The 56,813-nt window shown below is 66.9% G+C and carries 55 protein-coding genes and 1 pseudogene (2 of these 56 only partly in view); 40 read left to right on the plus strand and 16 right to left on the minus strand.

The window, feature by feature from the left end; translation table 11 throughout:
- Positions 1 to 229 carry the 5' end (the start) of an aldo/keto reductase gene (locus KXD98_RS12465; RefSeq protein ID WP_040634844.1) on the minus strand. It extends 602 nt beyond the left edge of the window, so only the first 229 of its 831 coding nucleotides appear in the window; the start codon lies at positions 227 to 229; its stop codon lies beyond the left edge, outside the window.
- On the opposite strand from KXD98_RS12465, the gene KXD98_RS12470 reads away from it, so the two are divergent.
- From KXD98_RS12470 to KXD98_RS12490, 5 genes are all read left to right on the plus strand, one after another.
- A complete protein-coding gene (locus tag KXD98_RS12470) occupies positions 228 to 1,328 on the plus strand; it encodes an alpha/beta hydrolase (protein WP_047041146.1) in 1,101 nt (366 codons plus the stop codon). The genes KXD98_RS12465 and KXD98_RS12470 overlap by 2 nt on opposite strands.
- 35 nt (positions 1,329 to 1,363) lie before the next feature.
- Positions 1,364 to 2,152, plus strand: coding sequence for a thioredoxin domain-containing protein (locus tag KXD98_RS12475; protein WP_047041144.1), 789 nt, complete (start codon positions 1,364 to 1,366; stop codon positions 2,150 to 2,152).
- Positions 2,149 to 2,781: a vitamin K epoxide reductase family protein gene (locus KXD98_RS12480; RefSeq protein WP_003889255.1), complete on the plus strand. Its 633-nt coding sequence runs from the start codon at positions 2,149 to 2,151 to the stop codon at positions 2,779 to 2,781. The genes KXD98_RS12475 and KXD98_RS12480 overlap by 4 nt, the downstream gene beginning before the upstream one ends.
- Positions 2,782 to 2,897: 116 nt before the next feature.
- A complete protein-coding gene (locus tag KXD98_RS12485) occupies positions 2,898 to 3,869 on the plus strand; it encodes an IS481 family transposase (protein WP_043988055.1) in 972 nt (323 codons plus the stop codon).
- A gap of 10 nt (positions 3,870 to 3,879) precedes the next feature.
- Positions 3,880 to 5,232: a DNA polymerase IV gene (locus tag KXD98_RS12490; protein ID WP_260764661.1), complete on the plus strand. Its 1,353-nt coding sequence runs from the start codon at positions 3,880 to 3,882 to the stop codon at positions 5,230 to 5,232.
- A gap of 9 nt (positions 5,233 to 5,241) precedes the next feature.
- On the opposite strand, the gene KXD98_RS12495 is transcribed toward KXD98_RS12490, so the two are convergent.
- Positions 5,242 to 6,168 carry an asparaginase gene (locus tag KXD98_RS12495; RefSeq protein WP_260764663.1) on the minus strand — a complete coding sequence of 309 codons (927 nt, stop codon included), beginning with the start codon at positions 6,166 to 6,168 and terminating at the stop codon, positions 5,242 to 5,244.
- 84 nt (positions 6,169 to 6,252) lie between these two features.
- Between KXD98_RS12495 and lspA the strand changes: the two genes are divergently transcribed.
- The 4 genes from lspA to dnaE are packed head-to-tail and all read left to right on the plus strand — an operon-like array spanning position 6,253 to position 12,219.
- Positions 6,253 to 6,777: a signal peptidase II gene (gene lspA / locus KXD98_RS12500; protein ID WP_260765163.1), complete on the plus strand. Its 525-nt coding sequence runs from the start codon at positions 6,253 to 6,255 to the stop codon at positions 6,775 to 6,777.
- Entirely contained in the window at positions 6,774 to 7,703 is a 930-nt protein-coding gene (locus KXD98_RS12505; RefSeq protein WP_260764667.1) for an RluA family pseudouridine synthase, read from the plus strand. The genes lspA and KXD98_RS12505 overlap by 4 nt, the downstream gene beginning before the upstream one ends.
- Complete coding sequence (rarD, locus tag KXD98_RS12510; protein WP_260764669.1) at positions 7,700 to 8,596, plus strand: EamA family transporter RarD; 897 nt, start codon at positions 7,700 to 7,702, stop codon at positions 8,594 to 8,596. Before KXD98_RS12505 ends, rarD begins: the two co-directional genes overlap by 4 nt.
- A gap of 59 nt (positions 8,597 to 8,655) precedes the next feature.
- Positions 8,656 to 12,219, plus strand: coding sequence for a DNA polymerase III subunit alpha (dnaE, locus tag KXD98_RS12515; protein ID WP_260764670.1), 3,564 nt, complete (start codon positions 8,656 to 8,658; stop codon positions 12,217 to 12,219).
- Between the two features lie 14 nt (positions 12,220 to 12,233).
- Here the strand turns inward: dnaE and KXD98_RS12520 are convergent, their stop codons facing one another.
- A complete protein-coding gene (locus KXD98_RS12520; protein WP_260764671.1) occupies positions 12,234 to 12,464 on the minus strand; it encodes a hypothetical protein in 231 nt (76 codons plus the stop codon).
- Between the two features lie 112 nt (positions 12,465 to 12,576).
- On the opposite strand from KXD98_RS12520, the gene ilvA reads away from it, so the two are divergent.
- On the plus strand, positions 12,577 to 13,866 hold the full coding sequence (gene ilvA, locus KXD98_RS12525; RefSeq protein WP_260764672.1) for a threonine ammonia-lyase IlvA: 1,290 nt from the start codon (positions 12,577 to 12,579) through the stop codon (positions 13,864 to 13,866).
- On the opposite strand, the gene KXD98_RS12530 is transcribed toward ilvA, so the two are convergent.
- The 5 genes from KXD98_RS12530 to KXD98_RS12550 are packed head-to-tail and all read right to left on the minus strand — an operon-like array spanning position 13,854 to position 22,828.
- The gene (locus KXD98_RS12530; RefSeq protein WP_260764673.1) at positions 13,854 to 14,426 is read right to left on the minus strand and encodes a dihydrofolate reductase family protein; all 573 of its coding nucleotides are present in this window, start codon (positions 14,424 to 14,426) and stop codon (positions 13,854 to 13,856) included. The genes ilvA and KXD98_RS12530 overlap by 13 nt on opposite strands.
- A gap of 4 nt (positions 14,427 to 14,430) precedes the next feature.
- Positions 14,431 to 16,188, minus strand: coding sequence for a malto-oligosyltrehalose trehalohydrolase (gene treZ / locus KXD98_RS12535; RefSeq protein ID WP_260764674.1), 1,758 nt, complete (start codon positions 16,186 to 16,188; stop codon positions 14,431 to 14,433).
- Positions 16,181 to 18,484 (minus strand): malto-oligosyltrehalose synthase, encoded by a 2,304-nt coding sequence (gene treY, locus KXD98_RS12540; RefSeq protein WP_260764676.1) that lies wholly within the window; start codon positions 18,482 to 18,484, stop codon positions 16,181 to 16,183. Before treY ends, treZ begins: the two co-directional genes overlap by 8 nt.
- Position 18,485: 1 nt before the next feature.
- Positions 18,486 to 20,636: a glycogen debranching protein GlgX gene (gene glgX, locus KXD98_RS12545; RefSeq protein WP_260764677.1), complete on the minus strand. Its 2,151-nt coding sequence runs from the start codon at positions 20,634 to 20,636 to the stop codon at positions 18,486 to 18,488.
- Positions 20,636 to 22,828 (minus strand): acyltransferase family protein, encoded by a 2,193-nt coding sequence (locus tag KXD98_RS12550; protein WP_396883004.1) that lies wholly within the window; start codon positions 22,826 to 22,828, stop codon positions 20,636 to 20,638. Before KXD98_RS12550 ends, glgX begins: the two co-directional genes overlap by 1 nt.
- A 23-nt stretch (positions 22,829 to 22,851) precedes the next feature.
- On the opposite strand from KXD98_RS12550, the gene KXD98_RS12555 reads away from it, so the two are divergent.
- From KXD98_RS12555 to KXD98_RS12570, 4 genes are all read left to right on the plus strand, one after another.
- Positions 22,852 to 24,153 (plus strand): adenosylmethionine--8-amino-7-oxononanoate transaminase, encoded by a 1,302-nt coding sequence (locus KXD98_RS12555; protein WP_260764678.1) that lies wholly within the window; start codon positions 22,852 to 22,854, stop codon positions 24,151 to 24,153.
- A gap of 105 nt (positions 24,154 to 24,258) precedes the next feature.
- Positions 24,259 to 25,401: an 8-amino-7-oxononanoate synthase gene (locus tag KXD98_RS12560; RefSeq protein WP_260764680.1), complete on the plus strand. Its 1,143-nt coding sequence runs from the start codon at positions 24,259 to 24,261 to the stop codon at positions 25,399 to 25,401.
- On the plus strand, positions 25,398 to 26,078 hold the full coding sequence (gene bioD / locus KXD98_RS12565) for a dethiobiotin synthase (RefSeq protein WP_260764683.1): 681 nt from the start codon (positions 25,398 to 25,400) through the stop codon (positions 26,076 to 26,078). The genes KXD98_RS12560 and bioD overlap by 4 nt, the downstream gene beginning before the upstream one ends.
- The gene (locus KXD98_RS12570; RefSeq protein ID WP_260764684.1) at positions 26,078 to 26,602 is read left to right on the plus strand and encodes a 2'-5' RNA ligase family protein; all 525 of its coding nucleotides are present in this window, start codon (positions 26,078 to 26,080) and stop codon (positions 26,600 to 26,602) included. Before bioD ends, KXD98_RS12570 begins: the two co-directional genes overlap by 1 nt.
- Positions 26,603 to 26,605: 3 nt before the next feature.
- Here KXD98_RS12570 and KXD98_RS12575 read toward each other — a convergent pair whose 3' ends face one another.
- Positions 26,606 to 27,178, minus strand: a complete 573-nt coding sequence (locus KXD98_RS12575; RefSeq protein ID WP_260764687.1) for a TetR family transcriptional regulator — start codon at positions 27,176 to 27,178, stop codon at positions 26,606 to 26,608.
- Positions 27,179 to 27,279: 101 nt separating this feature from the next.
- On the opposite strand from KXD98_RS12575, the gene bioB reads away from it, so the two are divergent.
- From bioB to KXD98_RS12590, 3 genes are read left to right on the plus strand one after another with little or no spacing between them, the layout of a single operon-like run.
- Complete coding sequence (gene bioB, locus KXD98_RS12580) at positions 27,280 to 28,275, plus strand: biotin synthase BioB (RefSeq protein WP_260764689.1); 996 nt, start codon at positions 27,280 to 27,282, stop codon at positions 28,273 to 28,275.
- Entirely contained in the window at positions 28,275 to 28,502 is a 228-nt protein-coding gene (locus KXD98_RS12585; RefSeq protein WP_260764690.1) for a hypothetical protein, read from the plus strand. Before bioB ends, KXD98_RS12585 begins: the two co-directional genes overlap by 1 nt.
- A complete protein-coding gene (locus KXD98_RS12590; protein ID WP_260764691.1) occupies positions 28,499 to 29,140 on the plus strand; it encodes a DUF2567 domain-containing protein in 642 nt (213 codons plus the stop codon). The genes KXD98_RS12585 and KXD98_RS12590 overlap by 4 nt, the downstream gene beginning before the upstream one ends.
- Here KXD98_RS12590 and KXD98_RS12595 read toward each other — a convergent pair.
- Positions 29,091 to 30,443 carry a lipase family protein gene (locus KXD98_RS12595; protein ID WP_260764694.1) on the minus strand — a complete coding sequence of 451 codons (1,353 nt, stop codon included), beginning with the start codon at positions 30,441 to 30,443 and terminating at the stop codon, positions 29,091 to 29,093. The two genes, KXD98_RS12590 and KXD98_RS12595, sit on opposite strands and share 50 nt — an antisense overlap.
- 42 nt (positions 30,444 to 30,485) lie before the next feature.
- Complete coding sequence (locus KXD98_RS12600; RefSeq protein WP_260764697.1) at positions 30,486 to 31,190, minus strand: NUDIX hydrolase; 705 nt, start codon at positions 31,188 to 31,190, stop codon at positions 30,486 to 30,488.
- A 47-nt stretch (positions 31,191 to 31,237) separates the two neighbouring features.
- Between KXD98_RS12600 and nadA the strand changes: the two genes are divergently transcribed.
- From nadA to KXD98_RS12620, 4 genes are read left to right on the plus strand one after another with little or no spacing between them, the layout of a single operon-like run.
- Positions 31,238 to 32,269: a quinolinate synthase NadA gene (gene nadA, locus KXD98_RS12605; RefSeq protein WP_260764699.1), complete on the plus strand. Its 1,032-nt coding sequence runs from the start codon at positions 31,238 to 31,240 to the stop codon at positions 32,267 to 32,269.
- Entirely contained in the window at positions 32,266 to 33,816 is a 1,551-nt protein-coding gene (locus tag KXD98_RS12610) for an L-aspartate oxidase (protein WP_260764701.1), read from the plus strand. Before nadA ends, KXD98_RS12610 begins: the two co-directional genes overlap by 4 nt.
- Complete coding sequence (nadC, locus tag KXD98_RS12615) at positions 33,816 to 34,673, plus strand: carboxylating nicotinate-nucleotide diphosphorylase (protein ID WP_260764702.1); 858 nt, start codon at positions 33,816 to 33,818, stop codon at positions 34,671 to 34,673. Before KXD98_RS12610 ends, nadC begins: the two co-directional genes overlap by 1 nt.
- A 3-nt stretch (positions 34,674 to 34,676) precedes the next feature.
- On the plus strand, positions 34,677 to 35,150 hold the full coding sequence (locus tag KXD98_RS12620; RefSeq protein ID WP_260764704.1) for a hypothetical protein: 474 nt from the start codon (positions 34,677 to 34,679) through the stop codon (positions 35,148 to 35,150).
- Here KXD98_RS12620 and KXD98_RS12625 read toward each other — a convergent pair.
- Entirely contained in the window at positions 35,121 to 35,543 is a 423-nt protein-coding gene (locus KXD98_RS12625; RefSeq protein WP_260764705.1) for a nitroreductase family deazaflavin-dependent oxidoreductase, read from the minus strand. The two genes, KXD98_RS12620 and KXD98_RS12625, sit on opposite strands and share 30 nt — an antisense overlap.
- Positions 35,544 to 35,606: 63 nt before the next feature.
- On the opposite strand from KXD98_RS12625, the gene hisD reads away from it, so the two are divergent.
- Genes hisD through hisI form a run of 8 tightly spaced genes read left to right on the plus strand, consistent with a single transcriptional unit; the run spans position 35,607 to position 42,012 of the window.
- Positions 35,607 to 36,935: a histidinol dehydrogenase gene (gene hisD, locus KXD98_RS12630; RefSeq protein ID WP_260765165.1), complete on the plus strand. Its 1,329-nt coding sequence runs from the start codon at positions 35,607 to 35,609 to the stop codon at positions 36,933 to 36,935.
- Positions 36,932 to 38,038, plus strand: coding sequence for a histidinol-phosphate transaminase (locus KXD98_RS12635; protein ID WP_260764711.1), 1,107 nt, complete (start codon positions 36,932 to 36,934; stop codon positions 38,036 to 38,038). The genes hisD and KXD98_RS12635 overlap by 4 nt, the downstream gene beginning before the upstream one ends.
- Positions 38,039 to 38,061: 23 nt before the next feature.
- Positions 38,062 to 38,679: an imidazoleglycerol-phosphate dehydratase HisB gene (gene hisB, locus KXD98_RS12640; RefSeq protein ID WP_396883182.1), complete on the plus strand. Its 618-nt coding sequence runs from the start codon at positions 38,062 to 38,064 to the stop codon at positions 38,677 to 38,679.
- Positions 38,676 to 39,296, plus strand: a complete 621-nt coding sequence (hisH, locus tag KXD98_RS12645) for an imidazole glycerol phosphate synthase subunit HisH (protein WP_260764712.1) — start codon at positions 38,676 to 38,678, stop codon at positions 39,294 to 39,296. The genes hisB and hisH overlap by 4 nt, the downstream gene beginning before the upstream one ends.
- Positions 39,297 to 39,331: 35 nt before the next feature.
- On the plus strand, positions 39,332 to 40,060 hold the full coding sequence (gene priA, locus KXD98_RS12650; RefSeq protein ID WP_260765167.1) for a bifunctional 1-(5-phosphoribosyl)-5-((5-phosphoribosylamino)methylideneamino)imidazole-4-carboxamide isomerase/phosphoribosylanthranilate isomerase PriA: 729 nt from the start codon (positions 39,332 to 39,334) through the stop codon (positions 40,058 to 40,060).
- Positions 40,061 to 40,070: 10 nt separating this feature from the next.
- Positions 40,071 to 40,886: an inositol monophosphatase family protein gene (locus tag KXD98_RS12655; protein ID WP_260764716.1), complete on the plus strand. Its 816-nt coding sequence runs from the start codon at positions 40,071 to 40,073 to the stop codon at positions 40,884 to 40,886.
- Entirely contained in the window at positions 40,883 to 41,668 is a 786-nt protein-coding gene (hisF, locus tag KXD98_RS12660; protein ID WP_260764719.1) for an imidazole glycerol phosphate synthase subunit HisF, read from the plus strand. Before KXD98_RS12655 ends, hisF begins: the two co-directional genes overlap by 4 nt.
- A complete protein-coding gene (hisI, locus tag KXD98_RS12665) occupies positions 41,665 to 42,012 on the plus strand; it encodes a phosphoribosyl-AMP cyclohydrolase (protein WP_260764721.1) in 348 nt (115 codons plus the stop codon). The genes hisF and hisI overlap by 4 nt, the downstream gene beginning before the upstream one ends.
- A gap of 7 nt (positions 42,013 to 42,019) precedes the next feature.
- Here the strand turns inward: hisI and KXD98_RS12670 are convergent, their stop codons facing one another.
- On the minus strand, positions 42,020 to 42,493 hold the full coding sequence (locus tag KXD98_RS12670; protein ID WP_260764722.1) for a peroxiredoxin: 474 nt from the start codon (positions 42,491 to 42,493) through the stop codon (positions 42,020 to 42,022).
- A gap of 32 nt (positions 42,494 to 42,525) precedes the next feature.
- Between KXD98_RS12670 and KXD98_RS12675 the strand changes: the two genes are divergently transcribed.
- From KXD98_RS12675 to lgt, 6 genes and pseudogenes are all read left to right on the plus strand, one after another.
- Positions 42,526 to 44,052, plus strand: a complete 1,527-nt coding sequence (locus KXD98_RS12675; RefSeq protein WP_260764724.1) for an anthranilate synthase component I — start codon at positions 42,526 to 42,528, stop codon at positions 44,050 to 44,052.
- Entirely contained in the window at positions 44,049 to 44,645 is a 597-nt protein-coding gene (locus KXD98_RS12680) for a TIGR02234 family membrane protein (protein ID WP_260764725.1), read from the plus strand. Before KXD98_RS12675 ends, KXD98_RS12680 begins: the two co-directional genes overlap by 4 nt.
- 65 nt (positions 44,646 to 44,710) lie before the next feature.
- Positions 44,711 to 45,529 carry an indole-3-glycerol phosphate synthase TrpC gene (trpC, locus tag KXD98_RS12685; RefSeq protein WP_260764728.1) on the plus strand — a complete coding sequence of 273 codons (819 nt, stop codon included), beginning with the start codon at positions 44,711 to 44,713 and terminating at the stop codon, positions 45,527 to 45,529.
- On the plus strand, positions 45,530 to 46,792 hold the full coding sequence (gene trpB, locus KXD98_RS12690; protein WP_260764730.1) for a tryptophan synthase subunit beta: 1,263 nt from the start codon (positions 45,530 to 45,532) through the stop codon (positions 46,790 to 46,792).
- The gene (gene trpA / locus KXD98_RS12695; protein ID WP_260764732.1) at positions 46,789 to 47,577 is read left to right on the plus strand and encodes a tryptophan synthase subunit alpha; all 789 of its coding nucleotides are present in this window, start codon (positions 46,789 to 46,791) and stop codon (positions 47,575 to 47,577) included. The genes trpB and trpA overlap by 4 nt, the downstream gene beginning before the upstream one ends.
- Positions 47,578 to 47,585: 8 nt before the next feature.
- Positions 47,586 to 48,435: pseudogene (gene lgt, locus KXD98_RS28540) on the plus strand (prolipoprotein diacylglyceryl transferase); the annotation flags it as partial.
- 1,327 nt (positions 48,436 to 49,762) lie between these two features.
- Here the strand turns inward: lgt and KXD98_RS12705 are convergent.
- On the minus strand, positions 49,763 to 50,047 hold the full coding sequence (locus KXD98_RS12705) for a hypothetical protein (protein WP_260764734.1): 285 nt from the start codon (positions 50,045 to 50,047) through the stop codon (positions 49,763 to 49,765).
- Positions 50,048 to 50,205: 158 nt separating this feature from the next.
- On the opposite strand from KXD98_RS12705, the gene KXD98_RS12710 reads away from it, so the two are divergent.
- Complete coding sequence (locus KXD98_RS12710) at positions 50,206 to 52,962, plus strand: LuxR family transcriptional regulator (RefSeq protein ID WP_260764735.1); 2,757 nt, start codon at positions 50,206 to 50,208, stop codon at positions 52,960 to 52,962.
- 27 nt (positions 52,963 to 52,989) lie between these two features.
- Here KXD98_RS12710 and KXD98_RS12715 read toward each other — a convergent pair whose 3' ends face one another.
- Positions 52,990 to 53,301 carry a DUF732 domain-containing protein gene (locus tag KXD98_RS12715; RefSeq protein WP_260764739.1) on the minus strand — a complete coding sequence of 104 codons (312 nt, stop codon included), beginning with the start codon at positions 53,299 to 53,301 and terminating at the stop codon, positions 52,990 to 52,992.
- A 363-nt stretch (positions 53,302 to 53,664) separates the two neighbouring features.
- Between KXD98_RS12715 and KXD98_RS12720 the strand changes: the two genes are divergently transcribed.
- Entirely contained in the window at positions 53,665 to 54,339 is a 675-nt protein-coding gene (locus KXD98_RS12720) for a hypothetical protein (protein ID WP_260764740.1), read from the plus strand.
- Between the two features lie 34 nt (positions 54,340 to 54,373).
- Here KXD98_RS12720 and KXD98_RS12725 read toward each other — a convergent pair whose 3' ends face one another.
- Complete coding sequence (locus tag KXD98_RS12725; RefSeq protein WP_260764741.1) at positions 54,374 to 54,904, minus strand: DUF3558 family protein; 531 nt, start codon at positions 54,902 to 54,904, stop codon at positions 54,374 to 54,376.
- Between the two features lie 193 nt (positions 54,905 to 55,097).
- On the opposite strand from KXD98_RS12725, the gene KXD98_RS12730 reads away from it, so the two are divergent.
- The 3 genes from KXD98_RS12730 to gltB all read left to right on the plus strand — a co-directional run.
- On the plus strand, positions 55,098 to 55,484 hold the full coding sequence (locus tag KXD98_RS12730) for an NINE protein (protein WP_260764742.1): 387 nt from the start codon (positions 55,098 to 55,100) through the stop codon (positions 55,482 to 55,484).
- Entirely contained in the window at positions 55,474 to 55,884 is a 411-nt protein-coding gene (locus KXD98_RS12735) for a DUF2752 domain-containing protein (RefSeq protein ID WP_260764743.1), read from the plus strand. Before KXD98_RS12730 ends, KXD98_RS12735 begins: the two co-directional genes overlap by 11 nt.
- Positions 55,885 to 55,964: 80 nt before the next feature.
- A protein-coding gene (gene gltB, locus KXD98_RS12740; RefSeq protein ID WP_260764744.1) for a glutamate synthase large subunit crosses the window boundary here: on the plus strand, positions 55,965 to 56,813 show its 5' portion. 3,708 nt of this gene lie beyond the right edge of the window; 849 of the gene's 4,557 nt are visible here — the first part of the coding sequence; it begins with the start codon at positions 55,965 to 55,967; its stop codon lies beyond the right edge, outside the window.

Below are 56,813 nucleotides of genomic sequence, written 5' to 3' on the forward strand. Positions count from 1 at the left end.
ACAGCTTGGTCGTGATGTAGACGTCCTCGCGGCGCAGACCCGACTTGGCCAGCGCCTGCCCGACCTCGCGTTCGTTCTGGTAGGCGGCGGCGGTGTCGATGTGCCGGTAGCCCGCCTCCAGCGCCGTGGCAACCGCGCGCTCGGTGGCCTCCGGCGGCGTCTGCCAAACTCCGAGTCCAACCTGGGGGATCGCATTACCGTCATTCAGCGTGATCAAGGGAGATGCCATGACTGCGAGTCTGCCAGCTGACGGCGCGTACAGCCCGGGACGCAAGGAGGCGCTCGTCACCGCGATGGCGGGTGTCACCCTGCGCGCGTTGCCGCGCATCCCCGACCCGGTGAAACGCCTGCTGCTGGCGGGCCGCACGGTGACGGTGGACGGCAACACCCTCGACACCACGGTGCAGCTGATGCTCGCCGGGCAGAAGCTGGTCGGGATCGACGGTGGCACCAACAACGTGGCGGCGGCGCGGGCGCAGCTGCGCGACCTGTCCGGCGGGTTCCGGCAGGCGATCCCGGTGGCCGCGGTGAGAGATCTCACCGTGACCGGCGGGGACGGTGAGATCCCGGCCCGCCACTACGTTCCGCCCACATCCACCGCCGACACGGCCGCCCCGCTGCTGGTGTTCTTCCACGGCGGCGGCTTCGTGATCGGCGACCTCGACAGCCACGACGACCTGTGCCGGCTGATCTGCCGCGACGCCGGGGTGCACGTGCTGTCGGTCGACTACCGGCTGGCCCCCGAGCACAAGGCGCCCGCCGCCGCCGACGACGGGTTCGCCGCCTACCGCTGGGCGCGCGAGCACGCCGCCGAACTCGGTGCCGACCCGGACCGCGTCGCGGTCGGCGGGGACAGCGCCGGCGGCAACATCGCCGCCGTCGTCGCCCAGCGCGCCCGCGCCGAAGGAGTGCCGCAACCGGCGCTGCAACTGCTCATCTACCCGTGGACCAACCCCAGCGGCGAGACCCGGTCGCAGACCCTGTTCGCCTCCGGCTACTTCCTGACGAAGGCCGACATCGAGTGGTTCGCCGACAAGTACGTCACCGGTGCGTCGGTGCAGATCACCGATCCGGTCGTGTCACCGCTGCTGGCCGACGACCTGTCCGGGCTCGCGCCTGCACTGGTGCTGACCGGCGGCTTCGACCCACTGCGCGACGAGGGCGTGGCCTACGCCGAGGCACTGCGCGCCGCCGGGGTGGCCGTCGACCTGCGGCAGGCCGGTGCGCTGATCCACGGCTTCGCCAACATGTTCCCGATCGGGGGCGGTTGCGCGGCCGCGGTCGCCGACATGATCAGCGCGCTGCGCACCCGTCTGCGCGGCGTCTGACGGGCCGCGAAAACGCCGCCGGTACGCTTGTCCCCGTGGCCTCGAAACCGAAGAAGACCCCGAAGTACGACCTGAAGGCGGCCGACAAGAAACGCAATCTGGCCGTACAGATCGGGTTGACCGCGATCGTCGTGATCTTCGCCGTCGCGCTGGTGCTCTACATCGTCATGACCAAGGAGGACAAGCCCGGCGAGGGTGAGGCCAAGCCGATCCGGGTGGCGTCCAGCGACGTCATCACCGGTGACGACGGCGAGCCCAAGGCCGTGCTGTCGCTCTACGAGGACTTCCTGTGCCCGGCGTGCGGCAACTTCGAGAAGGCCTTCGGCCCGACGATCAACCGGCTGATCGACAGCGGCGCCGTGGCGGCCGACTACTACATGGTCTCGATCCTGGACCGGGCCGGCCAGGGGTACTCGACCCGCGCCGCGAACGCCGCCTACTGCGTGGCCGAAGCCGACACCGAGGCGTTCCGCCGCTTCCACGCCGCGCTGTACGCCCAGCAGCCGCCCGAGGGCGTCGGCCCGTTCCCGGACGAGGCCCGGCTGACCGAGGTGGCGCGCCAGGCCGGCGTCGTCGGCGACGTCCCGAACTGCATCGAGAAGGGCCGCTACGACGACATGGTCAAGGGCATGGCCAAGGCGACCGAGGTCAAGGCCACCCCGACCATCCGCATCAACGGCAAGGACTACAAGCCGACGACCCCCGACGCGCTGATCGACGAGATCAGGAGCATCGTCGGTGACCTGCCCGTGCTCGACGCCGGTGCGCCGCCGCCGAATCCGGATCCGACGACCCCGGCGCCCGCTCCCGCTCCCGCTCCATGAGCGTGAGCGCGCCAGGGGAGGTGTCCCCGGCCGAGCCGGACAGCCCCGAGCACGGTGGGGTGCACGTCGGGAGGCTGAGCGCGCTGTGGGTCCTGATCGCCGGCGTGGTGGGCCTCTCGTCGGCGCTGGCGCTGACCATCGAGAAGGTCGAGCTGCTCAAGAACCCGGCCTACGTGCCGACGTGCAGCCTCAACCCGGTGCTGTCCTGCGGTTCGGTGATGGTCACCCCGCAGGCCGCCGTGTTCGGTTTCCCGAACTCGCTGATCGGCATCGTGTCGTTCACCGTCGTGCTGGTGACCGGGGTGCTCGCGGTGGCCCGGGTTCAGCTGCCCCGCTGGTACTGGGCCGGGCTGGCGGTCGGCACGCTGCTGGGCACGGTGTTCGTGCACTGGCTGATCTACCAGAGCGTGTTCACCATCGGCGCGCTGTGCCTGTACTGCATGGTGGTGTGGTCGATGACCATCCCGCTGCTGGTCGTGGTGACGACGATCGCGGTGCAGCCGCAGCGCGGCAACGCCGTGCTGCGCGGGCTGCACACCTGGCGCTGGTCGATCGTGGCGCTGTGGTTCACCGCGGTGATCCTGTTGTGCCTGGTGCGGTTCTGGAGTTACTGGTCCACTCTGCTCTGAGGATCTAGGTGTAACTCCCAGACAGGTTGTGAACGGCGTGGTGAGCGGAAGTAGGTGAGGACCTCCGGTATCGGTGTGGTTACCAAACACGCACATCCGATTACCGAGAGGTCCTCATGGTCCACGCTAATGCTTCGTTGACTCCTCGTGGGCGGTTGCGGCTTGCGCAGGCGGTTGTTGATCAGGGCTGGAGTTTGCGGCGCGCGGCTGAGCGGTTCCAATGTTCGGTGGCCACAGCCAAGAAATGGGCCGACCGTTATCGCGACGGTGGCGAAGCAGCGATGGTAGACCGGCCCAGCCGGCCGCATCGCAGTCCGTTGCGGTTGCCGAAACGACGTGAGCGGCGCATCGTCAACCTGCGCTTCACCCGGCGCTGGGGCCCACATCGCATCGCCGCTTACCTGCACCTGCCACGCTCGACCGTTGAGGCGGTGCTGCGCCGCTACCGGATGCCATTGCTGCGGCACCTGGACCAAAACACCGGGTTACCGGTACGCCGGCCCAAACCCCGCCGCTATGAGCACCCGGCTCCCGGCGACTTGGTCCATGTCGACGTCAAGAAACTGGGCCGCATCCCCGACGGGGGCGGCCATCGCAAGCTGGGTCGCCAAGCCGGCCGGCGCAACCGCTGCGGCATGGGATACACGTTCTTGCACCACGCCGTTGATGACCACTCCCGGCTGGCCTACTCCGAGGACCTCACCGACGAACGCAAAGAAACCGCCGCGGGATTCTGGAAACGCGCCAACGCGTTCTTCGCCGACCACGGCATCACCGTCAAACGAGTGTTGACCGACAATGGATCCTGTTACCGGTCAAAGAATTTCGCTGAAGCGCTCGGCCCCGACATCACCCACAAGAGGACCCGGCCCTACCGGCCACAGACCAACGGCAAAGTCGAGCGATTCAACCGCACCCTGACCACCGAATGGGCCTATGCGCAGACCTACCGCTCTGAGGCCGAACGCGCCGGAACCTACCAGCACTGGCTGCATCACTACAATCACCACCGACCCCACACCGGCATCGGCGGAATGACACCAATCGAGCGCCTACGCGTTCACAACCTACCCGTGAAGAACACCTAGCATCAACACAATGGGCGCTCGGTGGGTCCTGCACCTGGACATGGACGCGTTCTTCGCTTCTGTCGAGCAGTTGACCCGTCCGACGTTGAAAGGGCGTCCGGTCCTGGTCGGCGGAGTGGGCGGCCGGGGCGTGGTCGCCGGCGCGAGCTACGAGGCGCGGGTCTTCGGGGCCCGCTCGGCCATGCCGATGCATCAGGCGCGTCGCCTGGTCGGCGCTGCGGCGGTGGTGTTGCCGCCGCGCGGCGTCGTGTACGGCATCGCCAGCCGCCGGGTGTTCGACACCGTGCGCGCCCGGGTGCCGGTGCTCGAGCAGCTGTCCTTCGACGAGGCGTTCGGCGAACCTGCGGAGCTGGTAGGCGCCACCGAATCTGATGTCGAGACGTTCTGTGAGCAGTTGCGTGCGCAGGTTCGTGAGGTCACCGGGTTGGTGGCGTCGGTGGGAGCCGGTTCGGGCAAGCAGCTCGCCAAGATCGCCTCGGGCCTGGCCAAACCCGACGGCACCCGCGTGGTCGGTCGCGCTGAGGAACCACGTCTGCTGGCTGGGCTGCCGGTGCGCAGATTGTGGGGGATCGGGCCGGTGGCCGAGGACAAGCTGCACCGACTTGGCATCGAGACCGTCGGCGCGTTTGCCGCGCTCAGCGAGGCCGAGGCCGCCAACATTCTGGGTGCCACCATCGGTCCGGCGCTGCACCGACTTGCGTGCGGGCGCGACGACCGGCCGGTCGCTGAGAACGCGCCGGCCAAACAGATCAGTGCGGAATCGACCTTCGCCGAGGATATGAGGACGCTTGAGCAACTGCGGGATGCGATCGGCCCCATCGGTGAGCATGCGCACCGGCGGTTGTCCAAAGATGGGCGCGGGGCGCGCACCGTGACGGTGAAGCTCAAGCGATCCGACATGACCACGCTGACCCGATCGGCGACCCTGCCGTACGCCACCGCCGATGCGGCGGTGTTGATCGGCACCGCGCGTCGTCTGCTCCTCGATCCCGTCGACATCGGTCCGATACGTCTTGTCGGAGTGGGCTTCTCGGGCCTCACGCAGGTGCAACAGGAGCCGTTGTTCCCCGAGCTGGAGTCGGTGACCGAGGAGACCAGAGACGACGACGTCCCGCTGACGCTCATCCAGGCCGCCGACACCGGCCCTGCCTGGCGGCTCGGCGACGACGTCGTGCACGCCCAGTACGGTCACGGGTGGATCCAGGGCGCCGGTCACGGCGTCATGACGGTGCGGTTCGAGACCCGCAGCACTGGTGCGGGACCGACGCGAACCTTGGCCGTGGATGATCCCGCGGTGGCTCGGGCCAACCCGGTAGACAGCTTGGACTGGCCCGACTACGTCGAGGCGATGGCGCGGAGGTGACCTCGGGCGTCAGGCCCACCGGGCGAAGGCTGATTCCGGTGATACTCCGGCAGCCAGCGCGGCCATCAGAAGCACCCGGGCCTGCGGCGGCCGCAACCGAGGCACCATCACCGCGCCCGCGTCGACGAGTTCGCGGCCTGGGCCGTACCCGGGGCTGACCTGCCCACCCGGAACCCGCGTCGAGACCGCCACCGAGACGCCGTCGGCACAATGTCGGCGGACCCCGGCGATCAGTGCGGCCCCCGCGTTGCCCGAACCCATCGCTTCCAGCACGACACCCCGCGCGCCGGCGGCCACGCATGCGTCCAGCGCGGCGGAGTCGGCACCGGGGTAGGCGGCGACGATGTCCACCCGGGGTGCATGCGCCGCGCGTAGCGGCCCGAAAATCGGTGCCGGGTCGACGGTCGCTGTTGGGGTGAACTCCGCGCCGACAGTGCCGAGCACCCGGCCGGTGAAGCTCTGCAGGTCGGTGGTGGCGGCCTTGGTCAGTCCCAGCGACGCAAAGACGGTGTCGGCGAACGCGACGACGACGCCGAGTCCGCGGGCAGCGGGACTGGAGGCCACGGTGAGCGCGGCGCGCAGATTGTGGGGACCGTCGGGGTCGGACGCGTCGGCGCTGCGCTGGGCACCGGTCAGGACCACCGGCACGTCCGCGGCGCAGGTGAGTGCCAGCCACAGTGCCGTTTCTTCCATGGTGTCGGTGCCGTGGGTGACCACGATCCCGTCGGCGTCGCGGGATACATCGCGCACCGCCGCGGCGATGAGGTCCCAGTCGGCGGGTAGCAGGGCCGAGCTGTCGACGTGGAGCAGGTCGATCACGGTGACGTCGAGCCCCGCGGTGAGGTCGGCGCCCGACCGGGTGGGGCGTTTCACGCCGTCGGCATCAGCGCTTGTGGCGATCGTGCCGCCGGTGGTGATCACGACAAGTCGGCCCATGGGTGCGATTCTTGCCTACCGGTGCTTTGCGATGATGGACCCGTGACTGACGATTCCACCGAGCCGGCCGCCGAGGACCAGCTCATGCAGCCCGCGCCCCGACGTCGGCTGCGGCTGCTGCTCGGGGTGGCCGCTGTGGTGCTGGTCCTGGACATCGTCACCAAGGTGCTCGCGGTGGAACTGCTGACGCCGGGCCAGCCGGTGTCGATCATCGGCGACACCGTGACCTGGACGCTGGTGCGCAACTCCGGAGCTGCGTTCTCGATGGCCACGGGCTACACCTGGGTGTTGACGCTGATCGCAACGGGCGTGGCCATCGGGATCATCTGGATGGGCCGTCGGCTGGTGTCGCCGTGGTGGGCGCTGGGGCTCGGGATGATTCTCGGCGGGGCGCTGGGCAACCTGGTGGACCGATTCTTCCGCTCTCCGGGTCCGCTGCAGGGCCATGTGGTCGATTTCCTGTCCATCGGTTGGTGGCCGGTGTTCAACGTCGCGGATCCGGCGGTGGTGGGCGGGGCGATCCTGCTGGTGGTGCTGTCCTTGCTGGGCTTCGATTTTGATTCTGTCGGGAGGCGCAAGCCGGACGGCGGCGAGGCCGAACCGGCATGACGACGCGGTCGATGCCGGTGCCCGAAGGCCTGGCCGGGATGCGGGTGGACGCCGGGCTGGCCCGGCTGCTGGGTTTGTCGCGGACCGCCGCGGCTGCGTTGGCCGAGGACGGTGGAGTCGAACTGGACGGCTCGATGGCAGCGAAGTCGGACAAGCTGATCGCCGGGGCGTGGCTGGAGGTCCGTCTGCCCGAGGCGCCCGCGCCGGTGGAGAACACACCGGTCGAGATCGAGGGTATGGAGATCCTCTACGCAGATGACGACATCGTCGCGGTCGACAAGCCGCCCGGGGTGGCCGCACACGCGACGGTCGGCTGGCACGGTCCCACCGTGTTGGGTGGCCTGGCCGCGGCCGGGTTCCGGATCAGTACCTCGGGCATTCACGAGCGGCAGGGCATCGTGCACCGCCTGGACGTGGGCACGTCCGGGGTGATGGTGGTCGCGTTGTCGGAGCGGGCCTACACGGTGCTCAAGCGAGCGTTCAAGCAGCGCACTGTGGAGAAGCGTTATCACGCTTTGGTTCAGGGACATCCTGATCCGTCCAGCGGAACCATCGATGCGCCCATCGGCCGGCATCGCGGCAACGACTGGAAGTTCGCGGTGGTCGAGGGCGGTCGGCACAGCATCACCCATTACGACACCCTCGAGGCGCATCGGGCCGCGAGCCTGCTCGACATCGAACTCGAGACCGGCCGCACCCATCAGATCCGGGTGCACTTCGCCGCGCTGCACCACCCGTGCTGCGGTGACCTGACCTACGGCGCCGACCCGACGCTGGCCAAGAAGCTCGGTCTGGAGCGGCAATGGCTGCATGCCCGATCGCTGGCGTTCACCCATCCCGCCGACGGCCGGCGGATCGAGATCGTCAGCGAATATCCGGCTGATCTGCAGCACGCGCTCGACGTTCTGCGAAACCACGAACTGTGAGGTCCGGGCTGCTCTTCGGAGTCGGCGCATACGGGATGTGGGGGTTGTTCCCGGCGTTTTTTCCATTGCTGAAGCCCGCCGGTGCGGTCGAAGTGCTGGCCCACCGCATCATCTGGAGTTTTCTGCTGATGGTGGTGGTGGTTGCCGCGGTACGTCGGCTCGGGGACCTGCGTCGTATCTCCGGTCGGGAGTGGCTGCTTCTGACCGCTGCCGCTGCGCTCATCTCGGTCAACTGGCTGATCTACGTCTATGCCGTCAACAACGGTCATGTGGTGGACGCGGCGCTGGGGTACTTCATCAACCCGCTGGTGTCGATCGCGCTCGGCCTGCTGATCTTCCGGGAGAAGCTCAACCGCTGGCAGTTGGGAGCGCTGACGATCGCGGTCATCGCGGTGGCGGTGTTGACCGTCAACGTCGGCGAGCCTCCGTTGGTGGGGCTGGGTTTGGCGTTCTCGTTCGGCCTGTACGGGGCGGTGAAGAAACTGGTGCCCACCGACCCGCGCGTCAGCGTGGGTGTCGAAGCGGGGCTGGCCACCCCATTTGCGCTGGCCTATGTGGTGGTGATGCAGGTGAGCGGGCACGGCACCTTCACCGACCACGGGGGCGGCCACGCCGCACTGATGGTCTTGTCCGGGGTGCTCACCGCGTTGCCGTTGCTGTTGTTCGCCGCCGCCGCGCACCGTCTGCCGCTGGTCACCCTGGGTCTGTTGTTCTATATGACGCCGGCGATGCAGCTGACCTGGGGAGTGCTCGTCGGTCACGAGCCGATGCCCCCGGCGCGGTGGGTCGGGTTCGCCCTGATCTGGACCGCTCTGGCGGTGTTCACCGTCGACGCCGTGCGCCGCGCCCGCGCCGATCGACGCGCCGCCGGCGCATCCGCACCTGTGTCCTGAAGACACGCATCGACGACACGCCGAGCGCTGTCGGTGGGCAGTCATAGACTGGCCACCCTATGAGCGGTCTGGATTCGCGGTCTTCGGGTTCCTTTGTGCATCTGCATAACCACACCGAATACTCGATGCTCGACGGCGCGGCGAAGGTCAAGCCGATGCTGGCCGAAGCGCAGCGGCTGGAAATGCCCGCGATCGGCATGACCGATCACGGGAACATGTTCGGCGCCAGTGAGTTCTACAACGCAGCCACCGCGGCCGGCATCAAGCCGATCATCGGGATCGAGGCCTACATCGCGCCCGCGTCGCGGTTCGAGACCAAGCGGGTGCTGTGGGGTGACCCCAGCCAGAAGAGCGACGACGTTTCCGGTAGCGGGTCCTACACCCACATGACGATGGTCGCCGAGAACGCCACCGGGCTGCGCAATCTGTTCAAGCTGTCTTCCCTAGCGTCGTTTGAAGGCCAGCTCGGCAAGTGGGCGCGGATGGACGCCGAGATCATCGCCGAACATGCCGCGGGAATCATCGCCACCACCGGCTGCCCCTCCGGGGAGGTGCAGACCCGGCTGAGGTTGGGCCATCAGCGCGAGGCGCTGGAGGCAGCAGCGAAGTGGCGCGAGATCTTCGGTCCGGAGAACTTCTTCCTCGAGTTGATGGACCACGGCCTCGACATCGAACGCCGGGTACGGGACGGGCTGCTGGAAATCGGTCAGAAACTGTCCATCCCGCCGCTGGCAACCAACGACTGCCATTACGTCACCCGCGATGCTGCCCAGAACCACGAGGCGCTGCTGTGCATCCAGACCGGGAAGACCCTGTCCGACCCCGCCCGCTTCAAGTTCGACGGGGACGGCTACTACCTCAAGTCGGCTGCGGAGATGCGCGCGCTGTGGGACCACCAGGTGCCCGGGGCGTGTGACTCGACGTTGCTGATCGCCGAGCGGGTGCAGTCCTACGCAGACGTGTGGACACCGCGCGACCGGATGCCCATCTTCCCGGTTCCCGATGGCCACGACCAGGCATCGTGGCTGCATCACGAGGTGATGGCGGGGTTGAAGCGCCGCTTCCCGGACGGTGTCGGGCAGGAGTACGTCGAGCGCGCAGAATACGAGATCAAGGTCATCTGCGACAAGGGATTCCCGTCGTACTTCCTGATCGTCGCCGACCTGATCAATTACGCGAAATCGGTCGATATCCGGGTCGGGCCCGGCCGCGGGTCGGCCGCCGGCTCGCTGGTGGCCTATGCACTGGGCATCACCAACATCGACCCGATCCCGCATGGTCTGCTCTTCGAGCGGTTCCTCAACCCGGAACGTCCGTCGGCACCCGACATCGACATCGACTTCGACGACCGCCGGCGTGGCGAGATGCTGCGGTATGCCGCCAACCGGTGGGGCAGTGACCGGGTGGCGCAGGTCATCACCTTCGGCACCATCAAAACAAAGGCGGCGCTGAAGGATTCGGCCCGCGTGCATTATGGCCAGCCCGGTTTCGCCATCGCCGACCGGATCACCAAGGCGCTACCGCCCCCGATCATGGCCAAGGACATCCCGGTGTCTGGGATCACCGATCCCACCCATGAGCGCTACAAGGAGGCCGCCGAGGTCCGCGCGCTGATCGACACCGATCCCGACGTGCGCACCATCTACGAAACTGCGCGCGGGTTGGAAGGGCTGGTCCGCAACGCCGGCGTGCACGCGTGCGCGGTCATCATGAGCTCCGAACCGCTGATCGAGGCGATCCCGCTGTGGCGCCGGCCGCAGGACGGCGCGATCATCACCGGTTGGGACTATCCGTCATGTGAAGACATCGGCCTGCTCAAGATGGACTTCCTCGGGCTGCGCAACCTGACGATCATCGGCGACTGCATCGAAAACATCAAAACCAACCGGGGTGTCGACCTCGACTTGGAGTCGCTGGAGCTTGACGACTCGAAGGCCTACGAACTGCTTGGTCGCGGCGACACACTCGGGGTTTTCCAGCTCGACGGCGGTCCCATGCGCGACCTGCTTCGACGTATGCAGCCCACCGAGTTCAACGACATCGTCGCGGTGCTGGCGCTGTATCGGCCCGGCCCGATGGGCATGAACGCCCACAACGACTACGCCGATCGCAAGAACGGCCGCCAACCGATCAAGCCGATCCACCCGGAACTCGAAGAGCCACTCAAGGACATCCTCGCCGAGACGCACGGCCTGATCGTCTATCAAGAGCAGATCATGTTCATCGCCCAGAAGGTCGCGTCGTACACGATGGGCAAGGCCGACGCTCTGCGCAAGGCCATGGGCAAGAAGAAGCTCGAAGTGCTCGAGGCCGAGTACAAGGGCTTCCGTGAGGGGATGACCGCCAACGGGTTCTCCGAAGGCGCCGTAAAGGCCCTGTGGGACACCATCCTTCCGTTCGCCGGCTACGCGTTCAACAAGTCACACGCGGCCGGCTACGGCTTGGTGTCCTACTGGACGGCCTACCTCAAGGCCAACTATCCGGCTGAGTACATGGCCGGTCTGCTCACCTCTGTCGGTGACGACAAGGACAAGGCTGCGGTCTACCTGGCCGACTGCCGACGCCTGGGCATCACGGTGTTGCCGCCCGACGTGAACGAGTCGGTGCAGAACTTCACCTCGGTCGGCGACGACATTCGGTTCGGGATGGGCGCCATTCGTAACGTGGGTGCCAACGTCGTGACGTCGCTGGTGAATACCCGCAACGAGAAGGGCAAGTACACCGACTTCTCGGACTACCTCAACAAGATCGACATCGCCGCCTGCAACAAGAAGGTGACCGAATCACTGATCAAGGCCGGCGCGTTCGATTCGCTCGGTCATCCCCGTAAAGGGTTGTTCCTGGTACACACCGACGCGGTGGACTCGGTTCTGGGTACCAAGAAGGCCGAGGCGATGGGACAGTTCGACCTGTTCGGCGGCGGTGACGGTTCGGGTGTCGACACCGGGGACGCGGCGTTCACTATCAAGGTTCCCGAGGACGAGTGGGAGGACAAGCACAAGCTGGCCCTGGAGCGCGAGATGCTTGGCCTGTACGTGTCGGGTCATCCGCTCAACGGCATCGCCCACATGCTGGCCGCGCAGGTTGACACCCAGATCCCGGCGATTCTTGACGGCGACATTCCCAACGAGACTCAGGTGCGGGTGGGGGGCATCCTGGCGTCGGTCAATCGCAGGGTGAACAAGAACGGACTACCTTGGGCCTCAGCGCAATTGGAGGACCTCACCGGCGGCATCGAGGTCCTGTTCTTCCCGCAGACCTACTCGATGTTCGGTGCTGAGATCGCCGACGACGTCGTCGTGCTGGTGGGTGCGAAGGTGGCCATCCGTGACGACCGGATCTCGTTGATCGCCAACGAGCTGGTGGTGCCGGACTTCTCGACCGCCCAGACGAACCGTCCGGTGGCGGTGAGTCTGCCGACACGACAGTGCACCGTCGACAAAGTCACCGCGCTCAAACAAGTGCTGGCCCGCCACCCAGGGCCCGCTCAGGTGCATCTGAGGTTGATCAGTGGGGAGCGGATCACCACGCTCGAGCTCGATCAGTCGCTGCGGGTGACGCCGTCCTCGGCGCTGATGGGTGATCTCAAAGAGCTGCTGGGTCCGGGCTGTCTGGGTGGATAGTCACGCGAGCCGAGTCACCGGTGCGACGCGCCGAGCGATGCTCCACCGATCCAGACCACGGTCGCAACGGCGGCCGAGGTGAGCACGGCCGGTGCCGCTGCCGCGGTGACAATGCCGACAACCACGAACGTCATCAGGCCCACCACCAGCGCCACCACCTTGTAGCGCGGCCACGGGACGCCGGCGATCGAGACCGTGGCAGCGCGGGGTGCGCCGAAATCGCGAGCATGTCCTGCCGTGGTCATAACACAACGATAGCCCGTACTGAAGATTTCGGCTAGCCGAAACACGCGTTGCGGGCTACTGGTCAGGCAATCCCATTTCCACCCGACCGCTGCTCGGTGGCACCATTGTTCGGTGACCACTGAGCTGAGCGAGCAGCACCGTATCGATCCCGCCGCGCCGTTGTGCGCCGCGGACATCGACGAGGCTGCCCAGCGAATTTCGGGTGTGGTCTCCCAGACCCCTCTGCAGTACAGCGACAGGTTGTCCGACATCACCGGTGCTCAGGTCTATCTGAAGCGTGAAGATCTGCAGGCCGTGCGGTCCTACAAGCTGCGCGGCGCCTACAACCTGCTGATGCAGCTCAGCGCCGAAGAGACCGCCGCCGGGGTGGTCTGCTCCTCGGCCGGCAACCACGCCCAGGGGTTCGCACTGGCGTGTCGTTCGATGGCGATCCGCGGCCGGGTCTATGTGCCGGCCAAGACGCCCAAGCAGAAGCGCAACCGGATCCGCTACCACGGTGGTGACTTCATCGACCTGATCGTCGGCGGCAAGACCTATGACATGGCGGCCCAGGCCGCCATCGATGACGTCGCGCGCACCGGCGCCACGCTGGTCCCGCCCTACGACGACCTGCGCACCATGGCCGGCCAGGGCACCATCGCCGTGGAGATCCTCGACCAACTCGGTGGCGAGCCCGACCTGGTGATCGTGCCCGTCGGGGGCGGCGGGTGTATCAGCGGCATGACGACCTACCTCGCCGAGCGCACCGCCGCGACCTCGGTTCTGGGCGCTGAACCCGCCGGGGCCGCCTCGGTGGTGGCCGCACTGGCCGGGGGCAGGCCGGTGACACTCGATCATGTCGATCAGTTCGTCGACGGGGCAGCCGTCGCACGAGTAGGTGCGCTGCCCTTTGCGGTTCTGTCTGCTGCCGGCGACATGGTGTCGATGACCACTGTCGATGAAGGCGCCGTCTGCACCGCGATGCTCGACCTGTACCAGAACGAGGGCATCATCGCCGAGCCGGCCGGTGCGCTGTCGGTGGCTGCATTGCTCGACGCCGACATCGAACCCGACTCGACTGTTGTCTGCCTGATCTCGGGCGGCAACAACGACGTCTCCCGCTACGGGGAGGTGCTCGAGCGGTCGCTGGTGCACCTGGGCCTCAAGCACTACTTCCTGGTCGACTTCCCTCAGGAGCCCGGGGCATTACGCCGTTTCCTCGACGATGTCCTCGGGCCCAATGACGACATCACCTTGTTCGAGTACGTCAAGCGCAACAACCGCGAGACGGGGGAGGCGCTCGTCGGTATCGAGCTGTCCTCGGCCTCGGACCTCGAGGGACTGTTGGAGCGCATGCAGACATCGGAATGTCACATCGAGCTACTCGAGCCGGGGTCGCCGACGTATCGCTATCTGACTTGACGCCAGCACATCAACGTGACGCCGCTCGGGAACACCTTGGGCGTCGAGGACGGAGTCAACCCCGGTAAGAAGCACCCCTGCGGGAACAGGCGCCGCCCGCGCCCCTGCACGAACGGATAGGTGAACAGCCGGTACTCGTCGACCAAGCCCGCGGCGATCAGGCTGTGACACAACGTGATACTGCCGGTACATACGATGTCGCGACCTGGCCGGTTCCTGAGTGCGGCCACGGCATCGAGAAGGTTTCCTTGCAGCACAATCGTGTTCGCCCAACCCGGCTTCTCCAGCGTTGCAGACACCACGTACTTGGCGACAGCGTTGAGGTACTCTGCCGTCCCCGTTGTATCGTCGTGCCGGCCTTTCCAGAAGCTGCGGAGATCTTCGAATGTCCGCCGCCCCACCAACAGGGCGTCGGCGGTGGCATCCTGACGCTGCATCTCGGCGGTCAGCTCGTCGTCGATGACCGCCGGATCGAACCATGGCGATGCGTCGGGCTCAGGCTCGAGCATCTCGATGGAACCGTCGATGGTCACGTTCTGGGTGATGATCAGTGAACGCATGTCGCTACTGAACCCTCGTCGAGCGAAGCACCGCGACCGAATGACCGCCCAGGCGAGTCGTTGTCGCTCCCACCCGCGGTTCGCCCCAGGCCAGCACCACCTCGCCGAACACCGGAACGTCGGCGGCGTCCTCTGCGAGGTTGCACGCGATGACGAACTGTCCCCGGTGCATGACGAACCAGCGCGCTGTTTCGTCGAAGTCGATGCGCAAGTGGTCCAGCCACGGGTCGGCCATGTCGGGTTCGGTGTGGCGCAGCCTGATCAGGTCCCGGTAGAACGCGTGCAACCGGGTATGGTCACCTTCGGTGACCTCGTCCCATTTCAGCTTCGAGCGTTCGAAGGTCTGCCGATCCTGGGGATCGGGAATCTCGTCGGCATCCCACCCGTGGTCGGCGAACTCGCGTTTGCGGCCTTCGGCGGTAGCCCGCGCCAAATCGGGCTCAGGATGGGAGCTGAAGAACTGAAACGGTGAGCTCGATGCCCATTCCTCACCCATGAACAGCATCGCTGTGTACGGCGATCCCAGGGCCAGGGCAGCCTTGATGGCGAGCTGTCCCGAGGTCAGGTTCTGCGAGGGTCGGTCGCCGATTGCCCGGTTGCCGACCTGGTCGTGGGTGAGGGTGTAGGCCAGCAGCCGCGTTGCCGGGATTGTCGCGGTGTCCAGGGGGCGTCCGTGGCGGCGCTTTCGGAACGACGAGTACGTGCCGGCGTGGAAGTACCCGTTGCGCAGTGTCTGCGCCAAAGTCTGCAGCGTGCCGAAATCGGCGTAGTAGCCCTGCCGTTCACCCGACACCGCGGTGTGGATGGCGTGGTGGATGTCGTCGTCCCACTGCGCGGTCATGCCCAGGCCGCCCTGGTCCCTCGGCGTGATCAGCCGTGGATCGTTCATGTCGCTCTCGGCGATCAACGACAGCGGTCGGCCGAGCTCGCCGGCCAGATCATCGGTCTCGGCCGAGAGTTCTTCGAGGATGTGGTGGGCAGTGGTGTCGACGAGTGCATGGACCGCGTCCAGGCGCAGGCCGTCGGCGTGGAACTCGCGCATCCAGCGCAGTGCGCAGTCGAGGATGTAACGCCGGACCTGGTCGGCACCCGCGTCGGCGATGTTGATCGACTCGCCCCAGGGGTTGGAGCCGGTCGACAGATAGGGCCCGAACTTGGGCAGGTAGTTGCCCGACGGCCCGAGATGGTTGAACACCGCGTCGATGAGCACACCCAAGCCGTGGGCGTGGCAGGCGTCGACGAACCGGATCAACCCGTCGGGGCCACCGTAGGGCTCGTGCACGGCATACCAAAGCACACCGTCGTAGCCCCACCCGTGGGTACCTCCGAACGCGTTGACCGGCATCACCTCGACGAAATCGACACCGAGGTCGACGAGATGGTCGAGCTTGTCGATCGCCGCGTCGAAGGTTCCGGCCGGGGTGAATGTCCCGATGTGAAGTTCGTAGATGACGGAGCCTTCGATCGAACGACCCTGCCAATCGTCATCGGTCCAGGCATCGGCGCGGGGCCGCCACAGCTGCGAGCGCTCGTGTACGCCGTCGGGTTGACGGGCCGAGCGAGGGTCGGGCAGGACCTTCGGGTCGTCGTCCAGGACGAAACCGTAGCGCGCGTCGGGGCGGGCGGCCACCACGGTGCGCCACCACCCGTCGTCACCGCGCTGCATCGGGTGCAGCACACCGTCGACGTCGAGGCGCACCTGCTCGGGAAGCGGCGCCCAGACCGTGAACTCGAGTCCGCCCGGGGACTGATGATCAGCCATCGGCGCGCGTCAGCAGAGCTACCGGCAACGCCGCGAACAGTTCGTCTGTGGAGATCCTTCCGCGGAACTCCCTGTCGGTGAGGCGGTCAGCCCAGGTGCCCACGGGCAGCGTCACGGCCGTGTCGCCCCAGCCGCTCTCGGCCAGGCGCACCGTCCAGCGACTGACCGCGACCAACACGTCGTCCCCGCGCTGGAACGCGACCACGTGCTCGGCGCTGGCGCCGTCGGCGATCACGGGGTGGTGGCCTCCCGTCAGGAAGCTGCCGGGGCGTTCCCGGCGCAACCGCAATGCGGTCTGCACCACCCGCAGCTTCGGGTGCGACATCTGCGCCAGCGAGTCCCGGCGGGCCAGGTAGCTCACCGGGCGCCGATTGTCCGGATCGACGAGGCTGTCTTCCCAGAATTCGGTGCCCTGGTATACGTCGGGGATACCGGGAGCGGTCAGGGAAATCAATTTCTGTCCCAAGGCATCTGACCGGGCATGCTGGTCGAGCCGAGCGACCAGGGCGGTCATCTCCGTCGCGGTCGGGCCGTCGATGACGGCGTCCAGCCAGCTGTGCACCGCCGACTCGAACTCCTCGTCGGGGTCGTTCCAGGTGGTGTGCAACGCCGCTTCGCGAATTGCCTTCTCGGTGTAAGAGTGCAGCCGAAGACGCAGCTCCTCGGTCACCGTTCCGCCAGCGGGCCACACGCCGAAGATGTTCTGCCACAGAAACAAACCGGTCTGGGCGTCGGGGGAAGGGTTGACCCGCTCCCACCCGTGCACCATCTCGGCCCATAGCGAAGGGACCTGTGACAGCACACCGATGCGGGCGCGGACATCCTCGCCGCGCTTGGTGTCGTGGGTGCTCAGCGTGGTCATCGCCTGTGGCCACAGAGCCGCACGCACGCCGGCCCGGCGATGGAACTCCGCGGCGCTGACGCCGAACTTGTCGGGTTCACCGCCGACCTCGTTGAGCGAGACCAGCCGGGGATCCCGGTAGAACAGACAGTCTTCCATCGACTTGGCCGTTGCCGCGCCGCACAGCTGCTGAAGCCGCACCTCGACCTCAGCGCTGTCGGCCAGCGCGGCGGCCAGCAGCGTCAGCGGCTCCGCGAGGCCGGGTTCGCTGGCTGCGGTCTCGGCCAGCGCGCCGGGCAGCACCGATGACAGGGCGGGATAGTCCGAGCGGTAGACGCCGACGTGACTCAACAGCGCTGCCACCGAGTCGGCCAGCTGCGGATGATCGCGGCCGGTCGTCGCCACGATGACACGGCACAATCGGGCGAGTTCGCTTGCCAGTGTCGCCGTGACCGCCTGCACCTTCAGCCGGCGGGCCGCCTCGGGCATGGCGGAGTAGTCGACACCGGACGATTCGACCAGCGCGGTCAGCGCTTCGGCGCCTGTCGGGTCGACGAACACTCCGCCGGCCTCACGCAATGCGTCATAACCGGTGGTGCCGTGCACCGGCAGGCAGGTGTCCAGACTCTCGTCGACGGCCAGGATCTTCTCGATGACCAGCCACGCGTCCGGGCCGATCGTCTCCCGCAACCAGCTCAGGTAGCCCACAGGGTCGGACAACCCATCCGGGTGGTCGACGCGGATACCGTCGACCAAGTTGTCGGCGAACCAGCGCCTGACTTCGGCGTGGGTGGCCTCGAAGACCGTGCGGTCCTCTTGGCGCAGGCCGGCCAGCGACGTGATCGAGAAGAATCGCCGGTATCCGCACACACCGTTGCGCCAGCCGACCAGCCGGTAGTGCTGACGATCGTGCACCTGCGCACCGGAGGCGTCGTCGTCGGCGGTACCCGGGGCGATCGGGTAGACCAGGTCGCCGAGCCGAAGCACGTCCCCGTCGACCACAAGAGCATCGACGTCGTCATCGGAGCCGAGCACCGGCAACACGATGCGGCCGTCAGGGTCCAGGTTCCAGTCGACGTCGAAGTACGACGCGTACTGCGATCCGCGCCCGTGCGTCAGCAGGTCCCACCACCACGGGTTCTGCTGCGGTGCGTCCACTCCGACGTGATTGGGCACGATGTCGACGATCAGGCCGAGGTTGCGGCTTCGCGCGGCCTCGGCCAGCTGTTGCAGACCCTCGGGTCCGCCGAGTTCGGCGGACACCGTGGTCGGATCGGTGACGTCGTAGCCGTGGGCCGAGCCCGCTGCGGCAGTGAGGATGGGGGATAGGTACAGGTGCGATACGCCCAGCTCGGCGAAGTAGTCGACCAGCTTCTCGGCGTCGGCGAAGGTAAACGCCTCACCGCTGGCAGCCCCGCGCATCTGCAACCGGTACGTCGACAGCACACCAGCCATGTCAGGCCGTCTTGCGCAGGACGAGCAGCGACCGTGGCTGCAGTGAGATCTGTTGTCCAGCAACTACTTCCAGGGTGGTCTCACCAGCCGGGTGGGCGGTGTCCAGCGCGCCGACCCACTGTCGGGCATAATCGCCGTCAGGCGTCACAAAGTGCTGAATCTCGTCAGAAGCGTTGAAACACAGCAAGAACGACTCATCGACGACGCGTTCTCCCCGCTCGTCGGGAGCCGGTATCGATTCGCCGTTGAGAAACACGGCAACGCACTCGTCGAGGCCGGAGCCCCAGTCCTCGAGTTCCATCTCCTTGCCTGAGCGTGTCAACCAGGCGATGTCACGAATTTGGTCCCCGCTGCGGATGGGTTTGCCCTCGAAGAACCGGCGGCGGCGAAACACTGGGTGGGTCTTGCGGAAGCGAACCACCTTGCGAGTGAACTCCAGCAGGTCGGCATTGGTCTCACATAGCGACCAGTCCATCCACGACAGCGGCGAGTCCTGACAGTAAACGTTGTTGTTACCCAATTGGGTGCGGCCGATCTCGTCGCCGTGCGAGATCATCGGTGTGCCTTGCGAGAACATCAGCGTGGCCATGATGTTGCGCATCTGCTGCCGCCGCAATGCGTTGATCTTGGGGTCCTCGGTCGGTCCTTCGACGCCGCAGTTCCACGACCGGTTGTGGCTCTCGCCGTCACGGTTGTCCTCGCCGTTGGCCTCGTTGTGCTTCTCGTTGTAGGACACCAGGTCATTGAGAGTGAAGCCGTCGTGGCAGGTGACGAAGTTGATGGAGGCGCTCGGACGTCGGCCGGTCGCCTCATACAAGTCCGACGACCCGGTCAATCGGGAAGCGAACTCGCCCAGTGTTGCGGGCTCGCCCCGCCAGTAATCACGCACAGTGTCGCGATACTTCCCGTTCCACTCGGTCCACAAACCTGGGAAGTTGCCGACCTGGTAGCCGCCCTCGCCGATGTCCCACGGCTCGGCGATCAGCTTGACCTGGCTGACCACCGGGTCCTGCTGGATGATGTCGAAGAACGCCGACAGCCGGTCGACGTCGTAGAACTCGCGGGCCAGCGTCGAGGCCAGGTCGAACCGGAACCCGTCGACGTGCATGTCGAGTACCCAGTAGCGCAGCGAATCCATGATGAGCTGCAGTGTGTGGGGATGGCGGGCGTTGAGGCTGTTGCCGGTGCCGGTGAAATCCTTGTAATAGCGGTGGTCCCCGTCGAGCAACCGGTAGTACGCGGCGTTGTCGATGCCCCGGAAATTGATTGTCGGACCGAGGTGATTACCTTCGGCGGTGTGGTTGTAGACCACGTCGAGGATCACCTCGATACCGGCCTCGTGAAAGGCGCGGACCATGGCCTTGAACTCCGCGACGACACCACCCGGGTTGGGCGCGGCGGCGTACTCGTTGTGGGGCGCGAAGAACCCGAACGTGTTGTATCCCCAATAGTTGCGCAGCCCCAGATCCAGCAGCCGGTGATCGTGCATGAACTGATGCACCGGCATCAACTCGATCGCGGTGACATGCAGCGACTTGAGGTGCTCGATGATCGCCGGGTGCGCCAGCCCCGCGTATGTGCCGCGCAGCTCGTCCGGGATGGCCGGGTGGGACTGCGTCATGCCCTTGACGTGGGCTTCGTAGATCACGGTCTGGTGGTAGGGCGTACGCGGCGCGCGGTCCGAACCCCATTGGAAGAACGGGTTGATGACCACGCTGACCATGGTGTGGCCCAGCGAGTCGACACCTGGGGGGACGCCACCGCTGGCCAGGTCGTCGGCTGCCAGGTCGTAGGAGTACAGCGCCTGGCTGAACCTGAAGTCGCCGTCGAACGCCTTTCCGTACGGGTCGAGCAACAGCTTGCTGGGATCGCAGCGGTGCCCAGTGGCCGGATCCCACGGACCGTAGACGCGAAACCCGTAGCGCTGGCCCGGCGTCACCGTCGGCAGATAGCAGTGCCAGACGTAGCCGTCGACTTCTTCGAGCTCGATGCGCCGCTCACCGCCGTCTTTGCCGATCAGGCACAGTTCGACACGTTCGGCGATCTCGGAGAACAGCGAGAAGTTGGTGCCGGCTCCGTCGTAGGTGGCGCCCAGCGGATATGCACTGCCGGGCCACACCATCGGTACGGACGCCGGCTCCGGCGAGGACATCAGTCCGTCCACCACCCAGTGGCTTCCCCGATCTGGCGTCCCAGTTCATTGGTCATGGTGCGCATGTAGGTCGACGAGATGTGGTGAGCGTCGTGGTAGAGCAACACGTTGCCCTCCACGGCTCGGCAGTAGTCGGCACGACACACCGCGTCGCTCATGTCCAGTGGTATCAGCAGAGGAAACCGTGCGGTGTAGTTCAGTGTCGGGTTGTGGTCAGAGAGTACTTCGGAGCGCTCGATTCCGCAGGAGATGGCGTCGCCGCCGCTGGCCAGGCAGTCCACCGGCAGGAACGGCTCGCCGTCGCGGGTCATCCACGGCGTGTCCCGCATGGCCAGGATCGGGATGCCGTTGTCGTTCAAGGTCTCCCAGATGCCCAGGTAGTTCGCCGGCATCACATCGCCGGGTTTGATGTTCCAGGGGCGCGTCGAGGTGGTGAACAGATAGTCGGGCTGATCGGCGACGATCTGGGGTAGCACCCGATCGTTCCATTCGCGGCACTTGGGGTACGGGTTGTTGTTTCCCATCACCCGCGGTAGCTCCTGGGTCGTCAGCGGGCAACCCATCTTCAGATAGGTCACGACCTTGAAGTGGTGCAGTCGTCCCAGAAGATCCAGCGCGGTGATCCAGTGCTCGGCATGCGATCCACCGGCCAGCGCGATGGTGCGGGTCGCGGTGCGCTCGCCATAGGTGCAGTTGATGACCTCAACATTGTCGAAGTCGCTGATGCAGCCGTCGACGGTGGTCTGCGGGATGTCGTCCTTGGCTTCCAGGACAGTCGGGCGCATCGGCAGATCGGGCACCCTGGCCTTTTCCACCAAAGCCCGTGCCCCGGGGTAGTCGCGTGCCGACAGTCCGGAGAGCTCTTTGCCGTTTTCGCGCAGCACCATCACGTGCTCACGCCAGGTGAACGACGTCGCGGTCAGCGCTACTCCGAGCAACGCGACGATCGAGCCCAGCACGATCGTCGGGCGGCGCAACCGTACCCGCAGCGGTACCGAGGTGACCTTGACCGTCGACGCCGACTTGCGCGCACGCAGTGGCTCCTCGACGTAGCGGGTGGTCAGCCAGGCCAGCACCACCGACACCGCCAGGATCGCGGCGCCTTCGACGAAGTTCACCTGGGAGTTGCCGGTGTGGACCAAGTAGAAAATCAGCAGCGGCCAGTGCCACAGGTAGAGCGAATAGGCGATGGCGCCCAACGTCATGAACGGTTTGGTGGCCAGCAACCTGTTCGGCGCAGGGATCCGTCCGGCGGTGTAGGGATCGGCGTGCCGGTTGGCGGCCGACAGGATGAACAGCAACGTGGCACCCACCGGGACCAGTGCCCACGGGCCCGGGAATTCATGGACCCCGTCGATCAGCGCGCCGGTGGACAGGATCGCGCCGAGGGCGACCACAGCGAGCACGGTGCGCAGCCACATCGGGCAGCGCACATAGGGCACCAGCGCGCCCACCAGGGCGCCGAGCAGCAGTTCCCACGCGCGGGCGAAGCTGTCGTAGTAGGCCGTGGCCTGATCGGTGTTGTGCGCGTGGATGGCGTAGATGAACGATGCGACGGTCAGCGCGGTCAGCAGAACAACGAAGGCGACCCGCAGAAATTTGCCGAGCGGACGCCGAAAGGCGAACGCCGACAGCAGGATCAGTGCAAGGAAGGTGATGTAGAACTGGCCCTGCACCGACATCGACCAGATGTGCTGCAGCGGGCTGACGGACTCGCCGGCGCGCAGGTAGTCCGACGCGGTGCGCGCGAGCTCCCAGTTCTGGTAGTAGCCCAAACTGGCCAGGCTCTGGTCGGCAAACGTCTCCCAGCGAGTCTCGGGCTGAATCAGGATGGTCAGCACAGCCGATGCGGCCAGCACCACGACCAGGGCAGGGAGCAGTCGCCTGATCAGTCGGGTCACTTCCGGAACCGGCCGAAGCGCCGCACCCGGGGCCAACGCACCACGCAGCAGCCGGCCACCGAAGAAGAATCCGGACAGCACCAGGAAGACGTCGACGCCACCCGATACCCGGCCGAACCAGATGTGGAACACCGCGACGAGCAATATCGCCACGCCGCGTAGGCCGTCCAGATCGTGGCGGTAGAACCCGGAAGTGCGCGTGCCCATGCCGGGAGCCGGCGGATTCGCGGCATTCCGGACTGAGCCCGACGCGGTGGGGGACACCGTCCGGGCGGAGGCGAGGGTCTTCATGATCGGGGGATAATCTACCGAAGGTGAGTGCGTTGACGCCCATCGAGATCAGCGCCATCGATGCCGCACACATCTGGCATCCCTACAGTCCGATCGGAGCCGGGGCGCTCCAACCGCTGGTTGCGCTGGGTGCCCACGGTGCCCGGTTGACCCTGTCCTACCAGGGCCGAGAGGTTGAGGTTCTCGATGCGATGGCGTCCTGGTGGACCGCCGTCCACGGTCATGGTCACCCGGTCCTCGACGAGGCCATCACCCGCCAATTGGGCCTCATGAATCACGTGATGTTCGGTGGCCTGACCCACGAACCCGCAGCGCGTCTGGCGCAGATCCTGGTTGACATCACGCCGGCGGGGTTGGAGACGGTCTTCTTCAGTGACTCGGGATCGGTGTCGGTGGAGGTCGCCGTCAAGATGGCGCTGCAGTACTGGCGTAGTCGTGGCCATACCGCCAAAAGCCGATTGCTGACCTGGCGCGGTGGCTACCACGGCGACACCTTCACACCGATGAGCGTGTGCGATCCGCAGGGCGGAATGCACCAGCTGTGGCGCGGAGCGCACTCCCTGCTGGCCGAACAGATTTTCGCGCCGGCTGTCCCCACCGGATACGAACCTGAATACAGCGCGGCATTCGCCCAGCAGGTCGCCGAGCACGCCGACGAACTCGCTGCGGTCATCGTCGAGCCCGTCGTTCAAGGGGCCGGCGGCATGCGCTTTCATGATCCCCGCTACCTGACCGACCTTCGGCGCATCTGCGATGAGCACGATGTGCTGTTGATCTTCGACGAGATCGCCACCGGCTTCGGCCGCACCGGTGCGCTGTTCGCTGCCGACCACGCCGGTGTCTGCCCCGACATCATGTGCGTCGGCAAGGCTCTGACCGGCGGATATCTCACCCTCGCCGCGACTTTGTGCACCCGCGATGTGGCTGGCACCATCAGCGACAACGAGCCGGGTGCGTTGATGCACGGCCCGACGTTCATGGCCAATGCGCTGGCCTGTGCGGTGTCGGTGGCCTCGGTGGAGTTGCTGCTGTCCGGCAACTGGCAAGGCCAGGTCAGCGCCATCGAGACCGGACTGCGCGACGGCCTGGAGTCGGCGCGAGCGCTATCCAACGTCGTCGACGTGCGGGTACTCGGGGCGATCGGGGTCATCGAAACCGATCAACCGGTCGATCTGCGTGTCGCGACACCGGTGGCGGTGGACCACGGTGTGTGGTTGCGCCCGTTCCGCAACCTGATCTATGTGATGCCGCCCTATATCTGCACTCCCGACGAGGTGGGTCAGATCACCTCGGCGATGATCGCGGTCGCTCGTGCTCTAACCTGAACGGTGTTCAATGCCCGGCTCGCCGGGGTGTTCAATGCCCCGCTCGCCGGGGTGTTCAATGCCCGGCTCGCCGGGTGCCGAGCGTCGACCTCAGAAGGAACACGCATGACCCGCGTTGGAACCTCCCCGCTGGCCTGGCTCGCCGACGTGGCGACCCGGCGGCGTGCAGACGGGCTGCGTCGTAGCCTGCGCGCACGGCCACCAGTTGGCGCCGAGGTCGACCTGGCCTCCAACGACTACCTCGGGTTGTCCCAGCATCCCGGCGTCATCGAGGGCGGCGTCAGCGCGCTGCGCACCTGGGGTGCCGGGTCGACCGGTTCGCGGTTGGTCACCGGCAACACCGAGTTGCACGAGGCCTTCGAGCAGTCGTTGGCTGACTTCGTCGGCGCAGAATCCGGGCTGGTGTTCTCCTCGGGCTACACCGCCAACCTCGGCGCCGTGGTTGCGCTGTCAGGCCCTGGGTCGTTGCTCGTGTCTGACGCGCTGAGCCATGCCTCACTGGTCGACGCCTGCCGGCTGTCGCGCGCCCGGGTCACCGTCACCCCGCACGGCGACATCACGGCTGTCGAGGCCGCGCTTGCCTCGCGGGACGAGGACCGCGCCGTGGTGGTCACCGACTCGGTTTTCTCGGCCGACGGCACGCTGGCACCGATTCGCGCACTGCACGACGTGTGCCGCCGACACTCGGCGCTACTGCTGGTCGACGAAGCCCACGGCCTGGGTGTCCGAGGTGACGGCGGCCGAGGCCTGCTCCACGAGGTCGGTCTGGCCGGCGCGCACGACGTCGTGATGACGACCACGCTGTCCAAGGCGCTGGGCAGTCAGGGTGGGGTGGTCCTCGGGCCGGTCGCGGTGCGCGAGCACCTGATCGATGCGGCACGGCCCTTCATCTTCGATACCGGGCTGGCGCCCGCTGCCGTCGGCGCCGCGCAGGCAGCGCTGGCGCTGCTTGAGTCCGAGCCGTGGCGGGCGCAGCGCGTGCTCGACCGCGCAGCCGAGTTGGCAGCCATGTGCGGAGTTGACGAGATTCCAGCGTCTGCGGTGGTGTCGGTGATCCTCGGCGACCCCGAGGTCGCTGTCGCCGCCGCCGCGGCTCTTCTGAATCGCGGTGTGCGCGTCGGGTGTTTCCGCCCACCCACGGTGCCGGCCGGCACGTCCCGCCTTCGGCTCACGGCGCGCGCATCGCTCACCGATGACGATATGGCGCTGGCGGATCAGGCGTTCACCGAGGTGCTCGCGCCCTCGTGAGCGTGCTCGTCGTCACCGGAACCGACACCGGCGTCGGGAAGACCGTCGTGACCGCCGCGCTGGCCTGCCACGCCAAGCTGGCCGGCATCGATGTCGCGGTATGCAAACCCGTGCAGACCGGCACCGCCGACGGAGACGACGACCTCGCCGAAGCGGGGCGGCTTTCCGGTGTCGGTGAACTCCACGGCCTGGCCCGATTTCCGGAGCCGCTGGCTCCGGTGGCCGCGGCTGGGCGGGCTGGGCAACCGCTTCCGACTCGCGGCGAACTCGTTGCGCTCGCTGGCGCCGTGGACGGACCCGACCGACTGACCTTGGTGGAAGGCGCCGGCGGCCTCCTCGTCGAGATCGGCGCCGGGGAGGTCACCCTGCGCGACATCGCCGTGGACCTGGCGGCGCCGGTGCTCGTGGTCGTCGCCGCCGGCCTGGGCACTCTGAACCACACTGCGTTGACCCTCGAGGCGCTGCGATCGGCGGGGCTCGCCTGCGCGGGCCTGGTGATCGGCTCCTGGCCGGCGACCCCGGGGATCGCTGAACTCGACAATCGCGAGGCGCTGGCCCGCATGGCTCCACTGCGCGCGGTGCTGCCCTCCGGCGCCGGCGGGATGGCCGCTGAGCGCTTTGCATCGGTCAGTGCGGCCGCGTTCGACACGGCCTGGCTGCGGGCACTGATCGGCTGATGGTCCATTCCGTCGAACTGCTCTTCGATGCCGCCACCGACGCGGCGGTTCGCCGGATCTGGGACGACCTCACCGAAGCCGGGATTCGCAGCCTGGCCGCGCACGAATCACCGAGCAATCGGCCGCACGTGACACTGACCGTGGCCGATCACCTCGACGGCGCCGTCGACGACGCGCTACGGCCCCTGCTGACCCGACTACCCATGCCGTGCGTGATCGGCGCGCCGATGTTCTTCGGCTCCGGGGCGGCGGTCACGCTGGTACGACTGTTGGTGCCGTCGGCCGAGTTGCTCGCGCTGCACGCCGACGTTCACCGGGCGACAACGCCGCACAGAAACACAGATCCGATGCCGCACACTGAGCCGGGACACTGGACGCCGCACGTCACCCTGGCCCGTCGGCTGCCGGTCGATCTGCTGGGCACGGCCGCCGGCTTGGGCGGGGTCGGTCGCAACATCCCTGGCGCCGCGGTCGCGCTGCGTCACTGGGATGGCAACGCCAAAGTCGAGCACCGGATCGGCTGATCGTCAGGTTCGCACCCGGCTGTGCACGGCGATTCCGTCCACCAACAATTGCAGGCCGAAGCCGAAGCGTGCCGTCGGGTCTTCGGCCCACACGGTCTGTGCCACCTCCGCACCCGCTGCGTCCCATTGCATCCGCGACTGTTCGTCAGCGGTGAACCCGAGGACGTAGTACACCACCGTCCGGGCGGCCAATTCGGTGTGGGCAGGCGATACGCCGGCCTCGCCTGCCGCGCGGTCCAGCAGGGTCAGCAGGTCACCCATCGTCACCGATTGGCCGGCGGCGAAGCTGGCCGATACCAACTCCGCGCCATCGGTGTGCGAGAGCAACGCGTTGCGCAGCCGATGGCAGATGACACCGACGCGCTGTTGCCAGTTGCCGGTGACGTTGTCGAACGCCGGCAGTATGTGGTCGGCGACGGCGCCGAGCAGCTGCTGCTTGTTGGCGAAGTGCCAATACAACGCGCCAGGGGACACCGCAAGCTCACGCGCGAGGCGTCGCATGGTCAGGTCAGCGATCCCGTAGGCGTCCAGCAGCGAGGCCGCCGCCTCGACCACGTCGCGTTTGTGGAGCTGCACACCGATACCCTAACCTGAACGGTGTTCAAGTGCTCGGCTCGCCGAGGTGTTCAAGTGCTCGGCCCCGCCGAGATGTTCGATTGGCAGACGGAAGGCTTTTGGTGAGCGACATTCTGGCAGTGGCCCGCGAGCAGGTGCTCGAGCGTGGCGAGGGACTGAACCAGGATCAGACCCTGCAGGTGCTGCAGTTGCCCGACGATCGGCTCGACGACCTGCTCGCGCTGGCCCACGATGTCCGGATGCGCTGGTGCGGTCCCGACGTCGAGGTTGAGGGCATCATCAGCCTCAAGACCGGCGGCTGCCCCGAGGACTGCCATTTCTGTTCCCAGTCAGGCCTTTTCGCCTCACCGGTGCGCAGCGCATGGCTGGATATCCCGAGCCTGGTCGAAGCCGCCAAGCAGACGGCCAAAACCGGTGCCACCGAGTTCTGCATCGTTGCCGCGGTGCGCGGTCCCGATGAGCGTCTGCTCGCCCAGGTAGCTGCAGGCATCGAGGCGATCCGCAACGAGGTCGACATCCAGATCGCCTGCTCGTTGGGAATGCTCACCCAAGAACAGGTCGACCAGTTGGCGGGGATGGGCGTGCACCGCTACAACCACAATCTGGAGACAGCCCGGTCGTTCTTCACCAATGTCGTGACCACGCATTCCTGGGAAGAGCGTTGGGGGACACTGCAGATGGTCCGGGAGGTCGGCATGGAGGTGTGCTGCGGCGGGATCCTCGGCATGGGCGAGACGCTCGAACAGCGCGCCGAGTTCGCTGCCAACCTGGCCGAGCTCGACCCGCACGAGGTCCCGCTGAACTTCCTCAATCCACGTCCCGGTACTCCGTTCGGCGACCTGGAGGTGCTGCCGGCCGGCGAGGCGCTCAAAGCGGTCGCAGCCTTCCGCCTGGCGCTGCCGCGCACCATGCTGCGTTTTGCCGGCGGTCGCGAGATCACCCTGGGTGACCTGGGTGCCAAGAAGGGCATTCTCGGCGGCATCAACGCGGTCATCGTCGGAAATTACCTCACCACGCTGGGGCGCCCCGCCGAGGCCGATCTGGAGTTGCTTGACAACCTGCAGATGCCGATCAAGGCGCTCAACGCAAGCCTGTGATGGTCGCGGACCTTCCGGCGCCGGTGGGCGCGGGAGCCTACAACGTCTACACCGGCGGTCCTGCCGGCAGTTCTGTTCCCACCGCTGCCCAGCTCGGCCTGGAACCGCCGCGATTCTGTGCCGCGTGTGGTCGCCGGATGATCGTGCAGGTGCGCCCCGACGGCTGGTGGGCGAAGTGCTCGCGCCACGGGTTGGTCGACTCCCATGACCTGGATCTCTACCGATGACCGGCGCCACGACCCCGTCGACGGTGTCGCCAACCCGTGCACGGCTGCGAGTGGCCGCAGGGCTGGTCGCTTCCGGGGCTGTTGTGGGGCTGGTGTGGGCGCTGCTGGCCCCGCCCATACACGGTGTCGTGGCGCTGACCCGCGGTGGGGACCGCGTCAAGATCGCCCTGGGCAGCGAGGCTGACCACTGGTTCACTGCGGCGGCACTGTTCCACGGGATGCTGTGCGTGCTGGCGGTAGTGGCCGCCGTCCTGGCGTGGCAGTGGCGGGCCCACCGCGGGCCGGCGATGACGGCCGTGCTGAGCATCGGGGCGATTGGTGCTGCGGGCGCCGCCGCAGGGGTCGGTGCGCTGGTGGCTCGGTGGCGCTATGGAAGTGTCGACGTCGCAACTGCGCCGGTCTCCGAGGATCGCCGGGTGCATTACGTCACCGAGGCGCCTGCCGTGTTCTTCGGCCACACGCCTCTACAGATCGCGCTGACCCTGCTTCTCCCGGCTGCGGTGATCGCGATCGTCTACGTCCTGGCCGCGGTGTCTACGCCGAGAGACGACCTCGGCGCATGGCCGCCGGTCGACGATCCGGTCGTGTTCACCGATCGAATCGGGACAGCGGCTGACGTTCCACCCGCCGCCCGGTGACGACCTTCGCGGTGATCTTGGTCAGCGTCAACATGCCACGGTAGGTCGACGGATTGAGCAGTGTCGGCCATTTGGTCCGGGCGATGTGCGCGCCCAGCGGCCGGCCGGCGAAGCGGTCCCGCAGCCAGCGCAACGTCATCGGGGCCGACATCGGGTGCAGCAGCAGATGCTCGCTGAACATGTCGCGGTGGTAGGTCACGCTGGCCCCACCGCGGGTGTACGTCTCGGTCAACTCGTCGATGTCGTCGACCGACACGATGCGATCGTGCACCGCCTGCACGATCAGCACGGGGGTCTTGGGGGCGGACGTCCCGAGCTTGATGTCGTCGAAAACCTTCTGCACCTCAGGGGTCAGCAGAAGCTCTTCCAGCGGTCGATCGACCAGCGTCGCCATATCCTTGCCGACGAACCACAGCAGTGCGTGGGCCGTGGTCATTCGCTCGATCCGGGCGAGCATCGCTTTGCCCTCGACCGTGGCGTGCTTGTCGATGATGCGCTGCAAATCCGGGTAGACATGGGTCAACGCGGCCACCACCAGTGCCGGAAGGCCCGAGTAGATGCTCCCGTTGAGGCGTTTGAAGGCGTGCCCCAGATCGCCGACCGGCGAACCCAGCACGGCGCCGACCATGTTGAGCTCGGGTGCATATGTGCCCTGCACCTCCGCGGCCCAGGCCGACGCCAGCCCGCCGCCCGAGTACCCCCACAGACCGACCGGCGACTGTGCCGTCAACCCGAAGGAGTCATGGTTGATCGCTGCGCGGACTCCGTCGAGGACGTGGTAGCCGGGCTCCAGCGGTGCGCCCCACATGCCGGCCGAGCCTTCGTGGTCGGGTACCGACACCGCCCAGCCCTCTGCAAGCGCGGCAGCGACCAGCAGGAACTCGAACTGTGCCACCGCGCCGATGGCCTTGGCGCCGCGGCGCAGGGCGTACGACGGAAAGCAACGGCTCGCGACCGCGTCGATGGCGCACTGATAGGACACGATCGGTAGCGGCCTGCTGTCGGTTCGCTCGGCCGGGGCGATGACCGTGGTGACGGTCGCCTGTGGGCGACCGTTGAGATCGGTGGTGCGGTAGAGCAGCTGCGTGGCGACCAGCTGCTGCGGTATGAACCCGAGGAAGGCCAGTTCGACATCGCGAGATCGCAACACCGTGCCCGGCCGGGCGTGTTCGAAACCGGCGGGCGGCTGATAGAACGGGTCATCGTCGGGGATCACCGGACGCGTATTGCTGCGCAGCGGCTCATGGGGCGGCTGACCGATCCACTCCGCGCCGGTCGACCGTGCCACGCTGCCCAAGTCCATCCAGGCATTCTTACTTAAGAAGGCGTTAAGAATCCAGTCGACTCACCCGGGTGGGCGCAAAGCAGCGAACTCGTCAGTGACCCGATAGCGAGATTCGGTGAAGCGGTACACGGCGGCCGGACGGCCGCCGCTGCGCCCGGATCGGGCAGTGGTGCCGGTGCGGGTGATCACTCGGCGACGTTCCAGTACACGCTGCAGATTGGTCGCGTCAACCTGATAACCCAGCGCCGCGCCGTAGATGTCACGAAGCGTCGAGAGCACGAACTCCGAAGGGGCAAGGGCGAATCCGATATTCGTGTAGGACAGTTTGGCGACCAGCCGGTGATGAGCGTGTTGCACCATCGGCGCGTGGTCGAAAGCCATCGCGGGAAGTTCATCGACCGGGTGCCAGCGGGTGTCGGGCGGCAGTTCGGGGGTGGCGGGAGAGGGGACCAGCCCCAGGAAGGTCGACGCGATGGTGCGGGGTCCAGGCACCCGTTGCGGATCGGAGAACACCGCGAGCTGTTCGAGATGGGCCAGTTCGCGAAGATCGACCTTCTCGGCCAACTGCCGTCGCACCGAGCTCGTCAGGTCCTCGTCGGCGCCCAACCGGCCACCGGGTAGCGACCATTTCCCGCGTTCGGGGGCCAGGGCGCGCTGCCACAACAGCACGTGAAGTGCAGGTTTATCGGAGCTGGCCGCCCCGTGAAGTGGGCGAACCTGGAGCACCGCTGCCAGCACTTCATGCTCGGTGCTACTATGAACCATGTTTTCGATTGTAAGTCGAAAACCTCGGCCTTGGGAAGGAGGCAGCGATGACGGTCACTGCTACTGATCTCTCCGATCGGATCGTGGACGGTCCGGACGGGTTCTCCGGTGTCGACGCGGATCAGGCGTGGGCCACCGAAGTGCGTCGCCTGCTCGCGCTGCGCAGGGCGACCCTGCTGGCGCACAACTACCAGCTGCCCGCCATCCAGGACGTCGCCGACCATGTCGGCGACTCGCTGGCGTTGTCGCGCATCGCCGCCGAGGCCCCAGAGGACACCATCGTCTTCGCGGGGGTGCACTTCATGGCCGAGACCGCCAAGATCCTCTCGCCCGACAAGACCGTGCTGATCCCGGATCAGCGGGCTGGATGCTCGCTGGCCGACTCGATCACCGCCGACGAATTGCGCGCGTGGAAGGCCGACCATCCCGGAGCGGTGGTGGTCTCCTATGTCAACACCACTGCTGCGGTGAAAGCCGAGACCGACATCTGCTGCACCTCGTCGAACGCCGTGGAGGTGGTGGACTCGATACCTGCCGACCGTGAGGTGCTGTTCTGCCCGGACCAGTTCCTCGGTGCACACGTGCGCCGGATGACCGGCCGCAAGAATCTGCACATCTGGGCCGGTGAGTGCCACGTGCACGCCGGTATCAACGGTGACGAACTTGCCGAGCAGGCGCGCACCCACCCGGAGGCCGAACTGTTCGTCCATCCTGAATGCGGCTGCGCGACCTCGGCCCTCTATCTGGCCGGTGAAGGGTCCTTCCCCGAGGACCGCGTCAAGATCCTTTCGACCGGCGGAATGCTCGACGCCGCTCGTCAGACCGGTGCCCGCCAGGTCCTGGTTGCCACCGAGGTGGGCATGTTGCACCAGTTGCGGCGCGCCGCACCGGATGTCGACTTTCAGGCCGTGAACGATCGGGCATCCTGCCGGTACATGAAGATGATCACCCCGGCGGCCATGCTGCGCTGCCTGATGGAGGGTGCTGATGAAGTGCACGTCGATCCCGAGACCGCGCGCGCGGCGCGTGCCAGCGTGACGCGGATGATCGAGATCGGACAGCCCGGCGGCGGGGAATGAACCCAACCTGCGGTGGCGCGGGAATCTGGCGCCAGCGCGCCGACGTCGTCGTGGTCGGCACCGGGGTGGCGGGATTGGCTGCGGCGCTGGCCGCACACCGGCAGGGTCGTCGCGTCGTGCTGCTCAGCAAAGCCGAGCAGACAGCCACGTTCTACGCCCAGGGCGGCATCGCGGTCGTCCTTCCCGACAATGACGATTCGGTCGAGGCTCACGTCGCCGACACGGTAGCGGCCGGGGCCGGCCTGTGCGATCCAGAAGCAGTGCGTTCGATCGTCGCCGACGGTCACCAGGCCGTTGGTGAACTCGTCGGCATGGGAGCGGCTTTCGACGAATCACCCACCGGGCACTGGGCGCTGACCAGGGAGGGCGGCCACTCGCGCCGGCGAATCATCCACGCCGGGGGTGATGCCACCGGGGCCGAGGTGCAACGGGCGCTCAACCACGCCGCGGCAACCCTGGACGTGCGCCGAAACCACCTCGCCGTCGAGGTGCTTGTCGATGACGGCGCCGTGGCCGGTGTGCTGGTGCGCAGCGATGACGGTCTGGGCGTGATTCACTCTCCGGCCGTGATTCTGGCCACCGGAGGACTGGGGCACTTGTATCAGGCCACCACCAACCCCGACGGATCCACCGGCGACGGTGTGGCGCTTGCACTGTGGGCCGGCCTGCCCGTCAGCGACATCGAGTTCATCCAGTTTCACCCGACCATGCTCTACACCGCCGACGCCGGTGGGCGCCGACCGCTGATCACCGAGGCGTTGCGCGGAGAAGGTGCGACACTGATTGACCGGCAAGGTTTTTCGGTGACGGCCGGAGTGCATCCGATGGGCGACCTGGCGCCGCGCGATGTGGTCGCCGCGGCCATCGAAGCGCGTCTGGCCGCCACCGGCGAGGCGTGTGTGTATCTGGATGCGCGCGCCGTCGACGGCCTGCCGTCGCGGTTCCCGACTGTCACCGCGGCCTGCCTGGCCGCCGGTGTCGACCCGACCCGTCAGCCGATCCCAGTGGTGCCGGGTGCCCATTACAGCTGCGGCGGAATCGTCACCGATCTCGACGGTAGAACCGCATTACCGGGGTTGTTCGCTGCCGGTGAGGTGGCCCGCACCGGGATGCATGGTGCGAACCGTTTGGCCTCCAACAGCCTGCTCGAGGGTCTCGTGGTCGGTGGCCGGGCAGGTCGCGCGGCAGTCCGCCACGCCGACGCCGCCGCCCCTGTTCGGGTGCTGACCCCGAAGACCCCGGTGCGGCCCGTGCTACCCCGGCTCGAACTCCAATCAGCGATGACCCGCCATGCTTCGGTGGTACGTGACGGTGCCCGCCTGCGCGAGGTGACCAACCGGGTTGACCAGGCCGCGTCGCGGGTCCTGCGGTCACGCCGCGACGTCGAGGATGCAGCTTTGACCGCAGTGGCTGCCGCGGTGACAGCAGCGGCCCTGGCCCGCACCGAAACCCGCGGATGCCATCACCGCTCGGACTTTCCCGATTGCGACCCAGCCCAGGCGTTCAGTACCGGACGCGTAGCCGGCCTGTCCCCGGCGGGGTGCTGATGAAATTCACCGACGGTGAGCGCACCGACGCGCGCGACGTGATCACCCGTGCACTGGCGGAGGACCTTCGCTACGGACCCGATGTGACCACGCAGGCCACCGTGGCCGCAGACGCCACCACGTCGGCGTCGGTGGTGGCCCGCGAATCCGGTGTGCTGGCCGGTTCGGAGCTGGCGTTGATGGTGCTCGACGCGGTGCTCGGCGATGACGGTTACCGCGTGGTCTACTGCGCGCCCGACGGCACCCGCCTGGCCGCCGGAGACGCCGCGCTGACCGTCCAGGCCCCCACACAGGGTCTGCTGACCGCCGAACGGACGCTGTTGAACCTGGTGTGCCACCTCTCGGGCGTCGCGACGACCACCGCGGCGTGGGTTGAGGCCGTCGCCGGGACATCCGCCCAGATTCGCGATACCCGAAAAACGCTGCCCGGGCTGCGAGTGCTGCAGAAGTATGCGGTCCGGGTGGGTGGCGGCATCAACCACCGGATGGGCCTCGGGGACGCGGCGTTGATCAAAGACAATCACGTCGCCGCGGCCGGGTCGGTGGTCGCCGCACTGCGCGAAGTCCGTGCGGCGGCGCCTGATCTGCCCTGCGAAGTCGAGGTCGACTCCCTCGAGCAACTCGACGAGGTGCTCGCAGAAGGCGTCGAACTCGTGCTGCTGGACAACTTCCCGGTGTGGCAGACCCAGATCGCGGTGCAGCGCCGGGCCGCGGCCAGCCCGCACACCAAGCTGGAATCCTCCGGTGGCCTGGCGTTGGCGAACGCCGCCGACTACGCGGGCACCGGAGTGGACTACCTGGCCGTCGGCGCGCTGACCCACTCGGTGCAGGTGCTGGATCTGGGGTTGGATCTGTAGAACATGCGATCAGCCCTTGCGGTGGCGGTGCTGGCTCTCGGCGTTGCCGTGTTCGCGCTGCTGCGCACCCTCGACTCGGAGCCGGACTACACCGAGGCTCAGCGCACCGATGCCGTGGCAGCGGTGTGCCAGGCCTTCGAGATGGTTCGCACTGCCGTGGCGACCAACACCAACACCGAGCCTCCGGGCGGTTCCACCGACGTCGCCGGAGCGCTGGCCGCCGCGGCCAATGCGCGGGTCGCGCTGCTCGACGGCGGGCAGTACCTGTTGGCTCGGCTGGAACCGGCCACCCCCGCCGACCTGGCCGACGAGATACGCCGGTTCGCCAACCAACTGATGGACATCGGGGCGGCAGCCACCGCGGGGGTGTCCAACTCCGATCCGGTGCAAGCGGCCCGCCTGGCCGATGCCGAGGCGGCCAGCGCCACCCTGAGCGCGCGCTGCGCGTCAGGCGATGTCGGCGACGAACACCCCTGAGCGTTTGACCAGCATCTGCGCGGTCCGCGGCAACGACTCGTCGGTAGTGCCGGCCGGCAGAACCCGGGGCCGGACCAGATGCAACCTCGTGCGTCCGATCTCGATGTCGGCTTCTCCGGCGGCCAGCACGTTCTTGACCCAGTTGGTCTTGCCGTGCGCCAAGCCGATCGCCAGCACGGCGCCCTTGCGGTAGGGGGTGACGATCGTCTCGTACTGCTTGCCCGACGTGCGACCGCGATGGTGGATCACCCCGAGCCCGGGCATGCGCTTGGACAACGGACGTAGCAGTGGGTTGATGTACTTGATCTGCAGGCGCTCGAACCACGGCGGGAAGATCATCGGCACGCCGGGTGCGTTGTTGGGATGGTTGTTTCTGCTGGTCTGACCGGACATGACGCCTCCGATACGGATTTGTGCAGCTCTGGGACAATGGTCAGCGTGAATGTATCGCCAGGGCTGCTGCGGCGCATCGATCTGCGCGGCACGACGCTGTCGGCGGCTCGCCTGCGCGGGGCACTCCCGCGCGGCGGTGTCGACGTCGACACCGTCGTCCCCAAGGTCCGGCCCATCGTCGATGCGGTCGCCGAACGCGGGGCTGACGCCGCCCTCGAATACGGCGCGTCCTTCGACGGTGTGCGGCCCGACCAGGTCCGAGTCCCCACCGAACACCTCGCGTCGGCGCTGGCCGAGCTTGACGCCGATGTCCGCGTCGCGCTCGAGGTGGCGATCGAGCGGGCCCGTGCCGTGCACGCCGACCAGCGCCGCACGGACACCACCACCACGCTGGCCCCGGGTGCCACCGTGACCGAGCGGTGGGTGCCCGTCGAGCGCGTCGGGCTGTACGTGCCCGGCGGTAACGCCGTCTACCCGTCGAGTGTGGTGATGAACGTGGTCCCCGCGCAGATCGCCGGGGTGGATTCCCTGGTGATCGCCAGCCCGCCACAGGCGTCTGTGCAGGGGCGGTTCCATGGCCTGCCGCACCCGACGATCCTGGCCGCTGCCGCGTTGCTGGGTGTCGATGAGGTGTGGGCGGTCGGCGGTGCTCAGGCGGTCGCGCTGCTGGCATACGGCGGCACCGACACCACGGGGGGCGAGCTGACGCCGGTGGACATGATCACCGGTCCGGGCAACATCTACGTCACCGCCGCCAAGCGGATCTGCCGTTCAACGGTCGGCATCGACGCCGAGGCCGGCCCCACCGAGATCGCGATCCTGGCCGACCACACTGCCGATCCGGTGCACGTCGTCGCCGACATGATCAGCCAGGCCGAACACGACGAGATGGCCGCCAGCGTCTTGGTGACCGACAGTGCCGAGCTGGCCGATGCGACCGGCCGTGAGCTGGCCGTGCAGCTGGAAACCACGGTGCATCGCCGGAGGGTGACCGCGGCGCTGACCGGTCAGCAGTCGGCGATCGTGCTGGTCGACGACATCGAGGCCGGTATCCGCACCGTCAACGCCTACGCCGCCGAACACTTGGAGATCCAGACCGTCGATGCTGCCGCGGTGGCCGGCCGGATCCGTTCTGCCGGAGCGATATTCGTCGGTCCGTACGCACCGGTGAGCCTGGGCGACTACTGCGCCGGGTCCAACCATGTGCTGCCCACCGCAGGGTGCGCGCGGCATTCCAGCGGACTGTCGGTGCAGACGTTCCTACGCGGAATCCACGTCGTGGACTACACCGAGGCCGCGCTGAAGGACGTGTCCGGCCACGTCATCACCCTGGCCCAGGCCGAGGACCTGCCCAGTCACGGTGAAGCGGTGCGCCGAAGGTTCGAGCGATGACCGCGGTGGCGTTGGCGGATCTGCCGCTGCGCGCGGACCTGCGCGGCAAATCACCTTATGGCGCACCGCAGCTTTCGGTCCCAGTGCGGTTGAACACCAACGAGAACCCGCATCCGCCGACCCAGGCGCTCATCGAGGACGTCGCTGCCTCGGTGCGCGACGCCGCGGCTGAGCTGCACCGCTATCCCGACCGGGATGCGGTCGCGCTGCGCACCGACCTCGCCGACTACCTGACCAGGCAGACCGGCTGCCCGGTGGGTATCGACAACGTCTGGGCGGCAAATGGATCCAACGAGATCCTGCAGCAGTTGCTGCAGGCGTTCGGTGGTCCCGGCCGGCGTGCGATCGGCTTCGTACCGTCGTATTCGATGCACCCGATCATCGCCGACGCCACCCAGACCAGGTGGCTGACCGCCCACCGCGCCGACGATTTCAGCCTCGACCCCGCGGTGGCGGCCCGTGCCATCAAGGAGCACAGCCCCGACGTCGTTTTCCTCGCCAGCCCGAACAATCCGTCGGGTCAGAGCGTCACCGCCGACCAGCTGCGGCAGCTCTTGGACGCGCTGTCCGCGCAGTCCGGTGGCATGCTGATCGTCGACGAGGCTTATGGTGAGTTCTCCTCGCAGCCCAGCGCCATCGGGCTGATCGAGGAGTATCCGACCAAACTGGTCGTCACGCGCACGATGAGCAAGGCGTTCGCCTTCGCCGGGGGTCGGCTGGGCTACCTGGTCGCCACGCCCGCGGTGATCGAGGCGATGCTGCTGGTGCGGCTGCCCTACCACTTGTCGTCGCTCACCCAGGCTGCGGCTCGGGCTGCGCTGCGGCACGCCGCGGACACCCTGGGCAGTGTGGCCACGCTGATCGCCGAGCGCGAGCGAGTATCCCGAGAGTTGCAGGATCTGGGTTTCCGGGTGGTACCCAGCGATGCCAACTTCCTGCTGTTCGGTGAGTTCCCGGACGCGCACGCGACGTGGCAGCGCTACCTCGACCACGGCGTGCTCATCCGCGATGTCGGGATCCCCGGATTCCTACGAACCACGATCGGCCTGGCCGACGAGAACGACGCGCTGCTGGCCGCCAGCGCACGAATAGGAGAATCGTGACCACATCATCTGGTTCACCCGGCGTGGACCGCATCGCCCGTCGTGCGTCCATCACGCGCACGACGAAGGAATCCGATATCGCCGTCGAGCTCAACCTCGACGGGACCGGGCAGGTCAGTGTCGACACCGGCGTGCCATTCTTCGATCACATGCTCACCTCGTTGGGCAGCCACGCCAGCTTCGATCTGACCGTCAAAGCCACCGGCGATATTGAGATCGAGGGTCACCATACGATCGAGGACACCGCCATCGTGTTGGGTCAGGCGCTGGGTCAGGCGCTGGGCGACAAGCGTGGCATCCGCCGCTTCGGCGATGCGTTCATCCCGATGGACGAGGCGCTTGCCCACGCGGCCGTGGATGTGTCCGGACGTCCCTACTTCGTGCACACCGGCGAGCCCGAGTACATGGTCGAGTTCACCATCGCTGGTTCCTCGGCGCCGTATCACACCGTGGTGAACCGCCATGTGTTCGAGTCGCTGGCCTTCAACGCTCGCATCGCGCTGCACGTGCGCACGCTCTACGGTCGCGATCCGCACCACATCACCGAGGCGCAGTACAAGGCGCTCGCCCGGGCGCTGCGACACGCCGTCGAGTACGACGACCGGGTCAGTGGGGTGCCCTCGACCAAAGGCACGCTGTGACAAAGAAACTTGTAGTGCTCGACTACGGGTCGGGCAATCTGCGCTCGGCTCAGCGCGCCCTCGAACGGGTCGGTGCCGAGGTGGAGGTCACCGCGGATCCAGCGGCCTCGATGGCCGCCGACGGTCTGGTGGTACCGGGCGTCGGCGCGTTCGAAGCGTGTATGTCGGGACTGAGTGCCATCGGCGGGGAGCAGATCATCGCCGATCGGCTGGCAGCGGGACGCCCGGTACTCGGGGTGTGTGTCGGTATGCAGATCTTGTTCTCCCGCGGCGTGGAGTTCGGTGTCGAGACCACCGGGTGTCGTCAGTGGCCCGGATCGGTGGTGCGCATCGACGCGCCGGTGATACCGCACATGGGCTGGAACGTCGTCGACGCCCCCGCCGACAGCGTGCTGTTCGCCGGAATGTCTGCCGACACCAGGTTCTACTTCGTGCACTCCTACGGTGCCCAGCAGTGGGAGGGTAGCCCGGACGCATCGCTGACCTGGGCCACCCATCACGTACCGTTTTTGGCCGCTGTCGAGGACGGGCCGCTGTCGGCCACCCAGTTCCATCCGGAGAAAAGCGGGGACGCTGGAGCTCAATTGCTGTCGAACTGGGTCGGGGCGCTAAGTTGACCAGCGTGGATTCCGCGAACCCGTCGTCGTCGAAGTTGATTCTGCTGCCCGCTGTGGATGTGGTCGAGGGCCGCGCCGTGCGACTGGTGCAAGGCCAAGCCGGAAGCGAGACCACCTATGGATCGGCGCTCGATGCAGCGATGACCTGGCAGCGCGACGGCGCGGAGTGGATTCACCTGGTCGACCTGGATGCAGCGTTCGGTCGAGGTTCCAACCGCGAACTGCTCGCCGAGGTCGTCGGCAAGCTCGACGTTGCGGTGGAACTGTCCGGCGGCATCCGCGACGACGACTCGCTGGCTGCGGCGCTGGCCACCGGGTGCGCACGGGTCAATCTGGGCACCGCCGCACTGGAGAACCCGCAGTGGTGCGCCAAAGTGGTGGCCGAGCACGGCGACGCAGTGGCCGTCGGGCTCGACGTCAAGATCGTCGATGGCCAGCACCGGCTCCGTGGCCGCGGCTGGGAAACCGATGGCGGCGACTTGTGGACCGTGCTGGAACGCCTTGACCGCGAAGGCTGTTCACGTTTCGTGGTGACCGACGTCACCAAAGACGGCACCTTGAACGGTCCCAATCTTGAGCTCTTGATGCAGGTGTGTGAGCGCACCGACGCGCCGGTCATCGCCTCCGGCGGGGTCTCCAGCCTCGATGATCTGCGCGCGATCGCAACCCTGACCGGACACGGAGTGGAAGGCGCCATCGTCGGGAAAGCGCTCTACGCCGAACGGTTCACGTTGCCGCAGGCGCTGGCCGCGGTCAGTCAGTAAGGGGAAGCCGATGCTCGATTCGCAGCAGCTGACCGAACTGCTGGCCACCGCGGCTGGAATCCTCGACTCGGCCTCCTCGCAGTTCGTCAACGGTCACCGCGCCGACTCGGCGGTGGCGAAAAAGGGAAACGACTTCGCCACCGACGTCGATCTCGCGCTGGAAAAGCGCATCACGGCCGAGTTGACGCGGCTCACCGGAATCGGTGTCCACGGCGAGGAGTTCGGCGGCGAGTCGCTCGAGGCCGACCAGGTGTGGGTGCTCGACCCGATCGACGGGACCTTCAATTACGCCGCAGGTCTGCCGACGGCGGCGATGCTGCTCGGACTGCTCGTCGACGGCGAGCCGGTTCTGGGGTTGACGTGGTTGCCGTTCACCTCCCAGCGGTACACGGCGATTGTCGAGGGGCCGGTGCACTGCAATGGGCAACCCCTGGACGGTTTGGTGTCCGCCACGCTTGCCGATTCGGTCGTCGCGACCGGCACATACAACATCGAATCCCGAGGTCGGTTTCCCGGACGTTACCGGGCAGCAGTATTGGCGAATCTGAGCCGGGAGTGCTCACGGATCCGTATGCACGGTGCCACCGGTGTCGATCTCGCCTACGTCTCGGCCGGAATACTCGGCGGCGCAATCAGTTTCGGCCACCACGTGTGGGACCATGCAGCCGGGGTGGCGCTGGTGCGGGCGGCCGGAGGTCGTGTCACCGACCTCGCCGGTGAACGCTGGACGCCGACGTCGTCGTCAGCATTGGCAGCGGCGCCCGAGGTGCACGAGCGGATGCTTGAGCTCATCGGTGCTGCGGGCGCTCCGGAGGATTACCGGTGACTGCGTCCAGTGACGTTGCCACCCGGGTGATTCCCTGTCTGGACGTCGACGCCGGCCGAGTCGTCAAGGGCGTGAACTTCGCCAACCTGCGTGACGCGGGTGATCCCGTGGAACTGGCTGCCGCCTACGACGCCGAGGGTGCCGACGAGCTGACGTTCCTCGACGTGACCGCGTCGTCGTCGGGGCGCGCAACGATGCTGGAGGTGGTCCAGCGCACGGCCGATCAGGTGTTCATCCCGCTCACCGTCGGTGGCGGTGTCCGTTCGGTCGGTGATGTGGACGTGTTGCTGCGGGCCGGTGCGGACAAGGTGTCGGTCAACACCGCCGCGATCGCGCGCCCGGAGTTGCTCTCGGAGTTGTCGCGCCGGTTCGGCTCCCAGTGCATCGTGCTTTCGGTGGATGCGCGCACGGTGCCGCAGGGCTCGCCACCCACGACGTCTGGGTGGGAGGTCACCACCCACGGTGGTCGGCGCGGCACCGGTCTCGACGCGGTCGAATGGGCAGTCCGTGGTGCCGAACTGGGGGTGGGGGAGATCCTGCTCAACTCGATGGACTTCGACGGGACGAAAGCCGGTTTCGACTTGCCGATGCTGCGCGCCGTGCGGGGCGCAGTCTCGGTGCCGGTGATCGCCAGCGGTGGTGCAGGGGCGGTGGAGCACTTCGCGCCCGCGGTGCACGCCGGTGCCGATGCGGTGTTGGCGGCCAGCGTCTTTCACTTCCGTGAGCTGACCATCGGCCAGGTGAAGGCGGCGATGGCTGCTGAGGGGATCACGGTGCGGTGAGGTTGGACCCGGCGATCGCGCAGCGATTGAAACGCAACGCCGACGGCCTGTTCACCGCGGTGGTTCAGGAACGCGCCACCGGGCAGGTGCTGATGGTGGCCTGGATGGACGACGACGCGCTGGCACGAACGCTGGAAACCCGCGAGGCAACCTATTTCTCGCGGTCGCGGGGCGAGCAGTGGATCAAGGGTGCAACGTCGGGGCACACCCAGCATGTGCATTCGGTGCGTCTGGACTGTGACGGCGACACTGTGTTGCTCGAAGTCGATCAGGTCGGTGCGGCCTGCCACACCGGAGCCCACACCTGCTTCGACGCCGACCAGCTGCTGGGCCCCGAAACCTGAGGGCAGGTCAGCCCGCTGTGTGGCGCCGCAGCACTTCCAGTGCCTTGTCGGCGTGCACGTCCATGCTGAACTCGCTGGAGATCACCTCGAGCACTGTGGCGTCGGTGCTGATCACAAATGTCGAGCGCTTCACCGGCACCAGCTTGCCCAGTAGTCCGCGCTTGACGCCGAATTGGGTGGCGACCGCACCGTCGCTGTCGGAGAGCAGGGGATAGCCGAACCCTTGCTGGTCAGCGAACTTGGCCTGTTTGTCGACGGGGTCGGCGCTGATGCCCACGGTGGTGGCGCCGACCGCGGCGAACTCGGCGGCCAGATCCCGGAAATGGCAGGCCTCCTTGGTGCAACCCGGCGTCATCGCCGCCGGGTAGAAGAACAGCACCATCGGGCCGGCGGCAAGCAGGTCGGTCAGTCGCCGGGGCGTGCCCGTCTGATCGGGGAGTTCGAACTCGGCGACCTTGTCACCCGGTTTGAGGGGATTCATGTTCTCAACCGTACTTCTGGGACAATCACCGCGTGCAGACGACCGCAACCCTCAGCGCGACCACGACGCGCGAGGACTTCCGGGCCCTGGCCGCCGAGCACCGTGTGGTGCCGGTGACGCGCAAGGTGCTCGCCGACAGCGAGACGCCGCTGTCGGCGTATCGCAAACTGGCCGCCAATCGCCCTGGAACATTCCTGCTGGAGTCCGCAGAGAACGGGCGGTCATGGTCGCGGTGGTCGTTCATCGGTGCCGGCGCGCCCTCGGCGCTGACGGTGCGCGACGGCGAAGCAGGCTGGCTGGGCACCATACCCAAGGATGCCCCGTCCGGGGGCGATCCGCTGGAGGCGCTGCGGGCCACGCTGGCCCTGCTGGAGACCGCGGCGCTGCCCGGTCTACCGCCGCTGTCCTCGGGTCTGGTCGGCTATTTCGCCTATGACTTCGTCCGGCGCCTCGAGCGTCTGCCGGAACTTACCGTCGACGATCTCGGTCTGCCGGACATGGTGTTGCTGTTGGCCACCGACATCGCCGCGGTCGACCACCACGAAGGCACCATCACCCTGATCGCGAACGCGGTGAACTGGAACGGCACCGACGAGCACGTCGACCGGGCCTACGACGACGCAGTGGCACGGGTAGAGGTGATGACCTCGGCACTGGCCGAGCCGCTGCCCTCGACGGTCGCGACGTTCGGCCGGCCGGCGCCGATCCATCGCGCGCAGCGCACCGTGGAGGAGTACACCGCAATCGTCGACAAACTCGTCGGCGACATCGAGGCCGGCGAGGCCTTCCAGGTGGTGCCGTCGCAGCGTTTCGAGATGGACACCGATGCCGACCCGTTGGACGTCTACCGGATGCTGCGGGTGTCCAATCCCAGCCCGTACATGTATCTGCTCAACGTGCCCGACTCCGCCGGCGGAATCGACTTCTCCATCGTCGGGTCCAGCCCCGAGGCGCTGGTGACGGTCAAGGACGGGCGCGCCACGACGCATCCGATCGCGGGGACGCGCTGGCGCGGCGACACCGAAGAGGAAGACCTGCTGCTGGAAAAGGAGCTGCTGGCCGACGAGAAGGAACGTGCCGAACACCTGATGCTGGTCGACCTCGGTCGCAACGATCTGGGCCGAGTGTGTCGGCCCGGCACCGTGCGGGTCGAGGACTACAGCCACATCGAGCGGTACAGCCACGTCATGCACCTGGTGTCGACGGTGACCGGACTGCTCGCCGACGGGAGAACCGCGCTGGACGCGGTGACGGCGTGTTTTCCAGCCGGCACGCTGTCGGGGGCGCCCAAGGTGCGTGCCATGGAACTCATCGAGGAGGTCGAGAAGACCCGACGCGGACTGTACGGCGGTGTGCTCGGCTACCTGGACTTCGCCGGCAACGCCGACTTTGCGATCGCGATCCGGACCGCGCTGATGCGCAACGGCACCGCTTATGTGCAGGCCGGGGGAGGCGTGGTCGCCGACTCCAACGGTCCCTATGAGTACACCGAGGCGTCCAACAAGGCCCGGGCCGTGTTGAGTGCGATCGCTGCGGCCGAAACGCTGAGTGCGCCGTGATCAGGGCCGCCCAACTGCTGCTGGTGCTGGCCGCCGCCGGACTGTGGGTGGGCTCGCGGCTGACGTGGGTCGAGGTGGACTCGTTCGACGGCCTCGGCCAGCCCAGGACGACCGACCTCAGCGGGGCCACCTGGTCGACGGCGCTGCTGCCGCTGGCGTTGCTGGTGTTGGCGGCCGCGGCTGCTGCACTGGCCGTGCGGGGATGGCCACTGCGCATCCTGTCGGTGCTGGTGGCGGCGGCGAGCGCCGGCATGGGGTACCTGGCAATCGGGCTGTGGGTGATTCCGGATGTCGCCCCCCGCGCGATCCGGCTGGCAGATCTGCCGGTTTGGGAGCTGCTCGATACCGAGCGTCACTACGCGGGCGCGGTGGTGACGTTGGTTGCCGCGGTCTTGTCGCTGTTGGGCGCGGTGCTGTTGATGCGGGCCGCGGCCACCCCGCGCACCGACACTGCGCGCTACGCGCGCCGCGCCGAGCCGGTCGACGGCCCGGCCTCGTCGATGTCGGAACGCGCGATCTGGGACGCGCTGGACGAGGGGGCCGATCCGACCCGCGACACACCTGACCCGGACCTGAGGGGCGGTGATCGGTGATGGCGCGGTGGCGGCTACCCTTCGTTAAAGACCAAACGGCTGTCAGGGGAAGGGAAGCGACGCCTATGGGTTCGGCGACCGTGCTCGACTCCATCCTCGAAGGGGTCCGTGCCGACGTTGCCGCTCGCGAGGCCGTGGTGAGTTTGGCCGAGATCAAGGAGCGGGCAAAGAAGGCGCCGGCGCCTCTGGATGTGCTGAGTGCGCTGCGGGCGCCGGGTATCGCGGTGATCGCCGAGGTCAAGCGTGCCAGCCCGTCACGCGGTGAACTTGCGGCCATCGCCGACCCAGCCGAGCTCGCGAGGGCGTATCAGGATGGCGGCGCGAGGGTCATCAGCGTGTTGACCGAACAGCGGCGCTTCCATGGGTCGCTCGATGACCTCGACGCGGTCCGTGCCGCGGTGTCGATCCCGGTGCTGCGCAAAGATTTCATCGTCTGGCCCTACCAGATTCACGAAGCGCGGGCTCATGGCGCCGACATGCTTCTGCTGATCGTGGCTGCACTCGAGCAACCGGCGCTGGAGTCGCTGCTCGAACGCACGGAGTCCCTCGGTATGACCGCCTTGGTCGAGGTGCATACCGAGGAGGAGGCAGATCGGGCGCTGGAGGCCGGCGCGAAGGTCATCGGCGTCAACGCACGCAATCTGAAGACTCTGGAAGTTGATCGCAGCACCTTCTCGCGCATCGCGCCCGGACTGCCGAGCAACGTGATCCGGGTCGCGGAGTCCGGTGTGCGGGGCACCGCTGATCTGCTCGGATATGCGGGGGCCGGAGCCGACGCAGTGCTGGTCGGGGAGGGACTGGTCACCAGCGGTGATCCTCGCAGCGCCGTCGCCGACCTCGTCACGGCCGGTACGCATCCGTCGTGCCCGAAACCTGCCCGTTAGGTGAACGAGCTGACCGGTGTCGACCTGCCGCGTGCCAGCGCGGCGGTCGCCGAACCGACTGCCCACGACCCGGACGCGCGCGGACATTTCGGCGTTTACGGTGGCCGTTACGTGCCCGAGGCGCTGATGGCGGTGATCGAAGAGGTCACCGCCGCCTACGAGAAGGCGCGCGGCGATCAGACTTTCCTCGATGAACTGGACCGGCTGCAACGGCATTACGCCGGACGACCGTCACCGCTGTATGAGGCTGAGCGGCTTCGCGACCACGCCGGCGGGGCCAGGGTGTTCCTCAAACGAGAGGACCTCAACCACACCGGCTCACACAAGATCAACAATGTGCTGGGCCAGGCGCTGCTAGCGCGTCAGATGGGTAAGACCCGCGTGATCGCCGAGACCGGCGCCGGACAACATGGCGTGGCCACCGCGACGGCCTGCGCGTTGCTGGGGCTCGAGTGCGTCATCTATATGGGTGCGGTCGACACGGCGCGGCAGGCCTTGAACGTGGCACGGATGCGCCTGCTCGGGGCGACGGTGGTTTCTGTCGAGTCGGGGTCCAAGACGCTCAAGGACGCGATCAACGACACGTTCCGCGATTGGGTCACCAATGCCGACAACACCTACTACTGCTTCGGCACGGCGGCGGGTCCGCACCCGTTCCCGATGATGGTGCGCGATTTTCAGCGCGTGATCGGGATGGAGGCGCGGGCGCAGATGCTGGATCAGGCGGGACGGCTGCCCGACGCGGTGGTCGCGTGCGTCGGGGGTGGATCCAACGCGATCGGCATCTTCCACGCGTTCATCGATGACCCCGGTGTACAGCTGATCGGCTACGAGGCCGCGGGCGACGGCGTCGAAACCGGGCGTCATGCCGCGACTTTCACCGGCGGTTCACCCGGGGCGTTTCAAGGGTCGTATTCCTACCTGCTTCAGGACGAAGATGGCCAGACGATCGAATCACATTCGATCTCAGCGGGTTTGGACTACCCCGGGGTGGGGCCTGAGCATGCTCTGCTCAAGGATGTCGGGCGTGCTCGATACCAGCCGATCACCGACAGCGAAGCCATGGATGCGCTGTCGCTGCTCAGCCGCACCGAGGGGATCATCCCGGCGATCGAGTCGGCTCACGCCGTGGCCGGCGCGTTGAAATTGGGTCCCGAACTTGGGCCCGGAGCGATGATCCTGGTGAATCTGTCGGGCCGCGGCGACAAAGATGTCGAGACGGCTGCCAAGTGGTTCGGGCTTCTTGACGGTGGGCCGTCGTGAGCCGCCTCTCGGGAGTGTTCGAATCCTGTCGGGCCGAGGAACGCGCTGCACTCATCGGCTACCTGCCGACGGGATATCCAGATGTGCCGACTTCGATTTCGGCGATGACCGCACTGGTCGAGTCGGGATGCGACATCGTCGAGGTGGGTATCGCCTACTCCGACCCGGGAATGGATGGCCCGACGATCGCTGCGGCCACCGAGGTGGCGCTGCGCGGGGGCGTGCGGGTTCGGGACGCGTTGAGCGCGGTAGAGGCGATCAGCAACGCCGGCGGCAACGCAGTGGTGATGAGCTATTGGAATCTGGTGCTGCGCAAAGGCGTCGACACCTTTGCCCGCGACCTCGCGTCCGCCGGCGGGCTGGGCATCATCACTCCTGATCTGATTCCCGACGAGGCCGATGAGTGGATGGCCGCGTCGGAGGCGCACAACCTCGATCGAATCTTCCTGGTGGCACCGTCTTCGACACCTGAACGTCTGGCCCAAACGGTGCAGGCGTCGCGCGGGTTCGTCTACGCGGCGTCCACGATGGGTGTTACCGGGGCACGTGACGCGGTTTCCGATACCGCACCGGAGCTCGTGCGTCGCATCAAGGAGGTTGCCGACATTCCGGTCGGAGTGGGCCTCGGGGTGCGCTCGCGTGAGCAGGCAGCCGAGATCGGCGCGTACGCTGACGGTGTGATCGTCGGTTCGGCGCTGGTGTCCGCGCTGACCGACGGTATGCCGGCGATGCGCACGCTGACCGCGGAGTTGGCGGACGGAGTGCGGCAGAGGGTCACTGCGTGACCACGACGCTGCTGGCTTCGTTCCCGAGCCCCCCTCAGGGTGTCTGGTATCTGGGTCCGTTCCCGGTACGCGCGTACGCGCTGTTCATCATCGCCGGCATCATCGCGGCGTTGGTGATCGGCGATCGGCGGTGGGTGGCCCGAGGCGGTGAGCCCGGCATGGTCTACGACATCGCGTTGTGGGCCGTGACGTTCGGCTTGATCGGCGGCCGTCTTTATCACGTGCTGACCGACTGGAGTACCTACTTCGGCCCGGGGGGAGCCGGTTTCGTCGCTGCGCTGCGGATCTGGGACGGCGGCCTGGGGATCTGGGGCGCAGTCGCGCTGGGCGGCGTCGGTGCCTGGATTGGCTGCCGCAGAGCGGGAATCCCGCTACCGGCGTTCGGCGACGCCATTGCGCCGGGCATCATTCTGGCGCAGGCGCTCGGCCGTCTCGGCAACTATTTCAATCAGGAACTCTACGGGCGCGAAACAACGCTGCCGTGGGGGTTGGAGATCTACGAGCGCCGTAATGCCGCCGGTGCTGTCGACTTCCTCAACGGGGTCTCGACCGGTCAGCTGCTGGAGGTCGTGCACCCGACTTTCCTCTACGAGCTGCTGTGGAACCTGTTGGTCTTCGTCGCGCTGTTGGTCATCGATCGGCGTTTCAGGATCGGTCACGGCCGACTCTTTGCGCTGTACGTCGCGGGGTACTGCGTCGGCCGATTCTGGATCGAGTTGCTGCGCAGCGACTTCGCGACCGAAATCGCCGGTGTCCGGATCAACTCGTTTACCGCGACTTTCGTGTTCATCGGCGCTGTGGTCTACATCATGGCTGCTCCGCGGGGCCGCGAAGACCCGGCGATGTTGCGCGGGACACAGCAGGCCTCGGCCGAGGACGTAGTCAAGGACCTCGCGGTGGGGGCTTCCACGACTGGTGTCGTGGCGGCGGCTGCGGTGGCTGCTGAGGAAGACCGAGAAGAGGCCCAATCCGATACCGACGATGTCGGTGGTGTCGGGTCGGTCGAGGAGGACGAGCTCGCCGAAGCAGTGGACGACGCGCCGGACGCCCACGAGGCTGCCTTGGCCGGCGAAGCCGATGCCGAAGCATTGGCAAGCGAGGCCGCCGGTGAAGACGATGCCGGGGGTGACTCTGCCGAGCAGCGTGGGCCCGTCTTCGCCGACGCGCCGGAGGCCGAAGCGCAGACAGATGCCGGTGGAGTCGGGGCCGTGGAGGGCGACGAAGCCGAGCACATGCTGGAGGCTGTCTCCGGTCGTGACGCCGCGAGCGAGGGACAGCTGCAACCGGCCGTCGAGAAGCTCGACGACGAGATCCCCGTTGACGATGCCGGCGAGTCTGAACGAGACGAGGAGTCGGTCGCCGACACCGAGTCAGTCAGCGATGAGGTGCCCGTTGTCGAGGGTGAGGATGCTGCGGAGGCGTTGGCCGGTGCTGAGGATGCCGAGGAGACCGATGGTGGTGAACCCCCGTCGGAGGAGGAGTCTGCTCCGAACACCGAATCTGCCGAGGCCGATGCTGATGCCGTGGCCGAGGCTGATGAGGAGTCGGTCGCCGGTGAGGAGTCGGTAGCCGAGGAGGTGCCGGTGGCCGAGGGTGAGGATGCTGCGGAGGCGTTGGCCGGTGCTGAGGATGCCGAGGAGACCGATGGTGGTGAACCCCCGTCGGAGGAGGAGTCTGCTCCGGACACCGAATCTGCCGGGGCCGATGCTGATGCCGTGGCCGAGGCTGATGAGGAGTCGGTCGCCGGTGAGGAGTCGGTAGCCGAGGAGGTGCCGGTGGCCGAGGGTGAGGATGCTGCGGAGGCGTTGGCCGGTGCTGAGGATGCCGAGGAGACCGATGGTGGTGAACCCCCGTCGGAGGAGGAGTCTGCTCCGGACACCGAATCTGCCGAGGCCGATGCTGATGCCGTGGCCGAGGCTGATGAGGAGCCCGGTGCTGACGACGAAATCCGTTCCAGTGAGGATCCCGCCGGTAGTGAGGTCCCGCCAGCCGCGGGCGAGGATACTGCCGAAGCGCTTACCGGGACAGCGGTCGTCGATCACAGTGACGGTGAGGCGGCCGTTTCGGAGACCGCCGGTGACCCTGCCGAGCAACCTGAACGTCCCACTTCGCCGCCCTTGCCGACGGTGAGCTCATCCTACGGTGGCGGACGTGTCCGACAATGGTTGCGCAGACGTCGAAACCGCTAGCCAGGCCCGAGACGAATATCGGTCGCCGCGGTGAGCCGGTCGGCGGGCAATCCGGCGTGCCGACAGACGTGGGAGACCGAATCGGCCGAGCCTGCGCTGAAGACCCCGAAAAGTACCTCGTCTGCAGGAACGACGATCATGGCTGTCAGTGTGATGGTCGTGCCGAGGGCGGATATGGCGGCAGCACTCGCTTCCAGGATGGCAGTCGTCAGTTCCAGTGATTCGCGTACGGCCGCCGGCTGATACCACTCGACCAGATAACACGGTTCCGGCGCGCTCACCGGTCCGAGATTATTCGGTGTGGCAGGCAGCTAAATCGGGCGATTCCCTATCAAGGCGCCATCGGCGTTCCCTCGTTGGTGTCTCGTGGACCTGCGACCTGCAGCGAAAGCATTTTCCGACCGTAACGAGACGTGTGGGGTTGTGACATGATCCCGAGGTGACAGCGGGGGTGGTGAGCCGTGATGTGGAATACGCGGCACTCGCCGCGTTCATCGACGCTGCGGCTCGCGAACCCACCAGCTTGCTGATCGAGGGCGAAGCGGGCATCGGGAAGACCACCATGTGGTTGGCGGGCCTCCAACAGGCCAGCGAGCGGAGTTTCCAGGTGCTGGCCACCCGCCCGGCGCAGACCGAATCGGCGTTGGCGTATGTCTCCCTGGCCGACCTGCTCAGCAGGGTCGACGCTGCGGTGATCAACGCCCTGCCTGACCCGCAGAGACGTGCGTTGGACCGCGTGTTGCTTCGATCTCACCCCAGCGACGAGGCGACCGATCCTCGGGTGGTGGCCGCAGCGTTCCTCTCGGTGATCGAACTGCTGGCCGATGCCGGGCCGGTGTTGATCGGCGTCGACGATTTGCAGTGGCTCGATACCTCCAGTGCTGCGGTCGTCGCGTTCGCCGCGCGGCGGCTTTCGGGCGCTGTCGGGATCCTCGCGGCGGTGCGTAGCGGCACGATCCCGGCGGTCGACTTCATCGGAGAGCAGTTGCCCCGCCCGGATTCCTGCGGTCGACTGACGCTCGGGCCACTGAGCTTGGGGGCACTGCGGACGATTGTCGCCCAACGGCTCAATCTGTCGCTGCCGCGTCCGGCGATGGTGCGCATCCACGACATCTCCGGGGGCAACCCGTTCTACGCGCTACAGTTGGCCCACTCTCACAACTCAAGCGAGATCTCCTTGCGTACAACGCTTTCCGATTTGGTAAGGAATCGAGTCGGTGGAGTCGAAGACGATACCCGGGAAGCGCTGCTTGCCGTGGCCTGTGTCGGCGCGCCGACGTTCGACCTCCTGGCAAGAGCAATGAATGTCTCTTCGTCGCGTCTCGTGGAAATACTCGGAAAGGCCGAAGCGCACGGGCTCATCCACTACGAGAATCAGCAGGTCCGTTTCTCGCATCCCCTGTTGGCGGCCGGCATCTACGCCGACACTGCCGGGCCTCAACGCCGACGGATGCACGCCAGGCTGGCCGGTGTCGTCACCGAGCCTGAGCTGCAGGCGCGACACTTGGCGCTGGCGGCAACCACCGCGGACGAGCAGACGTTGAGTTCTCTGGACGCCGCCGCGGTGTCGGCAGCCAGCCGCGGTGCGCCCGGCACTGCCGCGGAACTCCTCGACTTGGCCATCGGCCTCGGTGGCGATACCCCCGAGCGTCGCATCCGGGCCGCAGGACACCACCTGCACGCCGCGAATTTCACCGAAGCTGCTGCGCGGCTGGAACGAATCATCGAGACGCTGCCGTCCGGACGGCTGCGCGCGGAGGCGTTGACCCTGCTGGCCAGAGTTCGCACCGCCGAGGAGAACCTTCCGGAGATGATCGCGGTGCTCGTCCGTGTGCTGGCCGAGTGCGCGGACGATCCGGCGAGACGCGCGTATGCCCTCGTCTTATTGGCGTTCGCGCAACTCAATTCGGCCCAACTCGCCGAATCTGCCCGGAGTATCGACGAAGCAGTGATGCTTGCCTCCGGTCTGGACCGGCCCGACTTGTTGAGCGCTGCGTTGGCATTGCAGGTGATGCAGCGATTCGCCGCCGGCGGGGGTTTCGACGAACCGACGATGGACCACGCGTTGACGCTCGAGGACGCCGAGTCGGACACTCTGACGGTCTTGCGCGCGTCAACCAACGATGCCCTGCTGCGCGCGTGGACGGGTCAGCTCGAGCGCGGCCACGAGGCGATGATGGCAGTGCGGCGGCGATCGATGGACCGTGGCGAAGAGCATCAACTTGCCGTCATCGATTTTCACAGCTTCTTGATGGTCCTGTGGCGTGGAGATCTGGCCGGTGCCGGTCTGTTGGCCGAAGATGGGCTGGAGAGGGCCCACGCGCTGGGTGATCCGGAGCCGATGTGCATCGGACTGACCATGCGGGCGACCCTTGCCGCGTACGCCGGTCAGGAGAGCTCAGCCAGAGAGGGCATTGGGGAAGCGCTGGCGCAGCTGCAACGTCTCGGCGCACCTCCGATGACCCGGTATCCGATCGCCACTCTGGGTTTCCTGGAGGTATCGCTGGGCAACCATGCCGCCGCTCTGAGTGGGATGGAACCTGCGCTGGCTCTGATCGACTCCACACCGCTGGCTCTGGAGATCATGATCGGATTGTTCGTTCCCGACGCCGCCGAGGCCATGATCGCCCTCGGCCACCTTGATCGCGCCGAACGCCTGACCGAGCGTTTCCTCAACGACGGCCGGCGCCTGGACCGTGCGTGGATGCTGGCCTGCGGCCACCGCTGCAGAGCCATGCTGCTCGCCGCGCGCGGCGACGTCGACATCGCAGCCCAGAGCGCTCACCAGGCGATTGCCGACCACGGGCGCCTGCCCATGCCATTCGAACGTGCCCGAACCCAGCTGCTGATGGGCCAGCTCGAACGACGGCAGCGGCACAACCGAGCCGCCTCTGCAGCGCTGAGCGAAGCACTGCAGACCTTCGAGCGCCTCGGCACCCCACTGTGGGCCGAACGCGCCCGCACCGAGTTGGGGCGCGCCAACGTCGGCCCACACCGCGACGCCACCCTCACCCCGTCGGAGCAACGGGTCGCCGAACTCGCCGCATCCGGAATGACCAACCGCGACGTCGCCGCCGCATTGTTCATCAGCCCCAAGACAGTCGAGGCCAATCTCTCGCGGATCTATCGCAAGCTCGGCCTCAACTCGCGCGCCGCACTCGGTCGGTGGATGGCTGAGAGCTCAGGCAATTCCTGACGACGGGATATCACGTCGCGCCCCGTGCTAGCCGGCGAAGTCAGGACAGAGGTGGGTGGTGGCCGCGCTGACGAACAGGGTGCCCTGCTGGAACCGGTGAAGCGCCTCCACCCGGCTCATCTCGTCGAGGACCGAGACGCCATCGGACAACTCTGCGCAGGCAGCGTAACCCGCGTCGACAACTTCGACCGCGTCCTTACCCGGCAGCCAGACGTCGTTCGTCGAGAGTTCGTCGAGGAATGTCGCTGGGTCGGCGTCAGCGGTGGACGTGGACACCAGACCGCCCACAGCGCAAAAGGACAGGACCAGAACGAGGCGACGAAGCGTGAATGGCGGCATGTCAACTCTCCAGATGATGAGGACGGGACTGCTTGGGTCACGCCGACGTTATGCGGTTCGGTCGGCGGTTAAATCGGGGGTTTCCCTATTGCCGACCTTCGGCGACGGGTGGCTCGCAGACGTAGGGAAACACCCTATTTAGTCGGTACGGGTGGCGGGCTTACGGTCGTCCCGCTGATGAACAAGCGTCCAGGAGAAGCCGTGACCACCACTCGATCAACAGTATCCCTCGCATCCGCAGCACTTTTCGCCGCTGGCTGCGCCCTGTCGGGAGTGGCGTTGGCGCCCACAGCGCACGCCAGCCCACTTGACGGGATTCGCTCTGCCGTCAATGCCGCGCGTAGCGGGTCACCCTGTCCCGCATTGAATTACAACATTGATCTGGAAGGCAACGCGCAGGCGCTGGTGGGTAACCGATCGCCGGGGGTTCCCCCTGCCGGCCGCTACAAGGGCAAGGCAGCCGAGAACTCCTTCAAAGGAGACCCGACATCGTTTGCGATCGGCGACCTCGTTCTCATCATGCGCCCGCTGATCACCAATTGCAGCTACAAAGACTTCGGCGTGGGCATGATCCGCAATGACGACAAGGAGTTCAGTGTTGTCAGTCTCGCGCTCGGCGAACCGGCCGCCCCGGCTCCCGCCCCGGCTCCGGCGCCGGACCAGGCGGACAGGCCCATCAAGTGCACCGGGGGTCCGACCATTCCGGCCGGCCAGACCTGTCCGCCCCGGCCACCCGTGGAGCAGCCACCGACCAACGCCGTCACTCTGAGCATCAAGAAGGAGGGGCTGCGCGCCAAGGTGACCGTGGGAAACACATCGAACCTGCGGGCGCAGTGCACGTACAACGCCCGGGAAGTCAATGGCCTGGGCATTCCGGTCAACCGCGAATTCGAGGTCAACCCGAACGCCACCACACCGCTGGAATTCCCCGCTCCACTCCCGGGTCAGACCTACACCGTCGTCGTCGCCTGTCGTGCCGACTTCAAGGGTCAGAATGTCGAAATCGGTCGTGTGCAGCAGGACTTCTCGGGCTTCTGAGCCTCGGCGCGCCCGACCCAATCGGGGCGCGGGGTCAGCGCGGGATCTTCGGACCGATTGTTCGCGCCAAGTCGACGGCCGCGGCGTCGGACTCTTCAGCCGTCATACCGAGAACGGCGACCTGGACCATGTTGTTGCGGCCTCCCGCCGGGAATTCCACCTGTCCCGGGACCAGAAATCGCATCCCGTCCGGACCCGGTCTGCTGATGTCGGGAAACCCGGGTTCTGGCGGTGCCAGAGTGCCGTTGCCCGCCGAACCCGGGTTGCCGAGTTCTACCGCGATGGACTCGTAGTTGTCCGGATTTTCCCAGATGCATCCGGGCATGGTGGGATCGGCCGAGGTGGACCGTCCCTCGATGGGCGCACCGAGCAGCGCTGAGACGTCCGTCGCCGACAGCAGCGCACACGCATCGATCACCACCGAGTCGGCGGCTGGCTCGGTTGCGGGTGCTTCAGCGGACGCAGCGTTCGTGCCGTCGGTGCCTGCGTGCGTGCTGCAGCTCGTCAGGGCGAACAGCGATACAACCGATACGGCGGCGGGTAACGCGGGTGATTGACCGTTCATCGGTTGTCTCCTCGGCGGGGGCATCATGGGAACTCGACGACGCTAGCCCCGTGTCACGGGGGGAGAAATCGGGTGTTTCCCTATCGCCGTGGCGGGTCGCACGTCCGACACCCCTACGGCAAGGCCGTAGCCTTCCGCCGGCCCGACCATCGTGTGCTTCGGAACCACCCGCGATTCTGGCATGCTGTTGGGCATGACTGAGCCCCCATTCGGCGGCAATGAAGGCGGCAACCCGTACGCGCCGCCGCCGCAGCAGCCGGGATACCCTCCGCCGGTTGGCCAGTATCCGCCGGGCTACGGTGACCCCTTGGCGCCCTATGGTCGCCACCCTGTGACCGGCGAGCCCTATTCGGAAAAGTCGAAGCTCGTCGCCGGGCTGCTTCAGCTTCTCGGCCTCGTGGGGCTGGTCGGAATCGGTCGCATTTATCTGGGCCACACCGGCTTGGGTGTTGCGCAGCTCGTGGTCGGCATCATCACGTGCGGAATCGGTGCTGTCATCTGGGGGATCATCGACGCCGTCTTGATCCTGACCGACAGGGTGCGGGATCCGCAGGGACGCCCCCTTCGCGATGGGACCTGACTCGCGCCGCACCCCGACCCGCTACCTGGTAGGTGCCGGCGCCGGCGCCGCGACGCTGGGCGCTTTGGCCTACGTCGGTCTCGGCGATCCGCACAGCCCTGACTTCGTCTTCCCGCCCTGCCCGTTCAAAATGCTCACGGGTTGGAACTGCCCGGCGTGCGGCGGCCTGCGGATGACCCACGATGTGCTCCACGGTGACCTGGCCGCGGCATTCGTCGACAACGCTTTCCTGCTCATCGGTCTTCCGCTGCTGGCGGTCTGGTTTGTGGCCCAGAAAAAGCGAGACAAACCACCGATGAGTTCGACCACTCTGACCGTGATTCTTGTCGCGACGGTGACATGGACCGTGGTGCGCAACTTACCCGGCTTCCCGCTGGTCCCCACCGTTCTCGACGGGTAGCTGCGCACCTGCGCTGATACACTCGCCAAACGGGCCGGTGCAGTCCCTGAAGAACCTTCAGGACTGCGAGGAGCCCGCTCATGCTCTTTTCGGCGTTGCCGGAACCCCAGGGTCTGTACCACCCGGACAACGAGTCCGATTCGTGCGGCGTCGCGATGGTCGCCGACGTCAAAGGACGCCGGTCCCACGCCATCGTCGCCGATGGACTCACCGCGCTTGAACACCTCGAACATCGCGGAGCCGCCGGATCGGAACCGACCAGCGGGGACGGATCAGGCATCCTCATCCAGCTTCCTGTCGAACTGCTGCGCGAGGTTGTCGACTTCGAACTGCCCGTCGCAGCTGTCGACGGAACCAATACCTTTGCCGCCGGAATCTGCTTTCTTCCACCCGACTCGGACAGTGCTACAGAGGCACGCGAACAGATACAGCGCATCGCCGATGAGGAAGGTCTGGAGATCCTGGGCTGGCGTGCGCTGCCGGTCGATCCCGCCGGAGCCGACGTCGGTGCCGGCGCGCGAGGATGCATGCCACACATGTCCCAGCTGTTTGTCACCGCATCCGACCATGACGGCACGCCTATCGGTGGACTGGCGCTCGACCGCCGCGTGTACCCGCTGCGTAAGCGAGCCGAACAGCACGGCGTGTACTTCCCGTCGCTGTCGAGTCGCACCATGGTCTACAAGGGCATGCTCACCACAATGCAGCTGCCGCAGTTTTTTCTGGACCTGACAGACGAGCGCTGCGTCAGTGCCATCGCGATCGTGCACAGCCGGTTCTCGACGAACACCTTTCCGTCCTGGCCGCTGGCTCACCCGTTTAGGTTTGTGGCCCACAACGGTGAGATCAACACGGTGCGCGGCAACCGCAACCGGATGCACGCCCGCGAAGCGATGTTGAACAGCCCCTTCATCCCCGGGGACCTCGGT

The sequence above is a fragment of the Mycobacterium sp. SMC-4 genome, from assembly GCF_025263265.1.
Taxonomy (GTDB): Bacteria; Actinomycetota; Actinomycetes; order Mycobacteriales; family Mycobacteriaceae; genus Mycobacterium.

What these genes read in the sequence shown, in the direction of transcription:
- KXD98_RS12470 (WP_047041146.1), top strand. Translation starts at nt 228, where the DNA reads ATGACTGCGAGTCTGCCAGCTGACGGCGCGTACAGCCCGGGACGCAAG.
- KXD98_RS12480 (WP_003889255.1), top strand. Translation starts at nt 2,149, where the DNA reads ATGAGCGTGAGCGCGCCAGGGGAGGTGTCCCCGGCCGAGCCGGACAGC.
- KXD98_RS12485 (WP_043988055.1), top strand. Translation starts at nt 2,898, where the DNA reads ATGGTCCACGCTAATGCTTCGTTGACTCCTCGTGGGCGGTTGCGGCTT.
- KXD98_RS12490 (WP_260764661.1), top strand. Translation starts at nt 3,880, where the DNA reads ATGGGCGCTCGGTGGGTCCTGCACCTGGACATGGACGCGTTCTTCGCT.
- KXD98_RS12495 (WP_260764663.1), bottom strand. Translation starts at nt 6,168, where the DNA reads ATGGGCCGACTTGTCGTGATCACCACCGGCGGCACGATCGCCACAAGC.
- lspA (WP_260765163.1), top strand. Translation starts at nt 6,253, where the DNA reads ATGCAGCCCGCGCCCCGACGTCGGCTGCGGCTGCTGCTCGGGGTGGCC.
- KXD98_RS12505 (WP_260764667.1), top strand. Translation starts at nt 6,774, where the DNA reads ATGACGACGCGGTCGATGCCGGTGCCCGAAGGCCTGGCCGGGATGCGG.
- dnaE (WP_260764670.1), top strand. Translation starts at nt 8,656, where the DNA reads ATGAGCGGTCTGGATTCGCGGTCTTCGGGTTCCTTTGTGCATCTGCAT.
- KXD98_RS12520 (WP_260764671.1), bottom strand. Translation starts at nt 12,464, where the DNA reads ATGACCACGGCAGGACATGCTCGCGATTTCGGCGCACCCCGCGCTGCC.
- KXD98_RS12530 (WP_260764673.1), bottom strand. Translation starts at nt 14,426, where the DNA reads ATGCGTTCACTGATCATCACCCAGAACGTGACCATCGACGGTTCCATC.
- treZ (WP_260764674.1), bottom strand. Translation starts at nt 16,188, where the DNA reads ATGGCTGATCATCAGTCCCCGGGCGGACTCGAGTTCACGGTCTGGGCG.
- treY (WP_260764676.1), bottom strand. Translation starts at nt 18,484, where the DNA reads ATGGCTGGTGTGCTGTCGACGTACCGGTTGCAGATGCGCGGGGCTGCC.
- glgX (WP_260764677.1), bottom strand. Translation starts at nt 20,636, where the DNA reads ATGTCCTCGCCGGAGCCGGCGTCCGTACCGATGGTGTGGCCCGGCAGT.
- KXD98_RS12550 (WP_396883004.1), bottom strand. Translation starts at nt 22,828, where the DNA reads ATGAAGACCCTCGCCTCCGCCCGGACGGTGTCCCCCACCGCGTCGGGC.
- KXD98_RS12560 (WP_260764680.1), top strand. Translation starts at nt 24,259, where the DNA reads ATGACCCGCGTTGGAACCTCCCCGCTGGCCTGGCTCGCCGACGTGGCG.
- KXD98_RS12570 (WP_260764684.1), top strand. Translation starts at nt 26,078, where the DNA reads ATGGTCCATTCCGTCGAACTGCTCTTCGATGCCGCCACCGACGCGGCG.
- KXD98_RS12585 (WP_260764690.1), top strand. Translation starts at nt 28,275, where the DNA reads ATGGTCGCGGACCTTCCGGCGCCGGTGGGCGCGGGAGCCTACAACGTC.
- KXD98_RS12590 (WP_260764691.1), top strand. Translation starts at nt 28,499, where the DNA reads ATGACCGGCGCCACGACCCCGTCGACGGTGTCGCCAACCCGTGCACGG.
- KXD98_RS12595 (WP_260764694.1), bottom strand. Translation starts at nt 30,443, where the DNA reads ATGGACTTGGGCAGCGTGGCACGGTCGACCGGCGCGGAGTGGATCGGT.
- KXD98_RS12600 (WP_260764697.1), bottom strand. Translation starts at nt 31,190, where the DNA reads ATGGTTCATAGTAGCACCGAGCATGAAGTGCTGGCAGCGGTGCTCCAG.
- nadA (WP_260764699.1), top strand. Translation starts at nt 31,238, where the DNA reads ATGACGGTCACTGCTACTGATCTCTCCGATCGGATCGTGGACGGTCCG.
- KXD98_RS12610 (WP_260764701.1), top strand. Translation starts at nt 32,266, where the DNA reads ATGAACCCAACCTGCGGTGGCGCGGGAATCTGGCGCCAGCGCGCCGAC.
- nadC (WP_260764702.1), top strand. Translation starts at nt 33,816, where the DNA reads ATGAAATTCACCGACGGTGAGCGCACCGACGCGCGCGACGTGATCACC.
- KXD98_RS12620 (WP_260764704.1), top strand. Translation starts at nt 34,677, where the DNA reads ATGCGATCAGCCCTTGCGGTGGCGGTGCTGGCTCTCGGCGTTGCCGTG.
- KXD98_RS12625 (WP_260764705.1), bottom strand. Translation starts at nt 35,543, where the DNA reads ATGTCCGGTCAGACCAGCAGAAACAACCATCCCAACAACGCACCCGGC.
- KXD98_RS12635 (WP_260764711.1), top strand. Translation starts at nt 36,932, where the DNA reads ATGACCGCGGTGGCGTTGGCGGATCTGCCGCTGCGCGCGGACCTGCGC.
- KXD98_RS12655 (WP_260764716.1), top strand. Translation starts at nt 40,071, where the DNA reads ATGCTCGATTCGCAGCAGCTGACCGAACTGCTGGCCACCGCGGCTGGA.
- KXD98_RS12670 (WP_260764722.1), bottom strand. Translation starts at nt 42,493, where the DNA reads ATGAATCCCCTCAAACCGGGTGACAAGGTCGCCGAGTTCGAACTCCCC.
- trpC (WP_260764728.1), top strand. Translation starts at nt 44,711, where the DNA reads ATGGGTTCGGCGACCGTGCTCGACTCCATCCTCGAAGGGGTCCGTGCC.
- KXD98_RS12715 (WP_260764739.1), bottom strand. Translation starts at nt 53,301, where the DNA reads ATGCCGCCATTCACGCTTCGTCGCCTCGTTCTGGTCCTGTCCTTTTGC.
- KXD98_RS12725 (WP_260764741.1), bottom strand. Translation starts at nt 54,904, where the DNA reads ATGAACGGTCAATCACCCGCGTTACCCGCCGCCGTATCGGTTGTATCG.
- KXD98_RS12730 (WP_260764742.1), top strand. Translation starts at nt 55,098, where the DNA reads ATGACTGAGCCCCCATTCGGCGGCAATGAAGGCGGCAACCCGTACGCG.
- KXD98_RS12735 (WP_260764743.1), top strand. Translation starts at nt 55,474, where the DNA reads ATGGGACCTGACTCGCGCCGCACCCCGACCCGCTACCTGGTAGGTGCC.